This window comes from Ruegeria sp. CJ3 (assembly GCF_056536725.1).
In genome coordinates this window covers 1-55,814 of the sequence record NZ_JBQFQE010000012.1, presented here as the reverse complement: position 1 = coordinate 55,814, position 55,814 = coordinate 1, and the positions used below count along the sequence as shown (strand labels likewise).

Sequence of the window (55,814 nt, the reverse complement as noted above, 5' to 3'; positions counted from 1 at the left end):
AAGGTGGCGGGGGTTGGGCGGCTGGCCATCGTCGTGCCCACGCCCGACGGGCAGGCGAACCCGCTGGTCCTGCTGGCCGCGCAACTGGCGGGCGTGGATGAGGTCTATCGCATCGGCGGCGCGCAGGCGATTGCCGCGCTGGCCTATGGCACCGACACGATCGCGCCGGTCGACAAGATCACCGGGCCCGGCAATGCCTTTGTCGCCGCCGCCAAACGCCGCGTGTTCGGCAAGGTGGGCATCGACATGATCGCGGGCCCGTCCGAGATTCTGGTCATCGCCGACAAGGACAATGACCCCGACTGGATCGCGCTGGACTTGCTCAGCCAGGCCGAACATGACGAAAGCGCGCAATCCATTCTGATCACCGACGATGCCGGTTTTGGTCAGGCCGTCGCACAGGCCGTCGAAAAGCGTCTCGAAACCCTGCAGCGCCGTGCCATCGCGGGCGCAAGCTGGCGCGATTTTGGCGCAGTCATCACCGTGCGCGATCTGGATGAGGCCGCCGCCTTGTCGAACCGCATCGCCCCCGAACACCTTGAACTTTGCGTGGCCGACCCCGTGGCACTCAGCAAAAAAACCATCCATGCAGGCGCGATCTTTCTGGGCCAATACACACCCGAAGCCATCGGCGATTATGTCGGCGGCCCCAATCACGTCCTGCCCACGGCCCGCTCGGCGCGGTTTTCCTCGGGCCTCAGCGTGATGGATTTCCTCAAACGCACCACGCTCAGCCAGATGACGCCGCAAGCCCTGCGCGCCATCGGTCCGGCGGCAGAAAAGCTGGCCCAATCCGAAAGCCTTGAGGCGCATGGCTTGTCGGTCACGGCACGCCTGAGCCGCTTGAACGACTAAAGACCCAAAGCGCTGGCGCTTTGGTGCGTTGCTCAACCAAACGCGTTGTTATAGGTCTGTGCAGACGCAAGGATTGTGACCGTAAAGATGACCCGAATTTCGCATATCGAACTGGACGACCGAAACCTGCCCCCGCCGACCCCCGAGATCGAGCAGGAGCGCAAGGTCGCCATCTATGATCTGCTTGAAGAGAACACCTTCACCCTGCCCAAGCGCGACGAACGCCCCGCGCCCGAGGGTCCCTATCACGTGCAACTGTCGATCCGCGACAAACGGCTGGTCTTTGATATCGCAACCGAGGCCAGCGAAAAAGCGGCCGAGTTTCACCTGTCGCTGGGTCCCTTTCGTCAGGTGGTCAAAGACTATTTCCAGATCTGCGAAAGCTATTTCAACGCTGTGAAAAACCTTCCGCCCAGCCAGATCGAAACCATCGACATGGCCCGGCGCGGCATCCACAACGAAGGCAGCCGCGTCCTGCAGGAACGACTTGAGGGCAAAGCCGATATCGACACCGACACCGCCCGCCGCCTGTTCACGCTGATCTGCGTGCTGCATTTCGGGGGCTAACGGGTGACGCCGCTGCCGCAGTCGATCCTGTTCTGCTGTGACCATAACTCGGTCCGCTCGCCCATGGCCGAGGGCATCATGAAGAAGTTCTACGGCACCGGCACCTATGTGCAATCCGCCGGTGTCCATAACGATCTTGAGATTGACGGCTTCTGCATCGCTGCCTGTCAGGAAATTGACGTGGAACTGTCGCGCCACCGCTCTCGTTCTTTCGACGAGATGGAGGAATGGGGCGATGACCTCAGCTCATTCGACCTGATCGTGGCCCTGTCGCCCGCCAGCCAGCGAAAGGCGCTGGAACTGACGCGGTTTTTTCACCTCGATGTCGATTATTGGCCAATTATGGACCCTACCGGGTTAGGCGAGACCCGCGAGGAAAAGCTACGTCACTACCGTCAGACCCGCGATCAGATCATCAAACATCTGAAAGACCGCTGGGGCGAACCAACGGAGCGACCATGAACCAAACAGTCAAAGTCGGCTTGAATAAACAATAGCTCAGTGGTGATTTAACGTGATGCGTGCTGTAAGACGGAAGATACGTGGGGAACGCAATGTGGTTGCGGATCCGGGATACCCTAAAATGGGGCCGAGGCATTATTTTGAACGGCTCCCAGAGCTCCATTCAGAGATACAGCCTGCGGCTTATCTTGAGATTGGGACGGAAAGTGGTGCCAGCCTGAGCATGGCGCGCTGCCCTTCGGTTGCTGTAGATCCAGCGTTTGATCTTAGATCTGGTGCGCTTGATGGAAAATCCGTCATCCATCTTTTTCAACAGACCAGCGACGACTTTTTTGCGTCCAACATTCTCGACAAGTTGGAGTTGATCTTTGACCTGGCGTTTCTGGATGGAATGCACCTTTTTGAATATCTTCTGCGCGACTTTATCAATACAGAGTCAAAGATGTCGCGTGATGGTGTTGTATTGCTTCATGATTGCGTGCCGTGGAATGGGCTCATCTGTGAACGCACTTGGGACAAAAGCAGGACCCGCAGTTGGACCGGGGACGTATGGAAGCTGGTTCCAATCTTAAAGGAGTGGCGCCCTGATCTGGATGTACAAGTCACGCCCTATGCGCCCACCGGTCTCGTTGAGATCCGGAACCTTGATCCAGAAAATACGACCTTGGTCGAAGCTTATGACGAAATCGTAGCCCAGTACATGGAACTGACGCTCGAGACCTTCGGGTTGGCGAAATTCTGCGACTTGTGCGGGTTGACTGCAGCGGAAGATACGACTTCGGCGACCACGCCGCGCCTGCTTGCGATCAAATCCTCGACGCCAGATGCGAGTGAAAAGGCACATTGGGGCGACTTCCATTTCGCCAGGGGCCTCGCCCAAGCCGTTGAAGCCCATTCAGAGGGCCGTTGGCGGGCCCGGGTGGATACGCGTGACCTTTGGGATACCCCGCCCGAACCCAATCAGGTTGACTTGGTTTTGCGCGGGCACAAGGTTTACGATCCTCGCGGCAGCACGCCTTGTCTTATGTGGCATATCTATCCTGGGAAGCCGCCGCTATACCAGGATGAGATCGATTTGATGGATCATCTTTTCGTTGCATCGCAAGTTGTTGCAGACCGGTATCAGGCTTCATATCTACCGCAGGCATTTGATTCCGCCATTATGTATCCGGCCGAGATCGATGCGCCGAGAAACGGTATAGTTTTTGTCGGAAACAACCACTTTTCACGCGGCAAGCTGCGCCCCATTGTGCAGATGGCACATGACGCTCAGGTTCCGATCCGTATTTGGGGCAGGCATTGGGAAGAGACACCTGCGCTGAAAGACGTGATTGCGCCTGTGATCGAAAACGACAGTTTGGGAGAGCTCTATCGAGGGGCCAAGATTGTTTTATGTGATCACAATAAGGGCATGGCGCGCGCTGGTTTCTTGTCAAACCGCATCTTTGATGCACTTGCATGTGGGGCGCCGGTTATTTGTGATCAGATAGATGTGCCCAAACGTTTGGCCCCTTTCGTGAAAATAGCAAGCACCCCCGAAGAATTTGCAAAGGCCGTGGAAGAGATCGAAGGTGAGAGTGAGACGATGAAAGCGGATCGACAGGCATTCGCGCTCGAGATAGCTGAAGATGAAAGTTTTTCCGCTCGGGCAAAGCACATAATTTCACATGCAGATAGGGCCTTGGTGCAATCGGAAAATGCGGCGGGCCAGTAAGATATTCAACATTGCTGCGATCAATCCTCGAAACTGGAGAGTTTGCTTACTTCATCAGAGCGAAAACACAATGTTCTGACATAGTGCTGGTCTTCTGCCAGCGCCTATTCCAGATATTCGAAATCCGATAGCATCACGTAGCGATGCGGCACTACCGCAGACCCGCAATCAGATCATCAAGCATCTGAAAGACCGCTGGGGCAAACCAATGGAGCGACCATGAACCCGACCGTCAAAACCTATTTCGACGCCTTTAACGCCGGTGATGTCGAGGCCATGCTGGCTTGCCTGTCCGACGATGTGGCCCATCATGTCAACGAAGGACAGATCCGCGTCGGCAAAGAGAAATTCGCCGCCTTCTGCGCCCATATGAACCGTTGCTACCGCGAAAACCTGACCGATATCGTGATATTCGAAGCCCAAGGCGGCACCCGCGCTGCGGCCGAGTTCATCGTTAACGGCACCTATCTGGAAACCGATGAGGGCTTGCCCGAAGCGCATGGTCAGACCTATCGTCTGCCTGCCGGGTCGTTCTTTGATCTGAAGGATGGCAAGATCACCCGCGTGACCACTTTTTACAACCTCGCCGACTGGACCAAACAGGTCTCGAATGGCTGAGATCACCGACGTCCGGCCCCTGACCGGTGCGGCGCTTGAGGCCGCGCTGGACGATGTGGCGGGCCTGCGGATTGCGGTGTTCCGCGACTGGCCCTATCTCTACGATGGCGATCTGGCCTACGAGCGGGACTACCTGCAATCCTACCGCGACAGCGACAAGGCCATCGTCGTTGGCGCGTTTGACGGGGGCAGGCTGGTCGGTGCCTCGACCGGCGCACCGCTGACCGATCACGCCGATGATTTTGCCGCAGCCTTCGCGGGCAGCGGGCTGGACCTTGGCGATATCTTCTATTGCGCGGAATCCGTCCTGTTGCCGGGCTATCGCGGACAGGGCATCGGGCATAGGTTCTTTGATCACCGCGAGGCGCACGCCCGCGCGCTGGGGTTCGTAAAATCTGCCTTCTGCGCCGTGCAGCGCCCCGACGACCACCCGATGCGCCCCACCGATTACCGGCCACTGGACCCGTTCTGGCGCGCCCGCGGCTATGAACCGCTGCCCGGTGTGGTGGCGCAGTTTTTGTGGAAAGATGTGGACGAGACCCGCGAGACCCAAAAGCCGCTGCAATTCTGGATCAGGGATCTGTAGCACCGCGTCCGGCCTGCCACACTGAATGTAACAGTAGATCAAATGTGATTTGCGACCGTTTGGTGCGCATGTTAGCAGCCGCTTTGACGAGGCCGGTTTTGGCCGAAGGTTCGTTTCGAAACTCCGCAGCCCGTCGATTTCTAACCCGGCTGCAAACGCGAATATCTAAGGGGTCCCAAGTGCTTGGATTAAGGCATGTGTCGTCGCGGCACATCATTATTACTGTTGCAATCCTGAACTTTCTGATGGTTGTGATTGGCTATATTACCCGGAATAACCCCACCAAGTTTTACCGCGAAGGGGCGGTGGGAACACATATCTCCATCCTTCTGCTCGCCTTGATCGGATTTGTCAGCTTCCGCATTTTCCTGCATCGGCGCAGATACGCCATCTGGCTTTTGATTTCGCTGGGGTTTGTCTTTCTGGCTTTTGACGAAGGTCTATTGATTCACGAGAGGTTGGACGAAGCCTTTCATCAGTATTTCGGAATAACCGAGACTCGCCTGACTGATCGGTTGGACGACATCCTGATTGCTCTCTACGGCCTTGTCGGCGCGTGGGTTTTGTATCTCTACCGCAAGGAGCTTTTGCGCTTCAGGGCGTTGCTACGGTTCCTAATGGTTGGTTTTGCGTGTCTTGCAGCCTCGGTGGTGCTGGATCTGGCAACAAATGATAACGTAGTCTTCCTCTGGCTCGGAATTCCTGACGCCAATATCCCGGATTACAAACTGCCGCTCCGGGCGCTTGAAGAGGTGTTCAAGCTGATGGCCGAGGCGGTGTTTCTGGCCGGGTTTGTTCAAGTTCTACGCCAGGTCAGCGCGTCTGATTCCTAAGTCACGCGATCTGATCGGCGCGGGCCTTGTCGTAGAAACGGGGTGCGATTGCACCGTTTGATCTGTTCGGCCTGTACACCCCGCGAACTCCTCTAATAAAGTCTGCGCAACTCAATCTTGGAAGCGCCCATGAAAATCGCAACCGCCGCCTATGACCTCAACTGGCTCGACAGTTGGGCGCAGTACGAAGACAAGCTCGAACGCTGGGTCTCGGATGCCGCCGGTCAGGGGGGCGAGCTTCTGGTCTTTCCCGAATACGGCGCGATGGAATTGTCGACGCTGGACGGGCCCGGGGTGGCGGGTGATCTGGAACGCTCGATCCGGGCGGTTTCCGAGCGGATGGAAGATGTACAAAACATACATCAGCGCCTCGCAAAGACGTACAAAACATACATTTTGGGCGCTTCCGCCCCCGTCATCGACGGATTGGGCCGCCCGGTGAACCGCGCCGCGTTCTACGCGCCGGACGGACGCATGGACCATCAGGACAAGCAGATCATGACCCGGTTCGAACGCGAAACCTGGGACATCGCCCCCGGCGGTCCGCTGAAACTTTTCGACACAGCGTTAGGCAAAATCGGCGTTCTGATCTGCTATGACAGCGAGTTTCCGCTGCTGGGTCACGCCCTGCACGAGGCCGATCTGATCCTTGTCCCTTCCTGCACCGAGGCGCTGTCGGGCTATTGGCGCGTCCGTATCGGAGCGATGGCCAGAGCGTTGGAAAATCAATGCGTTACGGTCATGGCGTCGCTGGTCGGCAACAATGACTGGTCCGAGGCCGTGGACCAAAACACCGGCACCGGCGGCATCTTCGGCCCGCCCGACAAGGGCTTTCCACAGACCGGCGTGCTGGCGGAGGGCGCAACGAACCAGCCCGGCTGGACCTATGCCGAGGTCGATCCGGCCGCCATCGCCGCCGTCCGCGCCGATGGCCATGTGCTCAACCGCACCCATTGGGCCGAGCAGTCCCCGCGGGTTAATTCAGTCACAATATCCTCCCTTTAGGCGATTCCGCCCTTGAAATAAGGGCGAAATAGGCTCATTTAAGCGCACATCGCCCGCAGATTCTGCAGGTGCAACGTAACTATGGAGACAACATGGCCAAGGAAGATACGCTCGAATTTCCCGGTGTCGTGAAGGAACTCCTGCCTAATGCGACGTTTCGGGTCGAGCTGGAAAACGGCCATGAGATCATCGCACATACGGCAGGCAAGATGCGCAAAAACCGCATCCGTGTTCTGGCCGGCGACAAGGTGCAGGTCGAAATGACCCCCTATGATCTGACCAAGGGTCGGATCAACTACCGCTTCAAATAACGCCTGACACATGGCGTTTATCCTCGGATCGGGCAGCCCAAGGCGGCTGGACCTGCTGGCGCAGCTTGGCGTGCAGCCCGATGCCATCCGTGCCCCCGACATTGACGAAACGCCCCTGAAGGCCGAGCTGCCGGTGCCCTATTGCAACCGCATCACTCGGGCAAAAGTGCAGGCAGTTCAGGCGGATAGCGATGATGTTACCCTCTGCGCCGATACCACGGTGGCGCTGGGTCGTCGCATTCTGGGCAAGCCTGCCGATGCGGGCGAGGCGGCGGAATTCCTGCACGCCCTGTCCGGTCGCCGCCACCGGGTCATCACCTCGGTCGCGGTGCGGCGGGGCGACCGAATCCTGCAGCGCGACGTGGTCTCGCAGGTCAAGGTCAAGCGTCTGTCGGATCTCGAGATCAACGCCTATCTGGCGACCGGCGACTGGCAGGGCAAGGCCGGGGCCTATGCGATCCAGGGCCCCGCAGGCGCGTTTATTCCCTGGATTTCGGGCTCATTCACCGGCATCGTGGGTCTGCCACTGGCCGAAACGGCCACCCTGCTGCAGGGCATCGGCTATCCTTTGTATCGCGAGGTCACATGAAGGGCCGCACCATCGTTCTGGACCACATCCAAGACCGCGAGGCCGCCGCGTTGATGGTGGACGGCGTGCTTGACGATTTCCTGATCGCCACCGACCTGCCGCCCCCCGGCACCATCTACCGCGCCCGCGCCGAACGTCCGGTCAAAGGGCAGGGCGGCATGTTCCTGTCGACCCCCGACGGCCCGGCCTTTCTGAGGCAGGTCAAGGGGTTGCCCCCCGGCGCCACGTTGCTTGTGCAGGTGACGGGTTATGCCGAACCGGGCAAGGCCATTCCGGTGACGAACCGCATCCTGTTCAAAAGTCGCTATGCGATCGTCACGCCTGATGCGCCCGGTCTGAACATCTCGCGCAGCATCCGCGACGACGATCTGCGCGACCGCCTGCTCGAGATCGCCCATGAGGAGATGGAGGGCAGCGCCCATGGTCTGATCCTGCGCTCGTGCTGCCGCGATGCGGACGCCGCCGAGATCGCCGAGGACATCTCGGCCATGCGGGCGCAGGCCGATCAGGTGCTGAACGATGCGGGCACCGGGCCCGAGACCCTCAGCGAGGGCGACGGTCCGCATATCCTGGCCTGGCGCGACTGGACCGATCCGGCCGAGGTGGTAACGGCTCCCGGCGGGTTCGAGGCGCATGGCGTGCTGGACGCACTTGATATCTCCCGTGGGATCAGCGAGCCGCTGCCCGGCGGAGGACATCTTTATATTCAGCCGACCCGGGCGCTGGTGGCGGTGGATGTGAATACCGGCTCGGATACCTCTCTGGCGGCAGGAACCCGCGCCAATTTCGCCTGCGCGAAAGTTTTGCCGCGGGCGTTGCGGGTGCGCGGGCTTGCGGGCCAGATCACGCTGGATCTGGCACCCATGCCCAAGAAAGACCGCCGCGGCTTTGAATCAGCCCTGCGCGCGGCCTTCAAGGCTGACCCGGACGAGACCGTTCTGGCCGGCTGGACCCCGCTTGGCCATTACGAATTGCAACGTAAACGAGGCCGCATCCCCCTGACGGAGGCGTTGAAATGAGCTGCCCGATCTGCGGCGACAAGACCGTCCGCCCCTTTCGTCCCTTCTGCTCGAAACGCTGCGCGGACGTCGATCTGGCCAAATGGCTGAACGGGTCCTACGCGGTTCCGTCGCAGCGCGAAGAGGACGCCGAACCCGACGACACCAACCCGCCGCGTCCGCACTGAAAAAATCTGAAAAAGCCTCTGGACACCGCCTGTGGCAAGTCATAGAAGGCCTCCACCCAACGGCAAATGCCGTTCCCGTGCCCGGGTAGCTCAGGGGTAGAGCAGTGGATTGAAAATCCTCGTGTCGGTGGTTCGATTCCGCCCCCGGGCACCACTTCAAACACCGCAGATTTGATCTTTGGCCGCGGGCGCCTCTGCACCTCATCAGCGCTCAATACAACAAGTTCAGCATCAGCAGCGACACGATCAGGAACAGCACGGTCATGACGCCGCCTGAGCGGACGAAGTCCATCACCTTATAGCCCGCAGGCCCCATGATCAGCGCGTTGACCTGATGGGTGGGAATGACAAAGCTGTTCGAGGTCGATATCGCCACCGTCAGGGCAAACACTGCCGGATTGGCCCCCGCTGCCACGGCGATGGAAACCGCCAGCGGGACCAGCAGGACAGTTGCCCCCACATTCGACATCACCAGCGAAAAGGCGGTTGCCAGAATGGCGACGCCCGCCTGCAGTGACCAGATCGGCCAGCCGTCCAGCAGAACCATGATCTGCTGCGCGATCCAGGCCGCCGTACCGGTGTTCTGCACCGCCTGACCCAGCGGGATGAGGCAGGCCAGCAGGAACACCGTGTTCCAGCCGACGGCGCGATAGGCCTCGTCGACGCTGAGGACGCGGGTCAGCATCATGCCCGCTGCACCGGTCAGCAGGCACAGCGACAGCCGCACATCGGTGAACAGGATCAGCGACAGCGACAGGGCGAAGAACCCAAGCGCCCAGCCGACTTTCTGCGGGCGCAGTTCATCCTGCGGGAAATCCGAGGTGACGACCACGAAATCCGGGTCGCGCTTGATCCGCATCAGGTTGTCCCAGCGGGTATGGGCCACCAGCATGTCCCCGGCGTGGAATTTCTCGAGCCCGATCTGGGTCGACTGGTGGGTGTCCGTTTCGACATGGCTCAGGGTTTCCTCGCCGCGGTGGATGGCCAGCAGCGACATGCCATAGGTCTTTCGGAACAGCAGCTCGCGCGGGCATTTGCCGATCAGCTTGCTGTCGGGGGTCACGACCACCTCGGCAATGCCTGCATTGGTGGCGGCGAACTCTTCGACAAAGACATCCAGATCGGGCAGCACCGTCAGCCCGAATTTCTGCGCGAATTCCTCGATCACCCAGCGCCGGCCGATGATGGCCAGCCGGCAGGGGGCGGCGATCTCAGCGGTCAGGACCTGTACCATCGAGGTTTTGCCCCGGTAGAAGGTCGAGATGATATACAGGTGATTTTCGTGGTTTATATCGGCCAGAACCTGCCCCACCAGCGGGCTGTCGGCGGGGACGACGACCTCGAACACATCTGCCTTCAGCCCGTAGACCCGCTGCAGATATTCCTGCGTTCCCTGCCCGGTGCCGGTGTTCTCGGATCCGGCATCGCCCGGCAGGACCCATTTGCCCAGCAGCAGGAAATACGCGATCCCGGTCAGGATCAGCGCGGCCCCGATCGGCGTGACGGAAAACAGGCCGAACGGCTGCATCTGCTGGGCCTCGGGCAGGCCGCTATTGGCGGTCTGGATCAGGTCGTTCAGCAGGATCAGCGGGGATGAGCCGACCATGGTCATGGTGCCGCCGAGAATGGCGCAGAACCCCATCGGCATCAGCAGCCGCGATAGCGCGATGCCCGAGCGTGACGAGATTCGGCTGACAACCGGCAGAAACAGCGCGGCGGCCCCGACATTCTGCATGAAGGACGAGATCACGCCGACGGTGCTCGAGATGATCGGCAGTACCCGGTTCTCCGACGTGCCGCCATATTTCAGGATCACCGCCGCGACCTTGTTCATCAGCCCGGTCTTGTCCAGACCGGCCCCCACGATCATGACCGCGATGATCGAGATAACCGCGTTCGATGCGAAGCCGTCGAACAGATGCGGGACATCGGCCAGATTTTCCAGCCCCGGCGCATAGCTGAGCAGCCCGACGAGTACCAGAACCAGAATGGCCGACAGATCAATCCGCACGATCTCGGACACGAACAGGAAAACCGTAAACGCCAGCAGCGCGCAGACGACGCCCATCTCGAACGAAAAGGCCAGTTGTTCCAATGCGCCCCCCGGTTGGTCTGCTCAAATGCGTAATTGATATGTCTAGGCGATCACCCCTGATTTGTCATGGATTTTCCGCGCGCTGCCGCCACTGTGTTGTCGGGCGGGGGCGCGGATCAGCGATAATGCTTGTTGCGGGACATCTTGCCGATGCCGGGGTTCAGGCTGTTGGTCGGGTCCACCGATTTGTAGAACGCCGCCAGATCGGGCTTGGCGGGATAGAGGTGTCCGACATTGTGCTCGGCCGGGTATTCGGCCCCGCGGCGATCCAGAATCTCAAGCATCGCGGCCTTCAGCGCCTTTGGGTCGGCACCTTTCTTCACCACATAGTCCTGATGCAGGACGTGGCACATGAAATGGCCGTAATACAGCTTGCTGACCAGTTGATCGGTCAGTTCGGCAGGCAGTTCCTCGAACCAGTCCGCGTCGTTGCGGCGCAGGGCGATGTCCAGCGCGATGATGTCTTCGACCTCATGCGCGTGCACTTTCATATAGCGGATCGCGGCCCCGGCAGCGGCAAAGCGGTGCAGACCGGCGATCTTGGCCTCGCGCGGGTCGCATTCGAAGAAATCCAGCTGTTCGTCATCCACCATCTCGCGCAGCAGGGCGCGCGCCTCGTCAATGCCACCATCGCGCATTTTCAGGATCAGGTGGTGGGGATAGCGTTCGCGATAGGCCCGCATCCGTCGGGGCAGAATATCGGGCCAGAAGCGCATGGCGAACTGCATGAACCGGTCGGTGAAATTCGCCAGCCCCGGGATGCTTTCAAGCCGGGCATCCACTGCGCCTTTCAGCGCAAAGAAGGTCGGCAGCCGGTCCGTGCCCAGCTTGTCGATCATCACCATCGTGTCCTTGCCGTAGCGGTCCGAGATGTCGAAGACCTCTTCATGCATGTATTCGGCGCTGACGGGCAGGGTGTTGAAGCCCGACAGGATGCGGCGGCGCAGTTCGGTCAGGGCGCTGGTCTCTTTGGCGCCGATATAGAAGGTGCGCTCGGCATCGTTCTTGGGGTAGGTGTCCAGCCGGACGGCGAAGACGGCGAGCTTTCCGGCGCAACCCGCAGCCTCGTAAAGGCGTGACTTGTCGGCGTTGAAACGCGCGGGCGTATCGGCGTCCACATTGCGCACGCGCCGGGCATAGTCGGTATCTGAGGCTTTGCGGTTGTCGGTCTCGATATCCGCTGCGCTGAAATCGCCGTTCTGCAGGCGGGTCAGGATGTCTTCGGGGCTGTCGCCCAGATTGATCCCCAGATGGTTGACCAGCTCCAGCTGGCCGTCCTGCGTGATGCGGGCATGCAGCGACAATTCGGTATAAGACGGGCCGCGTTCGACCAGCGACCCGCCCGAATTGTTACACACCCCGCCCACAACCGAGGCCCCGATGCACGAAGACCCGATCACCGAATGCGGCTGCCGCCCTATCGGGTCCAGCAGCTTTTCCAGCGCAAACAGGGTGCTGCCCGGAAAGCTGATGACCTGCTTGCCGTCATTGATCAGATGCAGGTCATCCATCCGCCGCGTGTTGATCAGCACCACGTCGCGATCATAGCGGCCCTTGGGGGTCGATCCCTCGGTCAGGCCGGTATTGGCGGCCTGCATGATGACGATCTTGTCGGCGGCGACACAGGCCTGCAGCACCTGCCATTGCTCCAGCAGCGTTGCGGGTTGCACCACCGCCAGCGCATCGCCTTCGCCCGATCTGAACCCCCGGCGAAACCGCCGGGTGCTGCGGGCCGAGGTCAGCACATGCCGCCGCCCGCAAATGGCCTGAAAGCGCTGGATCAGATCGGTGTCGGTCATCGCTCAGCCCTCCGTCAATACGCGACCGAGGGGAGCCACGTGGCCAGTTGTGGCCAGAGGAAGACAAAGAGCAGACCGGTCAGCTGCAGGATCACAAAGGGGATGATGCCTTTGTAGATATCGGTCAGCTTGATCTCGGGCGGGCAGACGCCTTTCAGGTAGAACAGCGCGAACCCGACCGGAGGTGTCAGGAACGAGGTCTGCAGCGTCACCGCCACAAGGATCACGAACCACACCAGCGCAGGCTCATCCATGACGCCGAAGCCTTCGATGTCCAGACCCAGCCCATTCACGATGGGGCGCATCAGGGGCAGGACGATTAGCGTGATCTCGATCCAGTCCAGCACGAAGCCCAGCAGGAAGACGATGAACAGGATCATGAAGACGGTGCCGTTGGGGCCGAAACCCGTACCCTGGATCATCTCTTCGATCAGCGCATCGCCGCCCAGTTCACGCAGGACGTAGGAGAATACGGTCGCGCCAAGGAAGATCGCAAAGATATAGGCGGTGGTGTTGAACGTGGCTTTCAGCACGTTCAACAGTTTCGCCAGCGTCAGCTTGCGATACCCCAGCGCCAGCAGGGTGGCGCCCAATGCGCCCACGCCCGAGGCTTCGGTCGGTGTGGTCAGACCTGCGAAGATCGAACCCAGCACCGCGAGGATCAGCGCCAGCGTCGGCAGAACGGCGATCAGCACGTCCTTGACGGCGGCCCAGTCGGGGCGCTTTGCACCCTCGGGCACCGGGGCCACGTCGCGTTTGATCAGGGCGATCACGAAGATATAGGTCAGGTACAGCGCGCCGATGATCACGCCGGGGAAGACGGCGGCCATGAACAGGTCACCCACCGACAGGGCCATCTGGTCGGCCATGATCACAAGCATGATCGAGGGCGGGATCAGAATGCCCAGCGTCCCCGAGGCGCTGACCACACCAGCGGCCAGCGAGGGGCTGTATTTCTGCTCCATCATCGAGGGCAGCGACAGCACGCCCAGCAGCACCACCGAGGCTCCGATGATGCCGGTCGAGGCGGCCAGAATGATACCGATCATCGTCACGGTAATGGCAAGCCCGCCGCGCACCGTGCCGAACAGGCGCTGCATCGAGGTCATCAGACGCTCGGCCACGCCGGATTCGTCCAGCATCAGGCCCATGAAGATGAACATCGGTAGCGCGACCAGAACGGCGTTCGACATGGTGGCATAGACCCGGTTCACCACCGCGCCCAGCGTCAGATAATCCAGACCGGTTAGCGTTTCCTCAAGCCCGGTCCAGTTCATCATGCCGTTGTCGAACAGATAGGCCAGCCCGCAATAGGCGACACCAACACCCGCCAGCGTCCATGCGACGGGGAAGCCGGTGAACAGCAGCGCGATGAAGGTCAGGAACATGGCGATGACCAGCTTTTCCTCGGTCGTTTCCACCAGAAAGGTCAGCGCGGTTGCCACCACGGCAAAGCCCAGCAGCGCCCAGATGATCAGACGCAGGCCCTTGCCCTGACGTTCTTCGTCCAGATTGGCGAACAGGGCGTGGAAATCGTGGATCAGCCGCGCGCCCGCTGCCAGCGCCAGCAGGATGAAGCTGGCCGGGATCACGCCTTTCAGAGCCCAGCGGGCAGGCAGACCTGTGGGGCTGTCCGAGGATTCATTCACCCGCCAGCTTTCGTAGAAATAATCATACCCCTGATCGATCATCAGATAGATGAATGGCACCAGCAGGGTGAAGATTCCGATGATCTCGATGATCCGGCGCGCCCGCTGGCTGAGCTGCATATGCAGCAAATCGACCCGCACATGGCTGTCGGTGACCAGCGCATATGAGATGCCGATCATCGTCACCAGCCCGTAGAAATGCCACTGAATCTCGTCCAGCTTGGGATAGTTCTGGTTCAGCAGATAGCGCATCGCCACTTGCGACACGATGGCGGCCACCAGCAGCAGGTTGGCCCACATGACAACATGGCCGACTGTCTTGACGCCATTGTCGATGGCAACGGCCAGTTTCTGGCGATCGGGTTCGCCATGTTCAAGAAGGCTCTCATAGACTTCAATCGGGTCGTCCTGATGACGCGGGGTCTCGGCCATTGTCTCCTCCTCGAGAGTTAGGCGGTGGGGACGTGAATGCGCCCGGTAGTGTTCGGAAAAGGTCGAAAATCTGAAGGGCCTGAGGGCGGCGGAAGGATGCCGCCCCCAGATCAACGCAAGGGATCAGATCACTTGCGCGGGAGGAACGCGTTCTCTTTCCACACGGCGTAACCGTCACGGAATTCGTTCATGTCAGCCAGAACCTTGGCGAAGAATTCGTCGTTGGCAGCCTGCTCGGCGGCAACCTCTTCCCAGGTGGTGCGGAACGTGTCCAGCATCTCGGGCGACCACTGTTTGATCTGAACGCCGTTGTTTTCAACGTTGTCCAGCAGGGCGGCGTGCTGGATCGCTTCGCCTTCGGCAAAGCTGTCGGCCATCGATGCCTTACAGGCGTTTTCGATGATCGCCTTGTGCTGGTCGCTGGCTTCGTTCCAGACGTCCTTGTTGATCATCAGCTCGAACACGGTGGCCTGCTGGTGCCAGCCGGGGAAGTAGTTGTACTTGACCAGCTTATGGAAGCCGAGGCGCGCGTCGATGGCGGGCATCGAGAATTCGGTCGCGTCAATCGCGCCTTTTTCCAGCGCCGGGAAGATCTCACCACCGGGCAGCAGCGAGGTGGCAACGCCCAGCTTCTGCATCACTTCACCACCCAGACCGAAGAAGCGCATCTTCAGGCCGCTCAGGTCTTCGGGGCTGTTGATCTCGTTGGCGAACCAGCCCGAGGTTTCGGGGGCGATGATCGCGCAGGGCATGACATGGACGTTGAAACCCGCCTGATCATACATCTCCTGATACAGGTTCATGCCGTTGCCGTAATACAGCCACGCCATGTATTCACCCGCCTCGGGGCCAAAGGGCACGGCCGAGAACAGCGGCGCGGCCGGGATCTTGCCCGCCCAGTAACCGGCGGTGGTGTAGCCCGAGTTGATCTTGCCCGAAGATACAGCATCCAGAATTTCGAACGGCGGAACCAGCTTGCCGGGCTCATAGACCTTCATCTTCAGCGTACCGCCGGACATCAGGTCCAGCTGTTCAGCCACGCGCGGGATCGGCGAACCCAGGCCGGGCAGGGCGGTCGAAAACGCAATCGGGGTTTTCAGCAGCATCTTGTCGGCGGCGTGGGCAACCGGGGCGGCCAGCAACGAGGCTGCAACGGCGAGCGATGTCAGGGTGGTTTTCATAAAGTTCTCCTCCAGGATCTTTGCAGTCGCCGGATCGACAGCCGGAAGGTCCGGCGTGGCGGCGATCTGAGAGGTAAATATTTTTTACCAAGTGCTGTAGTCAACAACTTTATTTACCAATTATGGTGATTTGGCTGCCCTGTGAGTACTTGCAGTCTAAAGGCCGAAAATCGACATATTGAGCCGATTTGAAATATTATCCTTTTTATACAGAGTATTGATTGTTTTCGGCGTATCCGTAGTTCTGGGTATTTTCTCTTGCAATGTTGCGGGAAATTGGTAAATTTTATGAACAACTGGAAATCTGCAATTTCCGGCACGCAGTGGAGCCGACATGAGCAACAACAGCCCTTTTGAGCCCATCGGCCACGAATCAATCGCCGATGCCGTGGTCGAACAGATCGAGACGATGATCGTCGATGGTATCCTCAAGGAAGGCCGCAGATTACCCTCGGAACGGCACCTGGCCGAGGCGCTTTCCGTCTCGCGCCCCAAGCTGCGCGAGGCACTGCATATCCTTGAGCAACGGGGGCTGGTTTCGGTGCGCCATGGCGAGGGCACGTTTATCGCCTCGCTGACCGGGCGCGCAATGTCCCCGGCGCTGCTGTCGCTTTACGCTCGCCATGGCGATGCGTTCTATGACTATCTCGAATACCGGCGCGAGCAGGAGGGCTTTGCCAGCCGTCTCGCCGCGCAGCGGGCGACGCAATCCGACAAAGAGCGGCTGAAAGACATCATCGACCAGATGCAGGCCGCGTGGGAAAACGATGATGCCGAAGCCAGCGAAGAGGCTGATTTTCGCCTTCATGCGGCGGTCGTGGATGCCAGCCAGAACACCACACTGATCCACATGATGGCGTCGGTCTATGATCTGACCCGGCAGGGCGTCTTCTATAACCGCCGGTTCTTGCGCACCATGGATGGTTCGGGCGCGTTGCTGCTTGCGCAGCACAAGGATATCGCGCAGGCCATTTTGGTCGGGGAACCCGAGCAGGCCGAAATCGCCGCCCGCGCACATATGGATTTCGTCGAAAACTCGTTCCGCAAAGGGCAAGAGCAGCAGGCCCGCGAAGTGCGCGCCTCGAAACGGCGACTGCTTTCGATCTGACCCCCGGGGGCGGACTCAGTCCGGGTGATCCGCCCGAAACAGCGCCCAAGCGTCCTGCGTTGTGCCATCGGGTTTGGTGCACATGCCCACCTGACCCTGATCCGCATCCTCGATCCGATAGCTGCCACCGATCTCGATGCAATAGGTCGCGGCGGGGTTCGCGAGTCTGACAAAGCTGTCGCTTTTCTGATCGGCGTGGTTTTTGCGGTAATAGGTCCAGGCATCCATGCTGGTGCCATCGGGCAGCTGGCAGATACCGGTCTGCCCGTCCGCCCCGTCGCGGATGCCATAAAGCCCGCCCTGCGCGATGCAATAGGTCGCCGCCGGATTGGCAAGGCCGGTATTGGCCAGACCGCCAGCGGGGCTCAGCACGACAAAGGCAAGTGCCGCAGCCGGGCCAAAGACGTTCGGTAGCAGTTTCATCACATCCTCCTCACAAATGCGCCCCGGCGCCGGTCAGAGCTGTTCCACCTTGATCGACTCGCCGGGATAAAAGGCCAGATGGTCCTTGATCTCGGCCACGGCGTCGATCGGGCTTTCATAGCTCCACGCGGCGTTTTCGCTGACCGAGGATCTGTTCACGATGGAAAAATGCGCCGCATCCCCCTTGCCCGGACAATGGGTGGTCTTATCGGTCCTGTCCAGAAAGGCCATGGCGATATCGGCGCGCGGGAAGTAGATCACCGGGTCTTTGCCGCTTTCCAGCAGTTCCAGCGCATTGCTGGTCTCGCCCAGAATGGCCCCGCCCGACCGGACGCTCCATTTGCCGGATGCCTTGCGGATCGTGATCTGATTGGTCATGTCTGCTCCTTCCCCTCGTCCTGTGCGGGCGTCCTCTTTGCCCGGCCTGTGTAACAGCGCGGTGTCAGACCGGCGCGGTTGCGGCATCCAACCACAGTTGAGCGTCTTCGCCCAGCCTTGGCCGGATTTTTTCCGCAACGTCGCGGTGATAGGCGTTCAGCCAGGCGCGTTCTTCGCGGGTCAGCATTTCGACAACGATCAGGCGGCGGTCGATGGGCACATAGGTCAGCGTGCGCCAGTTCAGCATCGCGCGCTCGGCGTCGCCGCCGGGCAGGGCGGGGGCCTGTTCTACCACAACCAGATTTTCCAGACGGATGCCAAAGGCCCCTTCGCGGTAATATCCCGGCTCGTTCGACAGGATCATGCCCGGCTCAAGCGGTACATGGCTGACCCGCGACAGACGCTGCGGGCCTTCATGCACGCTCAGATAGGTGCCGACACCATGGCCGACGCCGTGGTTGAAATCCTGTCCCGCCAGCCATAGCGGCAGGCGCGCGACACATTCGATATCGCGTCCGGCCATGCCGACCGGCCAGCGTAGCATCGACATGGCGATCATGCCCTTCAGCACGCGGGTAAAACAGGCCTTCTCCTCATCGCCGACCTCGCCGATGGCAATGGTCCGGGTGATATCGGTGGTGCCATCCAGATACTGCCCGCCACTGTCCAGCACCAGCAGATGGCCGTTCTCCAGCCGGCTGTCGGTCTCGTCGGTGACGCGATAGTGCATGATCGCCCCGTTCGGCCCGGTGCCCGCGATGGTATCGAACGAGATATCCTGCAGCGCATTGTCTCGGCGGCGGCTTTCTTCAAGCCGCGTCACCACCTGCGTCTCGGTCAGGCTGCCCACGGCCTGCGCATCCAGCCAGCTCAGCAGTTCGACCACGGCAGCTGCGTCGCGCAGATGCGCCTCGGCGCTGCCCGCGATCTCGGCGGGGTTCTTGCGGGCCTTGGGCAGGGCACAGGGATCGCCCCCGTCTGCCAGCCGGTCCCCCAGCGCATCGGCCACGATCTGCGGCAGGGTGCCCGGATCGACCTGCACGCTGCCCGCCAGCGCTTCGACCGCGGCCAGAAACGCCTCGGGCGGGTGCACCGTGACCCGGTCGCCCAGATGATCTGCCACCTCGGCCAGCTTGGCGGCGGCCATGAACAGGTCCACCCGCCCGTCGCTGTGTAGAATGGCAAACCCATGCGCCACCGGGTTGTACCCGATATCCGAGCCGCGAATGTTCAACAGCCACATGATCGAATCCGGCAATGTGATCACCGCCGCCGCACATCCCGACGCCCGCAGCCCCTCGGCCAGCCGGTCCATCTTGCTGTCGGCGCTTTCGCCTGCAAACTCGATCGGATGCGCCTTGACGGGGTGCATCGGCGGCGCGGGTTGATCGGACCAGACCCGATCCACCAGATTGTCACACCGCACCAGCTCGATGCCGCTGCCCTGCAGATCCTTCTGCGCGCCCGAGATCTGCGCCGCCGCATGCAGCCACGGGTCAAACCCGACCTTGCCGCCATCAGGCAACTGCTCTTTCAGCCACGCGCTCAGGCTGACATCGGGCCATGGCACCGGGGTGAAATCCCCGGCCACCTGCGCCTTGACCTGTGTGCGATAGCGCCCGTCAATGAACACACCCGCCACATCGCGCAGCGCCGCGCAGAACCCCGCTGACCCGGTAAACCCGGTCAGCCACGCCAACCGCTCATCCCGAGGCGCCACATATTCCCCCTGATGCGCATCCGCTCGTGGGATCAGAAACCCGTCCAGCCCGGCGCGTGCCATCTCATCCCGCAGCGCCGCCAGCCGCGGCGGGCCCTGTTCAGGACGTGCGGTCACTTCAAAGCTCTGGAACATATCACACCTCATTCAGCCAGAGGCCCGCGCCCCTTCATCTTTTCAAAAATACTCCCGCCGGAGGCAAGGCCAGCCCTAGCTGGCCTTTTTGATCCCCATCACCCGTGCCCGTGCGCGGGGGTCGCTGTCAAACAACGCGGCAAGTTGTTCGGTCATGGCACCGGCCAGTTGTTCCACATCGGTGATCGTCACGGCCCGGTCGTAATAGCGGGTCACGTCATGCCCGATCCCGATGGCCAGCAGCTCGACGATCTTGCGCTTTTCCACCATGGCGATCACATCGCGCAGATGCTTTTCCAGGTAATTCGCCGGGTTCACGCTCAGCGTTGAATCATCGACCGGAGCACCATCCGAAATCACCATCAGGATCTTGCGCGCCTCGCGCCGGGCCAGCATCCGCCTATGCGCCCATTCCAGCGCCTCGCCATCAATGTTTTCCTTCAGCAGACCCTCTTTCATCATCAGGCCTAGATTGTCGCGCGACCGCCGCCAGGGCGCATCGGCGCCCTTATAGATGATGTGACGCAGATCGTTCAGCCGCCCGGGTTGCTGAGGACGGCCATCGTTCAGCCACGCCTCGCGCGCCTGCCCGCCCTTCCAAGCGCGGGTGGTAAAGCCCAGAATCTCGACCTTCACATTGCACCGCTCCAACGTCCGCGCCAGCACATCGGCACAAATAGCCGCGATGGAAATCGGACGCCCCCGCATCGACCCCGAATTGTCCAGCAGCAGCGTCACCACCGTATCGCGGAACTCGGTATCTTTCTCGACCTTGAAGCTCAGCGGCGTCGTGGGGTTGGCGACAACCCGCGCCAGACGACCGGCATCCAGAATGCCTTCCTCGCGGTCGAACTCCCAGCTGCGGTTCTGCTGCGCCTGCAACCGGCGCTGCAGCTTGTTGGCCAGACGGCTGACGGCCCCCTTCAGCGGTTCAAGCTGCTGATCCAGATAGGCCCGCAACCGCTCCAACTCGGCCGGTTCCGCCAGATCCTCGGCGGCAATCTCCTCGTCATAGGTACCCAGATATACCTTGTAATCCGGATCAGCCTCGGACGCAGGCTGCGGCGCGGGCGGCTCTAACGGAGCCTCCCCTTCCGGCATCTCCGTCTCCTCACCCATCTCATCCTCGGCCATCTCGTCCATCGAGACCTGGGCCTGCGCCTGATCCTGCTGTTCTTCCTGCGTCTGTTCGGGGTTGGCGTCTGCGGCCTGTTCGTCCTGATCATCCTGCCCGGTGCTGTCGGGATCGGGTTGCTCCTCGGCGTCTTCCTCGGCCTGATCTTCCTGCTCGTCATCCAGCTCATCGGGGTCATCGCCCAGCTGATCGCCATAGCCCAGATCCTTGATCATCTGCCGCGCAAACCGGGCAAACGCAGCCTGATCCGACAGGATCTCGTCCAGATTTTCCAGCGTCCCGCCAGCCTGCTCCTCGATGAAGCCGCGCCACAGGTTCATGACATTGTCCGCCGCCGCAGGCAGCGCGCGCCCGGTGGCCAGATGCCGGATCAGATAACCCGCCGCTGCCGACAAGGGCGCATCCGCAGGCTGCTTGCACTGATCATAACCGCGCCGGATCGCCTCATGCCCGATCTTGACGTCGATGTTCGAGGCGGTGCCGGGCATGTCCCGTGCACCCATCGCCTCGCACCGGGCCACTTCCATCGCCTCATACAGATCCCGCGCCATATCTCCGGGCGGGGCATAACGCGCATGGGTGGCATCGTCATGATACCGACGCTGCAAGGCCAGGGCGTCCGCCGTCCCGCGCGCCAGCAACACTTCGTCCCGTGTCATCCGACGGCTGACCTGCGGCAGCCGCATGGCTTCCCCCGACAGCCCCGAAGGATCAACGGTATAAGACACACTCAGCTCTGGATCATCGGCCATGACCCGCGTGGCGTCGGCCAGCGCCTTCTTAAAAGGATCAGCAGGGTTGTCGTTTTTCTGAGCCATGTCCCAACGCCCTTCCTCAACAAGCGATCCGGCATCTCAGCGCGAGCCCGGATCCCCCTTCATCTGGCCATAAATATCCCCGCCGGAGGCATTGCGCCCGGCACGGGCGCAATTCAGGGCTTAACCCAAACTTGCATTCGCAGCACTTTCCGGCAGTTCCTCGTCAAAACACCGCTGATAGAACTCGGCCACGGTCTGACGCTCAAGCTCATCACATTTGTTCAGGAACGACAGGCGGAACGCATAGCCCACATCGCGGAAAATCTCGGCATTCTGGGCCCAGTTGATCACGGTCCGCGGGCTCATCACCGTCGACAGATCGCCATTCATGAAGGCCGTTCGGGTCAGATCGGCCACAGTGACCATCTGGCTAACGGTCTTGCGGCCTTTCTCGGTGTTGTAATGGGGGGCTTTCGACAGCACGATCATCGTCTCGGCATCGTGGCTGAGATAGTTCAGCGTCGAAACCAGCGACCACCGGTCCATCTGCGCCTGGTTGATCTGTTGCGTCCCGTGATACAGGCCGGTCGTATCGCCCAGACCCACGGTGTTCGCGGTGGCGAACAGCCGGAAATGGGGGTGTGGCGTGATGATCTCGTTCTGGTCCAGCAGGGTCAGCTTGCCGTCATGCTCCAGCACACGCTGGATCACGAACATCACATCCGCCCGGCCGGCATCATATTCGTCGAACACGATGGCCACGGGGTTGCGCAGCGCCCAGGGCAGAATGCCCTCGTGGAATTCGGTCACCTGCTTGCCGTCGCGCAGCTTGATCGCGTCCTTGCCGATCAGATCGATCCGGCTGATATGACTGTCCAGATTGACCCGCACCGCAGGCCAGTTCAGGCGCGCGGCAACCTGTTCGATATGGGTGGATTTCCCGGTGCCGTGATAGCCTTGGATCATTACCCGGCGATTGTGAGTAAACCCTGCCAGAATCGCCAGCGTGGTCTCGGGGTCGAACTTATAGGTGTGGTCGATCACCGGCACCCGGTCGCTGCGCTCGGCAAAGCCCTTGACCGCCATGTCGCTGTCAATGCCGAACACCTCCCGGACCGAGATATCCTCGGTGGGTTTTGCGTTGATGTCGATCGATCCGTCCGCCATGCGCCTAGTCCTTATCCTTTGGCCCGCTCACCGGGTCTGAACCCGTGTGTGGTGCAACATATTACGGGCAAGGGCAAGGGAAAGAGGGCTGCGCGACCGATTGGCAGTCTGTTTGCGTCAAGACCCTTGCCCGCCTCGGATCCGGACGGTCGCAATGCAAAGCCAATCGGCGTCGCATCTGTTGCTTTAATCCATGTTTAGGACCCGTTGAGATAACAGGTTGCGCCCGAGAGTTTTAAATGGCTTTAGTCGCGTACAACGAAAGGTGCAGGCAATGTTACAAACCCAACGGCGGAATGAGGCATTCTGGCAAAAGTTCTATGATGGTCAGCTTCAGGATAGGGTACTTTCGCCACCATCGCAATTCGCAGCGTTCATCGCGCAAGAGTTGTCGCCACGCAGCAGCATCATCGATGTGGGCTGCGGAAACGGGCGCGACACGATTTTCTTTAGCCTGCTCAAATTCGACGTGGTGGGCATTGATGCCAGCGAGCAAGGCATCGCCGTCGCGCGGGGCAACGCGGACCATCTGGGATTCGAACAGACACCGTTTTTTCAAAGCCTTGCTTGCTCGGATCGCCTTGTATCTGAAATCGAGGCGCGCACCGACGCCGAACTTTGTGTCTATGGGCGGTTCTTCCTGCACGCCATACCGCAGGATGAACAGGATGCGTTTCTGACCTTGCTCTCCAAAACCCTGTCGGCTGGTCAGAAGCTGGCTTTCGAATATCGGACCCTTGAGGATGAAAACCTGCTCAAGGTCGCCTCGCCACACTATCGTCGCTATCAGTCTATGCAGCAATTGGATGCCCAGTTGTACGACCTTGGGTTTGACAAACTATACGGTACACAGGGGCAGGGGCTGGCAAAGTATCAGGACGAAGATGCGCATGTCGCACGCGGAATCTACCAACGGACTGACCGATGAGCGTTGATCGCGCTGCTTTTGAGGCTTATCGCGACGAGTTGATGGGCATCATCCGGTCAGGCGGACGCTTGCGTCGTCCTCACGTGGTTTACCCCCGGCTGGATGCGGTTTTCAGTCCTGAATGGGAGGAGGAGTGGCTGAAGCTTTTTGTGTATTACAACTGCGCAGGCCGCACCCGCCCCTCGCGCACTTACACTCAGCTGATACGTTTGCGTGACGTATGCGCCCAAACGGGCCGCGGCGTGCAGTTCGAAGAATTTTTCTCCGAAATCAATCAGTTGATGCATCCGGAATCGCTGACATTCCACGGCTACTGCAATACGTTTGCAGTTCGAGATACGGATTCTATTGCGCGTGGGTTTGGTGAAATCCTGAAGCCGCTTGAGGATAAAGGTTATTCTTTTTTCCTGTATGCAGGCGCCCTGCTGGGCCTCGTCCGGGATGGCAGGTATATCGCGCATGACGATGATATTGATCTGGCAGTATTTCTGGGTGAATGCACCGATGCAGAGGCCGCCGAAAAGTGGCGGCAGTACAAAGAGGTATTATGTGCTTCGGGGCAGGTGGCCTATGGCCAGATCTCTAACAATCCTCCGGTTTTCCAAGTCATTAATGACAAAGGTCTTGGTGTAGATCTGTTCCCAGCCTGGACCACCAAAGGCAAGTTCTCGGTCTACCCTTATTCATACCATGCGATGGATGCAGATGATGTCTTGCCGTTAAAAACGGATCGGGAAAGAACGCAGGATATGTTTGGCGATTATGAGATCAAGCTACCCGCCGATCCCGAAAGCCTGCTGAGCAGCAGCTATGGTCCGAACTGGCGCGTGCCCGATCCGCTTTTTAGGTTCAACTGGCGGAGAGCGCAGAAAAAATTCAACATTCTGTTCAATCAGGACTATTGCTGAAGAAACTTGGTCATTGAACGATGTAAGGGTCGGCTTACTTAAAACTCCGACTGTCCTTGATCTGGTCCCAGGCCCAGACGACCTCTTGCAGCTGTTCTTCCTGTGACCGGTCACCGCCGTTCATATCCGGATGCAGCACCTTGATCAGTTTCTTGTAGGCCTTGCGGATCTCGGCCTTGGACCAGCTGTCCTGCGCCTCGAGGATTTCGATGGCGCGGCGTTCGGTGGGGGGCAGGCGGCGGCCGCCGGAATTGGCGCGGCCGGGGTTTTTGGTGGCGTTCTCGCCCAGAACCTGATGCGGGTCCTCAATGCCCAGACGGGCCCAGGCGCGGGCCTCGGGGTCGCCCATGGGCTTGGTCTCGCGCTCCCAGACCTTGTCCTTGGATCGCTGCGCGTTCAGCTCGGCCTCGGTGGTGCCGTCGAAGAAATTCCATTTCTGGTTATATTCGCGTACATGCTGCTGGCAGAACCAGAAAAAGTCATCCAGCACATCCGGCGCCTTGGGTGCGCGGAACTTGCCGGCCTCTTCACAGCCCTCATGATCGCAGATTCGCACCGAGGTCTCGGACGCGCCCGACATGCCTCGGCGCCCGCGCGGCTTCTTTTTCTTGGCGCTGGACACGGACATATCGAACCCGAAGGGATCTGATTTTACCATCTGCTCAACCTCACGAAGGCATCTTTTCGACTCGGAGGCAGCAGTTTAATCTAAGCAGCCGAAAGTAGAAGAGGGGAGCGGCAATTAATTTGCCGTTGAGCGTAAAAATGACCGTGACCGACGAAATCCGCACCCGCCTGCAGGCGGCCTTTGACCCGCGCGAACTGGAGGTGGTGGATGACAGCGAAAGCCATCGCGGTCACGCCGGTTATCAGGAAGGCGGCCAGAGCCACTTCAACGTCCGTATCCGCGCTGCTGCCTTTCAGGGCCAGTCGCGCGTCGCACGCCACCGCGCGGTGCACAAGGCGCTGGGCGATATCGTCCCCCGCATTCACGCGCTGGCGCTGGATATCGACGCCTAGCCGCGCGCAAGGGCCGCAGCCCGCGGGCATTGCGAAAGCGCGTGGTCCGGGGCAGAACCGGGCCACGCTCTGACCCAAGGCTGGCACCAGGATGACCGACGAAACCGCATCGCCCCGGAACCATCCCAGACGCCTTCTGGCGGTGGCGTTCGGCATCGGCATCGCATTGGTCGTGATCCTGTCGGTGTTTCTGTATATGTCGCGTGAAACCGGCAGCCGGATCGGCGACATGCGGCAGGCATGGCAAAGCTATTCGCTTGAGACGACGCCGCGCGGCTACTGGATTTCTGATATCCGCGCCTATTTCGGCTATGGCGGGCTGATCCACAACTTCAAGAATTACGTGCTGCGGCATGACCCCGATTACGGGCCGACCCTGCGGCTGCAATCGCGCAACCTGCTGGCCACGATCGAGGCCTACCGCGCCGCCAATCCGGCCCCCGCAGAGCTGCAGGCGCTGCAGCGGATCGAGGACGTGGCCCACGAATACATCGGCAACGTCCCCCGGATCGAGGCCGGCATCGCCGCCGGTCTCAGCGCCGAGGAAATCGACACGCTGGTCCGCGTAGATGACAGCGATGCGCTGGCAGCGCTGGCGACGCTGGAACAGCTGTGGATCGCCGAACGCGACCGCAGCCTGTCGGCCATGGTGCAGGCGTTTTCCGATGGCGAGCGGCTGGTGCGCAATTTCTCGGTGCTGCTGGTGGGGCTGATCGTGGTGGTCGGCATCATCGCGCTGCTGACCACGCTGCTGATTGCCAATATCCTGCGCACCAACCACCGGCTGCAGGCCGAACTGACCCTGCGCGAACAGGTGGAACTGGCCGAACGCAAGCTGGCGCGTGCGGTGGAACAAAGCCCCGCCTCGATCCTGATCACAGATACCGACCTGAAGATCGAATATGCCAACGCCAAGTTCTTTGACCTCAGCGGCTATGCCCCCGACGAGGTCTATGGCCATACGCCGCGCATGTTGCAGTCGGGCTATTCCGGCCATGGCGTCTATGACGATCTGCGGGACAGCCTGCAACAGGGGCGCAACTGGTACGGCGTGTTCCGCAACCTGCGCAAGGACGGTACCCATTACTGGGTGTCGACCGCGATCTTCCCGCTGGTGGGGCAGGATGGGGCCATCACGCATTACATCGGCATCGGCGAGGACCTGACCGAGGCGCGGCGCACCAGCGCGCAATTCGCCCAGGTGCAGAAGATGGAAGGCGTCGGCATCCTTGCAGGCTCGGTCGCGCATGATTTCAACAACGTGCTGATGAGCATCACCGGCAATGCCGACCTGATCGAGATGGATGCCGATGGCGACGCGGACATCCAGACCTCGGTCAACCATATCCGCATCGCGGCGCGCCGCGCGCAGGCGCTGGTGCGGAAGATGCTGACCTTTGCCCGGCAGCGGCCCCGCAACCCGACCCGTGGCGATATGGTCAAGGCCACGCAAGAGGCGCTGGACCTGATCCGCGTCTCGGCCCCGCCCAACGTCGAAACCCGGTTCGAGATCGAGCTGGAGCCAGCCTTTTCCGATTTCGACGGCACGCTGTTTTTCCAGACCCTGCTGAACCTCTGCCACAACGCGTTCGAGGCGATGGGCGATCAGCCGGGCGAGGTGGTCCTGACCATCAGCGAAGCGCCGCGCGAGCAGTTGGACGATCTGCCCGACGACGCGGTGGGTGTGATCCGGCTGGACGTGCAGGACACCGGTCCAGGCATGTCTGACGAGGTACAGCAACAAGTGTTCCAGCCGTTCTTTTCCACCAAACCCGTGGGCAAGGGCACCGGGCTGGGCCTGACCATCGTGCGCAACTCGGTCGAGGAATGCCATGGCCGGGTCGAACTGCACTCGGCCCCGGGGCAGGGCACGCGGTTCAGCCTGTATTATCCGCTGATGCCCGCCCTGACCCGGCAAGAGCAGGCCGAGGTCGCCGCCATCACCGGGTCCGAGCATGTGCTGCTGGTCGATGACGACGAAAATGTGCTCTATATCACCCGCACATTGCTGACCCGCTATGGCTACCGGGTCGAGGCCTATTCGGACCCTCTCAAGGCGCAGGCCGCGTTTCTTGAGGCCCCGGAAACCTATGACGTCATCGTGACCGATCTGAAGATGCCGGGGCTGATGGGCACCGCCCTGATCGACGCGGCGCGGGCGGTGCGGGATGATGTTCCGGCGATTCTGATCAGCAGCTATTTCGATGACATGGAAAACCCGGCCGCTGCCAAAAATTTAATCATGGCGCAGAAACCCGTTGAAATACAGGATCTTGCGCGGTTCATCCGGTCTCTGGTCACCTAGGTTTCGTTACATTTCTTAACATCTCTTCACAGACCTTAATCTGGATCAAATCCTCACGAAACAACTGACCCCTATGGTTCGCCATGCCGGTCCCCGGCCACGCCGCGAAGACCGGACTAGCGATAAAGGGGCTTTTAAATGACAACCAAAGCCAGAACATGGTTCTCGGCGCTGTCGACAGTTTCATTGCTGTCGATGGCCGTTGCGTTCCCGGTTCACCAGGCCCAGGCAGAGCAGCCGGGCCCGGTAGAAGCCATTGAGTTCGACCCTGCCAAGGCGGCACTTGGCAAACGACTTTTCTTTGATCCGCGCCTGTCGGGCGACGGCGCGCTGGCTTGTGCCAGTTGCCACCAGCCGGAAAACGGGTTCACCGACGGGCAGGCCCTGTCGGACGCCTATACCGGCAACCTGCATTTCCGCAACGTGCCGACGCTGATCAACAGCGCCAAGCGCGCCGCGTGGTTCCACGACGGGCGCATAGGCACCAACCTCAACGACGTGACCCGCGAAAGCATCACCGAGACCTATTCCATGAACATGGACATGCGTCTGATGCAGGAACGCATCAAGCAGGACCCGGTCTATGTCGAGATGTTCGAAGCCGCCGGATTTGGCGAGCCGTCGAACGGCGGTGTCCGCAACGCGATCCCGGAATATCTGAAAACGCTGATCTCGCGGGGCGCTCCGTTTGATAGCGGCGAGATGTCGGACGAGGCCAAGGCAGGCTATGAGCTGTTCAACGCCAGCGGCTGTAATTCGTGCCACTCGGGCGAGCGGTTCACCGATGACCTGCCGCATAATATCGGCGTTGGTGACAATCCCGATATCTGGGCAGAACCGACACGTCACATCACCTTCGTGACGATGATGAAGTTCCTCGGTGTTGAGAACTACATGAACCTGCGCGCCGATCCCGGAGCGTATATCCGCACCCACACCGCCGATACCTTCGGCACCTTCATGACCCCCACGCTGCGCGAGCTGACCTATACCGCGCCGTATATGCACAACGGCACGATGGAAACGCTCGAAGATGTGGTGGCCTTCTACAACGCCGGTGGCGGTGATGATGAGAACAAGGATCCGCGCATCAAGCCGCTTGGCCTCAACGAGACCGAACAAGCACAGCTGGTGGCCTTCCTGAAGGCACTGTCCGGCGAACCGCTGACAGGTCCTGACTTCGTCGCCGAGGAAATCGATACGGACTATGCGCCGATCGAAAACTGGCGCGAAACGACAAACTGAGGAGTGGACCCATGAAAGACCTTAAGTCTTACCTTTCAGGCACAATCGCCACCGCTGCCTTGTTTGCCGCCATCGGTTCGCAAGCGTTCGCTGCGGACAGCATGGAGATTGAGGCCGGTATCGGCGGGGCAGACCCTGACCCCGATGCGCCGCTGGTGGCGCTGGGCGAACCGCCCATCCCGCTGGACAACCCGCAGACCGAAGCCAAGATCGAACTGGGCAAAATGCTGTTCTTCGATCCGCGTCTGGGCGGGAACGAGACGACGCCCTGTTCGGCCTGTCACCTGCCCGATGTGGGCTGGGACGTCGAAGCGCCGATCTCGTTCGGTTACCCCGGCACGACCCACTGGCGCAACAGCCAGACCATCATGAACTCGGCCTATTACGGCAAGCTGTTCTGGGCGGGCTCTTCGAAAAGCCTTGAAAGCCAGGCAAAGTCTGCCGCAGGCGGTGCGGTCGCCGGCAACGGTGAATCCGACATGATGGAGGCCCGTCTGGCCTTTGTCCCCGAATATGTCGAACGCTTTAACGACGTCTTCGGCGACCAGTGGCCGCGCATCGGCAACGCATGGCGGGCCATCGCCGCGTTTGAACGCACCATCGTTCAGACCGACACGCCCTTCGACAACTACCTGCGCGGGGATGATGCGGCGTTGACCGAGGAACAGAAACGCGGGCTGGAGCTGTTTACCGGCAAGGCGCAATGTTCCGAATGCCACAACGGCGCGCTGCTGTCGGATGAGAAATACTATAACACCGGCGTACCGCCCTATAGCGGCTGGGAAGATGACGGTCTGGCGCAAGTGACCTTCCGGTATGAGCTCTATTCCAAAGGCTCGACCGAGGATTTCTATCGCCACACCAAGGACGACCCCGGCTTCTATTTCCGCACCAAGGAAAAGGCCGATCTGGGCAAGTTCCGCACGCCGAGCCTGCGCTACACCCTCTATACCGAACCCTACATGCATAACGGCATGTTGGAGACGCTTGAGGATGTGGTCGAATTCTACAACCAAGGCGGCGGCGAGAATGAATTCGCAGCAACCAAATCCGATCTGATCCAGCCGCTTGGTCTGAATGATCAGGAAAAAGCGGATCTGGTGGCCTTCCTGAAATCCCTGTCCGGTGACGAGATCTTGGTCGAAGAACCTGATCTGCCGGATTACCAGCCGCTTCCCGCGGCAGCAGAGGAGTAAGCGTCATGAAAGATCATAACGCAACCGGATGCAGTTGTACGGGTGAGGCCAAGAAGGCCTGCACCGTGAACCGCCGCCAGTTCCTGTTCGCCTCGGGCGCAACAACCTTTGCCGTGATGGTGGCCATGCCCACCCGCCACGGTCAGGCCGAACAAGTGCCCGCATTGGTATCGACCTATCCGCGCAAGCTGATCGGCAAACTGTCCGAACTGGAACAGGATGTCCCGGTCGAGTTCTACTACCCCGATGAGGGAGATTATTCGGACTCGATCCTTGTGAAAACCGGCGTGGAAAGCGGCGGCGGCATCGGTCCGCAAAAGGATGTTGTGGCCTTCAACCTCACCTGCACCCACCAGGGCGGGTCGATGTATGACAGCTACAAGCCTGAACATAAGGTGCTGGGCCCGTGCCCGCTGCACCTGTCCACCTATGACGTGACACGGCACGGCATCCTCGTTTCGGGGCAAGCCTATCAGTCACTGCCGCAGGTCCTTTTGGAACTGGACGGTGATGACATTTACGCCGTTGGCATGTTCGGCCTGATCTACGGCCGCTACGACAACCTCATTGCATAAGGGAAACGGAATCATGGCAACCCCGTATTACGTACCCGAAACCAACGTCCCGCTGCCGCCCAAAGGCGCCGAGGTCATCTCGACCGCCTGCGACTACTGCATCGTGGCCTGTGGTTACAAAGTCTACCGCTGGCCCGTGACGGCCAAACCCGGTGGCCCAACTGCGGACGAAAACGCCTTTGGCGAGGACTTCCCTGTTGCACCCTTGGGTGCATGGGTCGCGCCGAACCAGCACAATATCGTTCTGCACAAAGGTCAGCCGCACCATGTGGTGATCATCCCCGACAAGGACACGCAATACGTCAACACTGACGGCGACAGCTCCTTGCGGGGCGGGTGTATCGCGCAGAAATGCTATAACCCGCAGACACCGACACGCGACCGTCTGAAGACACCGCTGATGCGGATCTATGGCACGCTGATGCCGGTTCCGTGGGACCTGGCGCTGGATGTGGCGGCTGAGGTGGGCAACCACGTCATCGCCAAGCACGGCACCAATGCCTATGGCGTGAAAACCTTCAGCTATCAGTATATCGAGAACACCTATGCGATCTCGAAATACGCGCTGCGCCATATCAACACCGCCAACTTCACCTTCCACGACACGCCGTCCGACGTGACCTCGACCCCCGGTTTCCGGGATGCGGGTTTCGACAACTTTGGCCCGTCGTATGAAGACTGGCGCGATGCGGAGACCCTTCTGGTTTGCGGCACCGACCCGTATGAGACCAAGACCATCCTCTATACCCAGTGGATGATGAAGGGGATGCAGAACGGTCAGAAAGAGATCTATCTGATCCCGCGCCGGTCTGCCGGTGTGGCCCATGCTGAAAAGATGGGTGGCCTGCATATCGACGTTCTGCCCGGCACCGACCTGCTGGTCGTCAACGCCATTGCCCGCGTCATCGTGGAAAATGGCTGGGAAGACAGCGACTGGATCAAGAAATGGGTCAACAACAAGTGGGAAAGCTCCTCGGGCTTCGGTCAGGGCACCCGGAACACGCCATGGCAGTGGCGGACCACCTGGGGCAAGTTCCAGACCAAAGGCTTTGAAGACTGGAAAGAGTGGTTGCTGTCGCAGGACGAGTTCTCGCCCGAGAACGCAGCCGCCATGGCCGAAATCGACGTGCAGAAAATCTATACTGCCGCCGAATGGCTGGCCAAACCCAAGGCGGATGGCACCCGGCCCAAAACCTCGGTGATGATCGAGAAAGGGTTCTACTGGTCCAACAACACCGGCAACACGCAGGCGATCTCGGCTCTGGGTATCATCTGTGGCTGTGGCGGTCGTCCGGGTCAGGTCATTGGCCGGGCCGGTGGTCACCAGCGGGGCGGCGTGAAGGGCGGGAAATACCCGCGCAACAAATCGCCCGAGAAACTGCCCGGTCGCCGTCGCCGCGCCATGGATACCGACCGGTATCTGATCGCAGGTCATACCCGTATGGCCCATGTGATCGGCACCACATGGATCCAATCCATGTGCGGTTCGCAGCAATTGGCCGACAAGTTCGAGGAACTGACCGTCCGCAACCCGCACCAGATCGCCTCTTTCGACAAGCAAGAGATGATCGACACGCTGAAGGCCCGCGCCGACAGCGGCGGTATGGTGGTGATCAACCAGGACATCTATCTGCAGGACCCGATCGGCAACCGCTACGCCGACATCGTGTTTCCCGCAGCGACATGGGGTGAAGAGGACTTCCTGCGCGCCAATGGCGAACGCCGTCTGCGTCTGTACCAGAAGTTCTATGACGCTCCCGGTGCGGCCAAGCCCGACTGGTGGATCATCGCGCAACTGGCACAGCGGATGGGCTTTGACGGGTTCGACTGGCAGAACTCGAACGAGGTCGCGGAAGAGGCCGTGCGCTTTACCCGCGGGTCGCGCAAGGACTTCCACGCGGTGCACCGTCTGGCCAAGAAAGAGGGCAAGACCCTGCACCAGAAGGTCCGTGAGTTTGGCACCGATGGGGTTCAATGCCCGGTCATGCTGGATGCTGATGGCGTCACGCTGATTGAAACCAAACGTCTGCACGACACAACCCGCGAACTGCCCGATACCGGAGCAGCTGGTGCGGATGTGTTCAACAAGAAGCTGACGCATTTCAACAGCCAGACTGGCAAGTGCAACATCCAGAAATCGCCGTGGGGCCTGTTCTCGGACTATTGGGAATGGCTGAAGCCCAACAAGGACGAAGGCGAGCTTTGGGCGACCTCTGGTCGGATCAACGAACGCTGGCAGTCCGGCTTTGACGACCGCCGCCGCCCGTATATCGTGCAGCGCTGGCCGGAAAACTGGGTTGAAATCCACCCCGATGATGCGGCTGAACGCGGCATCGAAAGCGGCGACTATGTGATGGTCTATTCGGAACGTGTTCCGGGCAACAAGACCACGCTGCTGGGTGTGGAAGGCGACGACTTCCAGTTCTCGAAACTCATGGAGAACGGGCATATCGAGCTGACCAAAGCGGCGATCACCGCCGTTGCCATGGTCACGCCCGCCATCAAGAAAAGCGTTGTTTACATGGACTTCCTGCACATGCAGCAGCCTGCGAACGCGCTTGAGGGCCGGATCGTCGACTGGATCAGCGGCAACTACAACTACAAGATGGGCGTTGCCAAGCTGCGGAAACTGGGGCCGAGCCCCTACAAGACCTCGTTCCGCACGATGTCCTTTGCGCCGCGCGACATCGCCTGATGTCTTTCCGGGGGGCGGTCGCCATGCCGCCCCTCGGGTCTGGTCCCACTGCAGAAGGGACCACATGGAAGGCAGGCTTCGGTTGGGAAACCTGTCTTCCACTTTCACCCAACCTGTCCCAACGCAAAACATGGCAGACCCGATATGACACTGAAATCCGATACCGCCCTGCGCGATGAGGCCGCTGGCCTGTTTTCCGAATATGCGAAATCCGACTATGACGTGATCCGTTTGCGCGCCATTCAGGCCCTGACCGCCATTGGTGCCGCCAACAGCCCCGCACTGGTCGAGGCGCTGCTGGACGATGACGAAGACGTCCGTCAGGACGCGGCCCAAGCGCTGGGCGCGCTGGGCGTTCAGGACGCAGCACCACAACTGCTGGAGAACCTGATCCACGACCCTTGCGGCGAGGTGAAACTGGCCTGCGTGACCGCTTTGGCCGAGTTGAAATCCGAAGACGCCGCCCCCTATCTGCGCACGCTTGTCACCGGGCGCGGCGAGGACATCACATGGGATGAAGACGAGCTGCACCAGGACGAATGGGACGACTGGCTGGACGCCCAGATCGCCGCCATCAAGGCGCTGGGTCGCATGGGCGACGCGGCCGCGATTGAACCCATCGTTGTGGCCCTGATGGACGAAGACGGGCAGGAACTGGGTGATGTAGCCTGCGAAGCGCTTGGCCGGATCGGTCAGCCCGCCGTGCCGACGCTGGGCGTGTTCACCCAATCCTCGAACCGCCGCCTGCGCCACCGCGCCCTTCGGACGCTGGCCACCATCGGAGGACCCGAGGCCGAAGCCATCCTGCGCAAAGCCACCACCGATAAGGACGGGGCCGTGCGCCTGATCGCTTATGAGGCCCTGATGCCCGGCGATCCGGCGCTGGTCGAACAGGCCCTGACGGATGCGGTCGAAGATATCCGCATTGCGGCGCTGACCCTCTCGGGCTTTTCCGAACCCGAACTACTGGACCGCATGATGCGTGACCCCGGTGCCAAGGTGCAGCTGGCGCTGCTCGACCGGCTGGACCGCGACACGCCGATAACGGATCAAGAGGACCTGCGCTGGCAGGTGCTGGATTTCCTCGCCACCGGCCAACAACCCGAAGTGTCCGCGCAGGCGTTGGGACTGCTGGCGGCACTGGCCCCGGAACTGGTGGCGGATCGGCTGAACGCGCTGTTTTCGGTCGATGCCGATGACCTCAAGGCCGAGCGTATCCAATGGGCCATCGTCGATGCGCTGGCGACCTCGCCTCTGCGCGAGGCGGCAGAATGGCTGCAACGCGCCTGCCGCGCGCCCTTCCGGTCGGTGCGGCTGAAGGCTGTCGCGTCGCTGGCGATGATCGTCACCGACGCCGACCGTCCGCATGTGAACCAGCAACAGGGCCGCGAATTGCTGCTGTCCTTCGCGCTGGCCCCCATGCCCATGGCCGCCGAGGAAACCCCCGAAGAAGAGGCCCCGCAAACCGATATCGCCGCGCTGGAAGAGGCCGGTCTGGACGTCTCCGAAGGCGGCGAGAACGGCCCCACCTCCAGCCTCGGCGCGATCCTCGGTCACGACGCCATCGCGGCAGAAATGACGCAGGAAGCGCAAGAGGATGAGGTGCAACCGCTGACCCCCCGCGAACAGGCGCTGTTGGCCAAGGCCACCCGCCACCCCAAACGCCGCCGCGTTGCGCTGGACGACAATGCCGAGGCGCTGGAGCGGGAAACCCGCCTCTCGGCCATCCGCCTGCTGGGTGAGGTGCCGGGGATGCAGATCATGCTGGCCCAGATCGCGCAGGACCCCGAGACCGAGATCGCGCAACAGGGCTTCTCGGGACTGGCCGCCGCGGTCACCCGCAACGGTGTGGAGCTGGAACACGACCAACTCGTGGACCTGATCACCAAGGGCCTGTCGCACACCGACTCGTCCCTCTCGCTGCAGGCGTTGAAACTGCTGCAACAGGCCGATCTGCCGCCGCAGGACAGCTTGCGCGGCAAGCTGCGGGCGATGGTGAAAACCGGTGATACCGCCTTCCGCATCGACGCCATGCAGATCCTGACCCGCTGGGACGGCACCCCGGACGTGGCGCGCAGCCTGCTGGACGATGTTTCGGCCCCGGTGCGTCAGGCAGCGATGCGTCTGTTGTCGGAAACCGCGCCCGATCAGGCCGGTGCCGCTATCGTGCCCTTCCTGATGGCCAACCCCGAGCAGCGGATCGTGACCTATGTCAATGACAGCGCGCCTGCGGTGGTGTCCATTGGCCGCCAATTGCTGACCGAACTGCGCGACGATGATCGCCGCGCGCAATGGCCGGTGATGATCAGTGCATTGGCCGACCTGCTGGGGACCGAGTCCCGGGCGGCGTGAACCCCGGAGGGGCAGATGAACATATCGCTGAACCTGTCTGCGGCGATCCTGGCGGGGGCGATGGCCTTTGGCCCCGCCGCACAGGCCGACGACCTGCCCGAGGTCGCGGTGGTTCATCAGATCATCGACCTTAACGCCGATACCCCGGCCCATGCGTTCCGGTTCGAACCCAAGTTCCTGCAGGTCCCCGCCGGGGCGACCGTGCGCTTTAAGGGCTCGACCGGGCGGCATACCGTGACCGCCATCACCCGCATGATCCCCGTCGGGGCCCGCAGCTTTGAAATTCGCGGCAAGCCCGAGCTGGATGTGACCTTCGAGAAAGAGGGCGTCTACGGCATCCGCTGCCGTGTGCATGGCCGCCACGGCATGGTGATGCTGCTGGTGGTCGGCGACCCCAGCTCGAACCTTGAAGAGGCCAAGGCCTACCTGCCCAAACTGGGTGAGGCCGAGCAGGCCGGTTTCGAAGAACTCTTCGCCTATATGGAGGCCCAAAATGGCTGATGGATGCGCCTGCGACCGCCACGCCCATATGTATCTGACCGTTGACGACGCGCTGCGGCGCGGGCTGTCCGTTGCTGACCCCCTCACGGACACCGAAATGCTGCCGCTGGCGCAGGCCATCGGTCGGGTCCTGGCCGAGGATTGCACCAGCAAGGTCGATATGCCCGCCTTCGACAATTCGGCGATGGACGGCTACGTGCTCCGAACCGCCGATCTGGGCGAGGGGCCTTTGTTCGAACTGCCCGTCGCCGGGCGCATCGCCGCCGGAGACAGCGGTGCCCATGACGCGCCCCAAGGCAGCGCCCTGCGCATCTTCACCGGCGCGCCGGTGCCGCCCGAATTCGATGCAGTGCTGATGCAGGAAGACTGTGACGCGACCCCGGATCGCATCCGCTTTAGCCGCCGCCCCAAACCCGGCCAGCATATCCGCCGCGCGGGCGAAGACCTGCAGGCCGGTGCGCCCATCCTGCGGCGTGGTTGCGAGATCACCGCGCGCGAGGCCGCCGCGCTGGCCTCGTCGGGATACGGAGAAGTCAAAGTTTACCGCAAGCTCAAGGTCACCATCTTCTCGACGGGCAGCGAACTGCGTCAGCCGGGTGAAGATCTCGGCCCGGGCCAGATCTACAACTCGAACCGCTATATGCTGCTGGCGCTGCTGGACAAGCCGTGGATCGACCTGACCGACCGTGGCCCGGTCGAGGACAAGCCCGCGCTGCTGGAGCAGGTTCTGCGCGAGGCTTGCGAGACGTCCGACCTAATCATCACCACCGGCGGCGTCTCGGTCGGCGACGAAGATCACATGCCGCGCCTCTTTGCCGAGATCGGCGGCGAGGTCGATGTGATGAAGGTCGCCATGAAGCCCGGCAAACCGATTATGTTTGGCCGTCGCGGCGATGCGCTTTACGTGGGCCTGCCCGGCAATCCGGTTTCGGCCTATGTCACATGGCAGATCATCGGATCGCAAATGATGGCCCGCCGCGCCGGTCTGCACCGCGTCCAACGCACGCCCGAACATGCCGTGCTGGCCGAGCCGCTGGAGCGCCGCGCCGGACGGCAGGAGTTCCGCCCCGTGCGTATCGACGGGACCGCGCCGGATGGCACGCCCCGGATGCGCCTGATGGCGGCCTCGTATAGCGGGCGCGTTGCATTGCTGGCGCAAGCTGACGGTCTGGCCGTGATTCCAGCGGAAACGGAAGAACTGCCAGCGGGTCAAGCGCTGGATTTTCTCCGGTTCTGAACGGATCACGATCCGATGTCCCCTTCGGTCTCGTTCTTGCAAGATCAAAGAGCCTGCGGCTACAAATACCCCGCGCCAGCCCAACATGCCCGCCCGGAAGTGCCTATGATCAAAGAACATATCCTTGTTGTCGATGACGACCCACAGATCACCTCGTTCCTGCAACGCTATCTGGAAAAGCAGGGCTGTCAGGTCTCCTGCGCGGCGGATGGCACCGCCATGGATGCGGTGCTTGCGCGGGAAGAGGTTGATCTGATCCTGCTGGATATCGGCCTGCCGGGGCGCAACGGGTTCGACATCACGCGCGAACTTCGGGTCAGTTCGAACATTCCCATCATCGTGCTGTCAGGTCGCGATGAGATTTTCGACCGCGTCGTCGGGCTGGAATTCGGGGCCGACGACTACATCACCAAACCTTTCGAGGCGCGCGAGGTTCTGGCCCGCATCCGCACTGTCCTGCGCCGCGCCCGCCCGGAGGACAAACCCGTCAACGGGGCCGAGATGCCTCTGATCACCTTCGGCGACTGGGTGCTGAATGTGAACGAACGCACCCTGACTGCGACCGGGGCCGAAGAAGCGACGCCCCTGACCACAACCGAGTTCGATGTGTTGCAGGCCTTTGTCACCAACCCGCACATGGTATTTTCGCGCGATCAGCTGCTGGACAAGGCGCGTGGGCGTGAGACCATCGTCGGTGACCGCACCATTGACGTCCACGTCGCCCGCCTGCGCAAGAAGATCGAGCCCGATCCCGCCGCGCCCACTTTCATCAAGACGGTCCACGGCATTGGCTATTGCTTTGCCGCCAATGTACGCAAAACTGGCGACTAGGTCAGGTCCTTGTACATATAGGTCGTGTGCTCCAGCCGGTTGTCAAACGGGTTGCGGCAATAGTTCGGAATCTCTCCGGCAACCTCAAAACCCAGCGATTGGTACAGCAGGCGCGAGGGGTCGCTGCTGCGCGTGTCCAACACCAGCATGGTGCGCCCCAGCGCCTTGGCGTGCGCCTCCAACGCGCTCATCAGCGCCCGACCCAACCCGCGGCGGCGGGCGTTGGGATGCACCAGCAACTTGGCCACATCCGCGCGATGCGGCTGGTTCGGCATCGCGGCCGGTATCAGTTGCACGGTGCCCTGAATACGGCCCTCGGCATAAGCCACGAACAAATCCAGCGCCCCGGTCTGCAGATCCGGCCCCACGCGACCCTGCCAATAGGTGCGGGCATCGTCTGGCGAGAAGGGCAGGATGAACCCGATGCTGGCCCCGGTGTGGACGCAGCGATGCAGGATCTCCGTCAGATCGTCCAGCGCGTCGTCGAAAAAGGCCGGGCTCAGGCGCGTGATCATATCAGCACCAGCAAATATCGCGCCCCGCGCGCAGGCCCGGTTTCGAACCGCGTGGGGCCGGACAGGTGATAGCGCAGGCAATCGCCGCCGCTCAGCACGTGTTCGGTGCCATCCACAGTCAGCGTCAGCCCCCCATCCAGCAAGATCAGATGATGCTCCTGCCCCGGCTTGGGCGGCGTGTCATAGCTGATCACTGTGCCGGGGGGCAAGTGACCCTCCAACACCTCGCCGCTCAGCCCAGAAGCCGGGGGCGAAACCGACCGGCGGGTAAAACCGGTCTCGGGGTCGCGCCATTCGGGTTGGCGTTCAAAGGGCACGCGCGGATCGAAACTGTCCTCGACCATCATCAGCAGGCGCGACATGGGCAGGCCATAGGCGGCACATAACCGGCCCAGCGTTTCCGCCGTCGGGCTGACCTCGCCCTTCTCCATCCGCGACAGGGTCGCCCGGCTGATGCCGCTGTGTTCGGCCAGCTGCTCCAATGACCAGCCGCGGCCCTGCCGCAGCTCATTCAGCCGCGTCGCAAGACGATGTGACAGATCATCTAACATGGATCATATATGGGAATCATGCTCATATATGGGATTATGACGTGAGAAAACGATGACTGCAAACGAAAAAAGAGCGCAGCCTGTGCCGCGCTCTTTCGACTGCCCGAAGGGGATGGAGTTTACTTCCAGCCAACTTCGTTAAAGATTTTCTGCGCCTCGGGGATGTTCTTGGCGACCTCGGACAGGTTCACTTCGTCGGCTTTGAAGGCACCCAGAGAGGCGACGTTTTCGGCAAGTGCCACACCCTCGACGGCGGGGAATTCGTCATTGCCGTTCGAGAAATAGACCTGCGCCTGATCGCTGGCCAGATACTCCAGGAACTTGATCGCGTTGTCCTTGTTCGGCGCATTGGCGGCGACGCCGGCCCCCGACAGGTTCATATGCGCACCCTCAGCATCCTGCGCCGGGAACTGTACACCGATCATGTCGATCTCGGCACTCAGGCCTTTGACGTCTTTGCGCAGCGCGCGGGCGAAGTAGTATGAGTTCGAGACGGCGATCTCACATTCCCCCGACACGATGCCGCGCAGCTGATCGGTATCGCCACCCTGCGGATCACGCGCCATGTTGGCAACCACGCCCTCGGCCCAAGTCTTGGCAGCCTCAGCCCCATGGTTGGTGATGATCGAGGCCAGCAGCGTCTGGTTATAGGTGTTGCTGGACGAGCGGATGCAGACCAGGCCTTTGTATTCGGGTTTGGCCAGATCCAGATAGGTCGCGGGCGCGTTCGCCACGTCGGCCTTGTCAAAGAAGATGATCCGTGCGCGCTGCGAGAAACCATACCACTGGTTGTCTTCATCTTGCAGGTTGGCGGGGATACGCTCTTCCAGAACAGCGCTGTCGATCGGCTGCAGGATGCCCGCGTTCTTGGCCCGCGCCAGACGCGAGGTATCGACGGTCAGCAGGATGTCGGCGGGCGAGTTCGCACCCTCGGCCTCCATCCGCGCGATCAGCTCGTCGGCCTTGCCTTCAATGCGGTTGATGGTGATGCCGGTGGCCTCTTCGAAATCGGAATACAGACGCTCGTCGGTGTCGTAGTGGCGCGAGGAATAGAGGTTCAGTTCGCCTTCGGCGGCGGCCGAGGTGGCGATCAGGGCCGTCAGGGCGGCGGCGATACAGGTAGAGGATTTCAGCATGATGTGTCCCAACATTAGAATACGCTGCGGGTCATAACCCGACTGATTTGGTCAATTAAACGATTCCCCGCAGGATGCAAGTAATTCCGACAAATTTAGTCGGTCAAAACGTCGCTACCGCAGAGCAGACCGGTTTCTTGAAAAGAAACCGCCCCTGAAACTTTCAAAGTTTCAGGCCCCTGGCGGCCCCGTCGCGAAGATTTTGACCCATCGCAACGACCTGATGTGCCGGTGCGGATTATGCTCGCGCCCGGGAAAGGAGGCACAGATATGCCAGCGCACACGAAACCGGACCTGATCGCGATCACCCGCAAGGAATACGACAAGCTGGCGGGTCTCATCGAAAGTCTGGATCAGTTCACCGCCCTGAAAAAGCGGGACGAGGACACCTCGATCAAGGATGTCATCGCGCACCGGGCCCATTGGATTGACCTGTTTCTGGGTTGGTACCACGACGGGCAGCAGGGCAAGACGGTGCATTTCCCGGCCGAGGGCTACAAATGGAACGACCTCAAACGCTATAACGCCGATCTGCGGCAGCGGCAGTCCGACATGGGCTGGCCCGAGGCGGTGGGATTTCTGGACCAAGCCTATCACAAGCTGATGGATTTCATGGAAGCCCGGTCCGAGCATGAGCTTTATGGCGGTCCCATGAAGGGCGCCAACAACGCCTGGACCCCGGGGCGCTGGGCCGAGGCGGCAGGGCCCAGCCATTTCCGCTCGGCCTCGAAATACCTGCGGTCGGTCATCCGCAGCGAAACCGGATAGGGCCGCCTGCCACGTGCATAAAAAAAACCGCACCCGAAGGCGCGGTTTTCTAATCGGTATGGGCTGATCTCAGCCCTGGCGCGCTTTGAACTTGCGCTGCGTCTTGTTGATCACGTAGACGCGGCCTTTGCGACGCACAATACGGCAATCACGGTGCCGGTTCTTGAGCGAGCGGAGCGAGTTCTTGACCTTCATGGGTCTGTCTCCAATCTGCGGCGCCTTCATCAAAGACGTGGCCAGCGCCTGGGTTTCTCGGGTGTCCCGGAGAACCGGAACAGTGAATTCATGGTGGGCGGTACAAGGATCGAACTTGTGACCCCTTCGATGTCAACGAAGTGCTCTACCGCTGAGCTAACCGCCCATGAAACCGACGCAAGACGAACCCCATAACGAAATGGGGCGCGGAACCCCGCGCCGGTAGCGGGGTCTATAAAAGGAGTCGTTGGGGGGATCAAGGGGTTTGGAAGAACTATTTTCCGGTCTATGTTCAATGCGAACGAATGGAGAGCCCATGCCCAAGCCCGCGTCCAACACCGCCTATATACTGGACATGCCCGCCCGGCGCACGTCCTGCGTGGTGTTTGCCTCGCCCCATAGCGGCCGGACCTATCCTGCGTCGCTGTTGCAGCGGTCGGTTCTCAGCCGCAACGCGATTCGGTCCTCCGAGGATGCCTATGTCGATCAGCTGTTTGATTCTGTGTCGACCTTCGGCGCCCCGCTGCTGGCGGCCGCCATGCCACGCGCCTATCTGGACCTCAACCGCAGCGCAGACGAGCTGGACCCGGCGCTGATCGCCGGGGCGCGCCGCTATGGGCACAACCCGCGCGTTGCCTCGGGTCTGGGTGTCATTCCCCGCGTCGTGGCCAACGGGCGCGCGATCTATAACGGCAAGCTGACCATGGACGAGGCGCGGCTGCGCATCGACACCTATTGGCGGCCCTATCATCAGCGGCTCAAATCCCTGCTCGCCGAATCGCATGAGGCGTTCGGGCAGGCGATCCTGATCGATTGCCACTCGATGCCGCACGAGGCGGTCTCGATGGCCCGCAGCGCCCGGCCCGAGATCGTGCTGGGTGACCGGTTCGGGGCCTCAGCCTCGGGGGTGATCGTGGATCAGGTCGAAGCGGCCTTTGCCGCGGCGGGCCTGAACGTGGTGCGCAACACGCCTTTTGCCGGGGCTTATGTGACCCAGACCTATGGCCGCCCCGCCCGCCATCAGCACGCCATCCAGATCGAGATCGACCGTTCGCTTTACATGGACGAGGATACGATCCAGCCCAACGGCAATTTTCAGGCCTTCCGCGATCTGCTGGCGCAGGTGACGGCGGATATCGCCGCCATCGGGTCCGAGCCGCAGCAGCTGGCTGCCGAATAGATCACAATAGATCAGCGCAGCGCGCGCCCCTTCACGATCGCATCCGTCCCAAACCGCCGCCGGATTTCATCGGTGGCGCGTTCCGCCTGCGACCGCTGCGATGCGCCGGGGTCCAGCAGATCACCCGAGATATCGGCCTGATCCTCGGGGCACAGATCGGACAAGCCGCAGCCCAGCAGGCGATAGGGTCCCTGATCGCCCACCTGATCGAACAGGTTGCGCGCGGTGCGGTAAATCCGGTCGGCGATCTGGGTCGCATCGCGCAACGACACCCGCCGCGTGATGATCTTGTGATTGGCCCGCTTCAGCTTCAGCGTCACCACCCGCCCAGCCAGCCCGCGGGCCTTGGCCCGGTCGGCCACCTTCTCGGACAACCGCCAGATATGGCCGTCCAGAACATCGGTGCTGGCGGTGTCTTCGAAAAACGTGGTCTCGTTGCTGATCGACTTCATCGGTGTATGGGCCGAGACACGCCGCTTGTCCTGCCCCCGCGCCAGATGCCACAGCCGGTAACCCATCGACCCGAACCGCGCCGTCAGCGCCTCCTGATCCCAGCGCAGCAGGTCGCTGAAGGTGCGAATCCCCGCCCGTTCCAGCGTTTCCTGCGCCGCCGGGCCGATGCCCCAGATCAGGCGCACCGGCTTGCCCTGCAGAAACTCGGCCGTCTCGGCCTGACCGATCACCGAAAACCCGCGCGGCTTGTCCAGATCCGAGGCGACCTTGGCCAGAAACTTGTTATGGCTCAGCCCGATCGAGCCGGTCAGCCCCAGCTCATCCTTCATCCGTTTCACCAGCCGCGCCAGCATCACCGCAGGCGGCGCGCCGTGCAGGCGCTGGGTGCCCGACAAGTCCATGAACGCCTCATCCAGCGACAGCGGCTCCACATCCGGTGTCAGCTCGTCCATCATCGCCCGGATCTCGCGCGAGACGCTGGCATAAACCGACATGCGTGGCCGGATCACCACGGCGTCAGGACACAAGGCCAGCGCCTTGAACATCGGCATGGCCGAGCGCACGCCCCGGATGCGCGCCACATAACAAGCCGTCGACACCACGCCGCGCTTGCCGCCGCCGATGATCACCGGCTTGTCCGCCAGATCGGGATTGTCACGCTTTTCGACCGACGCATAGAACGCATCGCAATCCATATGCGCGATGGTCAGATCAAACAGTTCGGGATGCGATTTCACCCGCGGGCTGCCGCAGGACGGGCAGCGCCGTTCATCATTCAGGATGGTCAGGCAGTCCCGGCAAAGACCCGGCATTCCGTTTCCCGCTTTCGGTTCGGTTCAATGCTCGTCTTATATCAACCTCAAGACCTGCGCCACAAACGGGGCAGGGCAGGGCGCGGTTTTTCGACAAGAAAACCCCCCGCATCGGCGGGGGGAAAGGTAACGGGCCTCAGGAAGAGACGGCCCGTTGGGGAGTGTCTTGCCCCAAGACTCGCGCAAAATCATCGCTCTGGATAGGCGCAAGCGCGGTGCCGCGGAACTCGCATATTTCATGTGTATTTTCGGGCACAGGGGCAATTTGGCGCGGAAATCGCGAAAATTGACCCAAGGTCAACTGCTTGCAACCCACTTCTGCTGTGAATTCGGCCGATTCCCGGTGGCCGATCAGGCCCGTGTCAAAGAATTTAACACCGCAAGAAGCCCTCCACTAGCCACGGTTTGGCCTCGCTGCCTGTGGCGATGACAGTTCGTTCAAGATAGCCATTGCCGCAGCTTTTGGGTCTTCGGCGCGGTAAATAGGGCGTCCGACGACCACATGATCGACCCCGTTTGCAACCGCATTGGCAGGTGTCGCCACCCGCTTTTGATCCCCTAGGTCGGCTCCCGCCGGGCGCACGCCGGGGGTGACGATCAGACGGCCCTGGGCCTGAGGCAGGGCGCGGATCAGTGCGGCCTCTTGCGGGCTGGCGATGACGCCATCGGCCCCGGCCTCGAACGCCTTTGCCGCGCGTTCGACCACCAGTTCCTGTACGTCGCCCGTCTTTAGCAGGCTGGCATCCAGATCGTCGCGGTTCAGCGAGGTCAGGATGGTCACCGCCAGTATCTTCAGGTCCTTGCCCGCAGCCCCTTCCTTGGCCGCGCGCACCACATGCGGGTCGCCATGCACGGTCAGGAAATCCAGATCGAACTGCGCCAACCCGCGCACGGCGTTTTCCACCGTGTTGCCGATGTCGAACAGCTTCATGTCCAGAAAGATGCGCTTGCCGTGATCCTGTTTCAGCTCATTGGCCAAAGCCAGCCCGCCGCCCGTCAGCATCCCCAGCCCGATCTTGTAGAAGGATACGGCATCCCCCAGCCGCTCGGCCATGGCCAGCCCCTGCAGGGCGTTGGGAACATCGAGGGCTACGATCAGGCGATCATCGGACATGGGGAAAGCTCCTGTTTTTTGGCAAACGTCTGCGTCCTAACGGGTTCCGCGCGCGCTGTCCATCTGGGTGACGCAGGTCACGCATAATTTCCGCCGCTATGTTATGCTGGCGGCATTCAAAACAAGGGACACAGTGATGAAGAAGATATTTGTGATCGGCGCAGCCCTGATGCTGGCCGCCTGCGACGATGCCCCCCAAAGCGATCCGCCCGAAACAAGCGCCGCCCCGGCGCCGACCAACGACAATCTGCCGCTGTCGGGCGGTTACCGGTCCGAAGATGACTGGTGCCAGCTGACCGGCGAAAGCGCCTTTACCATCGACTTCCTCGATCACACCGCCGATCTGGTCTCGTGCCCCACCGGCAGCAGCGCCGAGCAATCGCTGGTTCAGATGTATGACGCCCGCAAAATGGCCGAGACCGGAGGTTATTCCGTCTATTCCATCCCGCGCGGCTAAACCCGCCGGGCAACCCACGCGGCATTCAGCGCGATCAGGGCGATGCCCGACAGCTCCAACAACCAGTTGATGCGGACCGACAGGATTTCGGCCCGCAGCAGCGCGTCGAACTGGTGGAAGCCGGCGGCGCGGATCAGCACAAAGCAGATCAGCAGAATGAACCCGATCAGCGCCACGCCGACCTGACCCAGATGACGGCGCAACGCCCACAGGCTGATCATGGCGACTAGAAGCCCCGAGGCCATCACCGCCAGAATAAAGCCCAACTGCACCACCCGGCGATCCTCGTACCAGCCCTGCATCCGCGACAGGCAGCGCCCGGCGGCGGTCAGCGCCGATTGCAGGTCAAGCTGCTTGTTGACCATCAGCGCCACCAGCAACAGCGACAGGATGAGCCAAAACCAGCGCACCGTGCGGCCCGTGGGCGCACGCGCCGCCCGGAAACACAAAACCGCCGCGACCCCATAGGCCACCACCGTCAGCCACCCCATCACGCTAGGGTCGCCAATGACGGGCGACCACTGGTCCGCCACGCAGCGGCGCAGGTCATCAACTGAGATCATCGCAAAGCAGCCCTAGAAAACCGGTTCGATCTCATTGGTTTGTGGCAAATCGCGGCGATATTGCAAGGGCGGAATGGCGGTTGTGCTATTGTGACCGCACAGTCTTGAATACACGCCGATATTACCCAAATTGAATGTGAGGCCCAGACCGAAGCGCGCCGCCAAGCGGGCGCATCACAACAGGGCGCTTAAGAAAAGGAGAATGCTATGGACTTGAACAAGTTCACCGAGCGGGCACGGGGATTCGTGCAGGCCGCGCAGACCATTGCGCTGCGCGAAGGGCACCAAAGATTGGAGCCCACACATATACTCAAGGCATTGATGGATGACGATCAGGGGCTGGCGAGCAACCTGATCACCCGCGCAGGCGGCGCGCCGAACCGGGTGGTTGAAGCGCTGGATGCCGCGATGGGCAAGATTCCCAAGGTTAGCGGCGACGCCAGCCAAATTTACATGGACGGCCAGACCGCCAAAGTTCTGGACGAGGCCGCCAAGATCGCCACCAAAGCGGGCGACAGCTTTGTGCCGGTCGAGCGGGTGCTGATGGCGCTGTGCATGGTGAAATCCAAAGCCAAAGACGCTTTGGAGGCCGGGGCTGTCTCCGCCCAGAAACTGAACGAAGCGATCAACGATATCCGTAAGGGCCGCACCGCTGACAGCGCGTCGGCGGAAGAAGGCTATGATGCGCTTAAGAAATACGCGCGCGACCTGACCGAGGCTGCGGCTGAGGGCAAAATCGATCCGATCATCGGGCGGGACGAGGAAATCCGCCGCTCGATGCAGGTTCTGTCGCGCCGGACCAAGAACAACCCGGTTCTGATCGGGGAACCCGGCGTTGGTAAAACCGCGATCGCGGAAGGCATGGCCCTGCGCATCGTCAACGGCGACGTGCCTGAATCGCTGAAGGACAAGAAGCTGCTTGCGTTGGATATGGGCGCGCTGATCGCTGGTGCGAAATACCGCGGTGAGTTCGAAGAACGCCTCAAGGCGGTTCTGACCGAGGTCACCGAAGCCGCCGGTGAGATCATCCTGTTCATCGACGAGATGCACACGCTGGTTGGCGCTGGTAAATCCGACGGCGCGATGGATGCCGCCAACCTGATCAAGCCAGCGCTTGCCCGGGGTGAGTTGCATTGTATCGGCGCGACAACGCTGGATGAGTACCGCAAATACGTCGAAAAAGACGCAGCTCTTGCACGCCGGTTCCAGCCCGTTGTCATCGCTGAGCCGACCGTCGAGGACACGATCAGCATCCTGCGCGGCATCAAGGAAAAGTACGAGCTGCACCACGGTGTGCGGATTTCCGACTCGGCGCTGGTGTCGGCGGCGACGCTCTCGCATCGCTATATCACCGACCGGTTCCTGCCCGACAAAGCCATCGATTTGGTCGATGAGGCCGCGTCGCGTCTGCGGATGGAGGTGGACTCCAAGCCGGAAGAACTCGATCAGTTGGATCGCCAGATCCTGCAAATGCAGATCGAGGAAGAAGCGCTCAAGCTGGAAGATGACGCGGCTTCCAAGGACCGTCTGGAAACCCTGCAAAAGGATCTGGCCGACCTGCAGGAACAATCCGCCGAGATGACCGCCCAATGGCAGGCCGAACGTGACAAGCTGGCCGGTGCGCGTGATCTGAAAGAACAGCTCGACAAAGCGCGGGCCGATCTGGAGATCGCCAAGCGCGAAGGCAATCTGGCGAAAGCGGGGGAACTCTCCTATGGCGTCATCCCCGAGCTTGAGAAAAAGCTGACCGAGGCTGAAAACAACGAAAGTAACGCCATGATGGCCGAGGAAACGGTGCGTCCGGAGCAGATCGCCTCCGTGGTCGAACGCTGGACGGGCATCCCGACCTCGAAAATGCTGGAAGGTGAGCGTGAGAAGCTGCTGCGGATGGAAGATGATCTGCATTCCCGCGTGATCGGACAGGATGCAGCGGTGACCGCCGTTGCCAACGCCGTGCGCCGTGCGCGGGCTGGTCTGAATGACGAGAACCGCCCGCTGGGTTCGTTCCTGTTCCTCGGCCCGACCGGCGTGGGGAAAACTGAGCTGACCAAGGCCGTGGCGAACTTCCTGTTCGACGACGATAACGCGATGGTGCGCATCGATATGTCCGAGTTCATGGAGAAACACGCGGTGGCCCGTCTTATCGGGGCCCCTCCGGGCTATGTCGGCTATGACGAAGGCGGTGTGTTGACCGAGGCCGTGCGGCGCAGGCCCTATCAGGTCGTGCTGTTTGACGAGGTCGAAAAGGCGCATCCGGATGTGTTCAACGTGCTGCTGCAGGTTCTGGACGACGGCGTACTGACCGATGGTCAGGGCCGCACCGTGGATTTCAAGCAGACGCTGATCATCCTGACGTCAAACCTCGGGTCTCAGGCGCTTAGCCAACTGCCCGAAGGCGCGGACAGCGCGCAGGCGCGGCGGGATGTGATGGATGCGGTCCGGGCGCATTTCCGGCCCGAATTCCTGAACCGTCTGGACGAGACCATCATCTTCGACCGCCTCAAGCGGGCCGATATGGATGGCATCGTAGATATCCAGATGGCACGCCTGCAAAAACGTCTGGCCGCCCGCAAGATCGAGCTTGCGCTGGACGATGGTGCCAAGGAATGGCTGGCCGACGAAGGCTATGACCCGGTCTTCGGTGCCCGCCCGCTCAAGCGCGTGATCCAGCGCGCTCTGCAGAACCCTCTGGCCGAGGCGCTGCTGGGGGGTGAGATCAAGGACGGCGAGACCGTTCCGGTCACCGCCGGGGCCGAGGGGTTGATCATCGGCGACCGGCTGGGCACGTCTGAAAGACCACGCCCGGATGATGCGGTCGTCCACTAACGCGCAAGCCCCGAAAAAGACCCGCCAACCCGGCGGGTCTTTATTTTGCAGCAGCGCGTGATCAGACGGGGGCACGCGGCCCGCCTCACTTAAACTTTACCCGCAATCGGCGCGATTTCCGAATTGGGCCACCAATTTGCCATGATGTTCGGCAGAATTGGGTCCTGTAACAAGTGAACAACGCCGCGTTTTGGGCGTTCTGGACGGGTAACGAGTATGAAACATCTTCTTTTTCCGGCGCTGATCCTCGCGCCGGGCCTGTGCTGGTCAATGACCGAGGAACAGGCCATCACCACCTGGAAAACCAGCTGCACTGCTGCGGGCGGCGCATATTTCGTGGACCTCATCCGCACCGGTGACGCGGCCCGCGCCTCGCACATGATTTATGTTTGCGAACATCAGGATGGCGCGCAATCGGTCCGAATTATCCCGGCACAGTCGCGGTTTTCAGCGCCCAAGGGTTAGGGCGGTCATTCCCCGGCGGGCTGCACGGCCCGCTGATACAGGTGCCATGTGGTGTGGCCAAGGATCGGCAGGGTGAAAATCAGGCCCAGAAACGCCGGAACCAGCGACAGCAGCATGGTGACCGAGATGATCGCCGCCCAACCCAGCATGACCACCGGACTTTCCGCCACGACCCGCAGCGAGGTCAGCATGGCCGACACGAAATTCGTCTCGCGGTCCAGCAGCATCGGCATGGCGATCACAGTGACCGAAAACAGCACCGCCGACAGGAACGCGCCGACGCAGGTGCCAACTGCCAGAAAGGCCCAGCCCTGCGGCGTGAAAAACACGGTGTTCAGAAACCCGTCAAAATCCGAGAACGAGGCGTTCTGCAGGATGATCGCCAGCCACAGCCGGATCTGGTAGACCCACACCCAGAAAATGAACAGGGTGACAAAGGCCATCCAGCCCATCTCGCGTTTGCGCTGATCGGCCATGACGGTCAGGATGTCGGCCCAGCCAAAAGGCGTCCCGGCCTGCAGCCGCCGGGACATCTCATAAAGCCCCGCAGCCGCAAACGGTGCAACCAGCGGAAAGCCCACCACTGCGGGAATGATCATCCAGATCTTGCCAAGCCAGACCAGACACCAGACAAACAGGATGCCGAAGATCGCGTAGAAGAGGCCGAAAAACCCGCTCAGCACCGGGCGGGCCAGAAAATCGGCAAACCCGGCCTTTAGCGCCGCCGAGATATCCTCGGCGCTGATCCGGTTGACCTCGGGCATGGCCGGTTGCTGCGGCGTCAGGTTGTCCGGCTGTGGCGGACCTGAGGTCGTGGATGTCATGGCGCAGCCCTCCCGAATGCATGGCCCCCCGGCGCTGAGATGGCCATATAGGTAAATCTGCAGCAGCCACAGCATAAGAGCAAGGCCCCCGCCAAGCGCCTATCGCGCCTGCCTGCGGGGCAGGGCGGCGGCCAGCAGGATGGCCCAGCCCAGTATCCCCTGCCCATGGGCGCTCAGCGTGGGGCGGTATGAGAAGACCAGCATCTGCAACGGCCTGAACGGCTCGCGCGGGGGCCAGATCACCCATTGAAGCGGCAGGTCGGGGATGATCATGCGGTAATAGCTGTAATAGACCTGCGGCGACAGCCACACGAACAGCCAGAACAGGGCAAGGCCCCCCAAGACCCGCGCCCAAAGCGGCCAGCGGCGCCGCAGCCGTCGTGCAAGACCCACCATCAGGACAAAAAGACCAAGGCTCAGCGCGGCAAGCCCCACCTGTCCCCAGCCGGTCAAATCGAAAAAGGAATCCTGACGGTACATCTCTGCCCCCGCTTTGCCGGGCCCTGAATGCAAAAAACCGCCCACATCGGCGGGCGGCTTTCCAGATTCTGCGACCGATAACCTAGCTCAGCGGTGCGACCGCCAAAATCACCGTAAACTGCTCACAGTAAATATAAAGCTCGTTGTATTTCGAGGTGTCGATCCCGGCGGGGATCTTGAACGACGCCTCGCCCTTCTTGACGGTCAGCTTGTCGTGAATCTTGGACCCTTGGGCATAGCTTTCACCATTGCCGAACCCGATCTTGATATCGGGCGGGTTCTTGGCCGGGTCAAAGACATAATCGCCCTGCAGCGTAACGGTATCGCCGGTCACGGTCACCGTGCCCTTGACGTTATAGCCACGACGGCCCGACAGGCTGCCGGTGCGTTTCTTGTCCCCGGCAAAGGCGGCAGGCGCTCCCAGCGAAAGCGCGGCGGCCGACGCAAGCCCCAGCTTCACAAAGTGACGGCGTTTAAGTGTCATGACGAATGTCCTGTCTGATGATGGCATGAAAGATGCTGCGCAGACTAAAGGGCCGCTGCCAACTCACATCGCGTCAAAGGAATTTGAGATTCTGAAACAAATGGGGTGGTGGGTTTGGGAAGGATGGAGCCCAACTCTCACCGATGCGTTTGCAGCCACACTCGGTTTTCAGGCTACAAACGCTCAGGTCGGTGCTGTAGAGATGCTGTAACAAGAGATTTCAGACGCGGGTGCTGAGAAAGAAGCGCCCAGCTTATCAAACAAATTCTCGTATGGGAGTGGTTAACGGCATGGGTTATACCCCGGCTTTCATGCGCGCGCTTGGCATCATTGGTATCATTGCCATCGTTCAGGCGACGCTTTCATTTACTCTGCCCCTGCTGGCGCTTGAGATGGCCGGAACCGGAACCAGCCTTGCATTGATCAAGGGCGCGGGTTTTGTGCCGAACATCCTGTTCGCCGTCTTCATCGGCGTCGTTAACGACCGGCTGCGCAAAGGACCGGCCTTCCGGGGCTACACCGCAGCTCTGTTCGTAAGTGTCGCCTTGCTGTCTGTCGCGGCACTCTCTGACCTGTTGTCGATCCCGGCGCTGGTTGCCTTCATGATCGCCCTCAATGGTCTGGCCTACGCAACGGGCAATGCTCAGATGGCGCTCATTCGGCTGACCGTCGATGAACCCCAACTGTCGGATGCCACCGCCCTTACATCGACTGTGTTTGCAACGATATCGACCGCCGGACCGGCTGTTGCCGGCTTTGCGCTACTGCACCTTGGTCACACGGGCGTCATGCTGGCCGCGACAAGCCTGATGGCGGTCGGAGCGCTTTTGTCGTTCACCCTGTCCCCCGATGAAACACTGCCGCCGCCCTTGCCCTTTTGGCGGTCGTTGAACGAGGGGGTTCATGTGCTGTGGGCCAATCGCGAACTGGTCTGCATGACCGTGGTTATCGTGCTGACAAATGCAGCCGAGGGCGCCTTTTCCACCGCGTTGATACTCAAGCTCAAAACCATCGCCGTGTACGACGAATTCCAGATCGGCCTTGTACTGGCCTCGGCCGGGATAGGGGCCATCGCCGCATCGCGCGTCGCTGCGCCTGCGCGCAGGTATTGGGGATATCGCGCGGCATTCTTTTGGCCAATTTTCGGGCTCGCAGCGCTGTATCTGGCGTTGATCGGGAACTGGCCGTTCTGGATCGTCTGCACGCTCAGCTTTTTCGAGGGCGCGCTGTCCCTTTTCTTCGCCATCGGAGTTTGGTCATATCGTCAGGAAAGCACGGCAGCGCAGCATATGGGGCGTGTTGCGGGGCTGACAGGTGCGATTTTCAAGATTGGTATGCCACCCGTCATCATATTTTCCGGGTGGCTCAGCGATACAGGCAATCTGACCGCGGTCTTCATACTCGCGGCGGTTGTTAACGTGTCGGCCGCATTGTTTTTGGCCTATCCTGCGCGTTGGGGCTGGCCGCGAAGGGTGGCGGGATAGGTCTTTGCCCCCCCTGCGCAGGCGTCAGATGATCCGGATCGCCCCGGCCATATGCGGGTGGAACACGCAGAAATAGGTGGGCTCCATCCCGGCCTCGACGGTGATCTCGGCGCTTTCGCCCTGTTTCAGCTCTTGCGTATCCCAGCTCAGATCATTGGCCGAGGCGGTATGCGGGGCAATGTCCTGATTGGTCCAGCGGATGGTGTCTCCGACCCGCGCCTCGATCAGCGCGGGCTCATAGGTAAAGCGTTTGATCGCCACCTCATGCACCTTCGGGCCGTCAGCCGCGCGCGCGCCAAGGGGCAGGGCGGTGACCCAAGCCACCGCGCCGCCCAAAGCCGTCCGGCGTGAGATCGCGCGCCGCATCAGTTCAGCGACTCGACCATCACCTCGGCATGACCCTCATGCGCCTTGAAGATCTCAAGCCCCTGTTCGAACAGCGCCTTCACCTCGGCATTGTCGATATTGGGGATCATGGTGTTCTCGACCAGCTCGTTCACCGCCTGGTGATAGGCCAGTTCGTTGGCGGCATAAGCGGCGTCAAACTCGGCCCCGCGCAGTTGCGACAGGTTGTCGATGATCTTTTCGGCGTTTTCGTTCAGGGTCTGGCTGAACGCATTGTCCTGCGCGGTGGCCCCCAGCTTTTCCAGCAGCCCAAGTGCTGCGGCGTTCACCGCCGTATGGTCGCGGATCATGGTGTTGGCGAATTCGTGGATGTCGGGGTTTTCGGACAGGGCCAGCGCCAGATGCGCATAACGGATGTCGATATTGTCGGCGGTATAGGCGATATGGGCGTATTCCAGATCGCTCATATCGGCAAGTTCCTGGGCAGAGGCCTGCGCGCCCGTCATGGCAACGGCAACGGCAAGGGCAGAGATCAATCTGTGCATTTTGGGAAACTCCTCGGAAGGCATTCATGAAGTCTTCAGTATTGTCGTTCCCGGGATTGAGCCCAGACCGGGGCGTTCAGAATCTGACTCAGATCGTCCGGAACGCAGAACGGAAAAGCAGCCCCTGAACCCGCTGGATCGGTGGTTTCAGAATTGTACAATTCGGAAGATCCGCCGCCGGGCGGTGGTACAAATCGAACAATTCGCGGTTTACGTTACAATCCCGTCGCTCAATCGTGACGCCCGTTTCCTTGGCCCTGTGTTATGAGCGGACTACCTCTAGACCGAGGTAGACTGTTTACGGAGACTTACATGGCGCACCGCTGGACCAACACTTTGACACATGCCGACGTCACCCCAAGGGCGGCGTTTCTGAACCGGCGGCAGGTGATGGCCGGGCTGGCAGGTGTGGGGCTGGCGGGTCTGGCGCGACCCGGTGCGGCGGCGGAAACGCCCGAGCCGAACACGTGGGAAGAGATCACCTCGTACAACAACTATTACGAGTTCGGCACCCGCAAGGATGACCCTGCGAAATACGCGCATACGCTGGTGACCGAACCCTGGAGCGTCACCATCGACGGGCTGGTCGATCGCCCCGGAGACTATGATTTCAAGGACATTCTGTCCGAAATGACCATCGAAGAACGCATCTATCGCTTTCGCTGTGTCGAAGCGTGGTCGATGGTCGTGCCTTGGAACGGGTTTGAACTGGCTGACCTTTTGAACATGGCGGGTGTGCAGGAAGGTGCGAAATATGTCGCCTTCGAGACCGCCTATCGTCCCGATGAAATGCCCGGCGTTGCCTATCCTGTGCTGGAATGGCCCTATCGCGAGGGGCTGCGCCTGGACGAGGCGATGCATCCGCTGACCCTTATCGCGACCGGTATCTATGGCAAGACGATCCCGAACCAGAACGGTGCCCCTTTGCGTCTGGTTGTGCCTTGGAAATATGGGTTCAAGTCCATCAAATCCATCGTGCGTATTACCCTGACGGACACGCAGCCCCCGACCAGTTGGAACATGGCGGGCCCGCGGGAGTACGGTTTCTACAGCAATGTGAACCCCAACGTGGATCACCCACGCTGGTCGCAGGCCTCCGAGCGCATGATCGGCGGCGGCCTGTTCGCCAAACGCGTGCCGACGCTGATGTTCAACGGCTATGAAGACGAGGTCGCCAGTCTTTACGAGGGCTTGGATTTGGCGAAAAACTACTGAGACCATGCAACGCCTCAATGACATCCTGCGCCGGGTCCCTGTCTGGATCGTTTACGTGCTGGGCGCGTTGCCCGCACCGTGGCTGTTCTATCTGGGCCTGACCGGCGGCCTCGGTGTCGAGCCTATCGAAGCGCTGGAACATCAGTTCGGTGAACTGGCCTTGCAGCTTCTGATTCTAGGTCTGGCGATTTCGCCGTTGCGGCGCTTTACCGGGCTGAACCTGATGAAGTTCCGCCGCGCCATAGGTGTGCTGACCTTCGCATATGTATCGCTGCATTTGCTGGTCTGGCTGGTATTGGACGTACAAGTCCCCAGCCAAATCTGGGCCGACATCGTCAAACGGCCTTATATCACAGTAGGGATGGCCGGGTTCGCCCTGCTGCTGCCGCTGGCGGTCACCTCGAACAACTGGTCGGTTCGCCGTCTGGGATCCCGATGGCGCAAGGTCCATCGCCTCACATATGTGGCCGCGTTTCTGGGGGGCTTGCATTACGTGATGCTGGCAAAGGGCTTTCAGATCGAGCCGCTGATCTATCTGGCGATCATTCTGGGCTTGCTATCCCTGCGCCTGCCTATGCCAGTCACTCTGTTTCGGTCCCGACAAGCCGATTCCGCCTGACCCCGTAGCCGAGTCTGTCGGTAACCGTGTGAATAAGCCATCCGCTGCGCAATTTGGTCGCCAAAAATGCTGCTAATTGAGAGATGGATCATAGTGGTGACCTTTTAAGATTTTGATTTATAATATGAAAACCGAAAAACAGAGTTTTTTCGCCAATTTTCGTTTTTTCCGCTTGCGGCTTCCCGACGATATACTTAGAACGCCCTTCACCGGCGCAGCTGAGGTTGTTGTTGGGACGCTGGAGACGGCGGGGACGGACCGGAGAGACGGTTGAGACGCATCGG

The 55,814-nt window shown here is 61.0% G+C and carries 57 protein-coding genes and 2 tRNA genes (1 of these 59 running past the window's edge); 35 read left to right on the top strand and 24 right to left on the bottom strand.

The features are described 5' to 3' along the window. From hisD to ACR0J1_RS17550, 13 genes are all read left to right on the top strand, one after another. Window positions 1-855, top strand: partial view of a histidinol dehydrogenase gene (gene hisD / locus ACR0J1_RS17610; RefSeq protein WP_480734002.1) — the 3' portion only. The gene continues 447 nt to the left of window position 1, outside the view; 855 of the gene's 1,302 nt are visible here — the last part of the coding sequence; the start codon falls outside the window, past its left edge; the stop codon is at window positions 853-855. A gap of 87 nt (window positions 856-942) precedes the next feature. Beyond that, a complete protein-coding gene (locus ACR0J1_RS17605; protein ID WP_480734001.1) occupies window positions 943-1,422 on the top strand; it encodes a UPF0262 family protein in 480 nt (159 codons plus the stop codon). Window positions 1,423-1,425: 3 nt separating this feature from the next. Continuing rightward, window positions 1,426-1,884: an arsenate-mycothiol transferase ArsC gene (locus ACR0J1_RS17600; protein WP_480734000.1), complete on the top strand. Its 459-nt coding sequence runs from the start codon at window positions 1,426-1,428 to the stop codon at window positions 1,882-1,884. 94 nt (window positions 1,885-1,978) lie between these two features. Continuing rightward, on the top strand, window positions 1,979-3,598 hold the full coding sequence (locus ACR0J1_RS17595; protein ID WP_480733999.1) for a glycosyltransferase family protein: 1,620 nt from the start codon (window positions 1,979-1,981) through the stop codon (window positions 3,596-3,598). Window positions 3,599-3,817: 219 nt separating this feature from the next. Then, on the top strand, window positions 3,818-4,216 hold the full coding sequence (locus tag ACR0J1_RS17590; RefSeq protein WP_480733998.1) for a ketosteroid isomerase-related protein: 399 nt from the start codon (window positions 3,818-3,820) through the stop codon (window positions 4,214-4,216). Then, the gene (locus ACR0J1_RS17585) at window positions 4,209-4,802 is read left to right on the top strand and encodes a GNAT family N-acetyltransferase (RefSeq protein ID WP_480733997.1); all 594 of its coding nucleotides are present in this window, start codon (window positions 4,209-4,211) and stop codon (window positions 4,800-4,802) included. The genes ACR0J1_RS17590 and ACR0J1_RS17585 overlap by 8 nt, the downstream gene beginning before the upstream one ends. Window positions 4,803-4,981: 179 nt before the next feature. After that, window positions 4,982-5,635, top strand: a complete 654-nt coding sequence (locus tag ACR0J1_RS17580; protein ID WP_480733996.1) for a hypothetical protein — start codon at window positions 4,982-4,984, stop codon at window positions 5,633-5,635. Between the two features lie 129 nt (window positions 5,636-5,764). Further along, window positions 5,765-6,640 (top strand): carbon-nitrogen hydrolase family protein, encoded by an 876-nt coding sequence (locus tag ACR0J1_RS17575; protein ID WP_480733995.1) that lies wholly within the window; start codon window positions 5,765-5,767, stop codon window positions 6,638-6,640. A gap of 92 nt (window positions 6,641-6,732) precedes the next feature. After that, the gene (gene infA, locus ACR0J1_RS17570) at window positions 6,733-6,951 is read left to right on the top strand and encodes a translation initiation factor IF-1 (RefSeq protein ID WP_005978431.1); all 219 of its coding nucleotides are present in this window, start codon (window positions 6,733-6,735) and stop codon (window positions 6,949-6,951) included. Window positions 6,952-6,961: 10 nt separating this feature from the next. Beyond that, complete coding sequence (locus tag ACR0J1_RS17565) at window positions 6,962-7,540, top strand: Maf family protein (protein WP_480733993.1); 579 nt, start codon at window positions 6,962-6,964, stop codon at window positions 7,538-7,540. Continuing rightward, complete coding sequence (locus ACR0J1_RS17560; protein WP_480733992.1) at window positions 7,537-8,559, top strand: ribonuclease E/G; 1,023 nt, start codon at window positions 7,537-7,539, stop codon at window positions 8,557-8,559. Before ACR0J1_RS17565 ends, ACR0J1_RS17560 begins: the two co-directional genes overlap by 4 nt. After that, window positions 8,556-8,726 (top strand): DNA gyrase inhibitor YacG, encoded by a 171-nt coding sequence (locus ACR0J1_RS17555; protein ID WP_480733991.1) that lies wholly within the window; start codon window positions 8,556-8,558, stop codon window positions 8,724-8,726. The genes ACR0J1_RS17560 and ACR0J1_RS17555 overlap by 4 nt, the downstream gene beginning before the upstream one ends. 79 nt (window positions 8,727-8,805) lie before the next feature. Beyond that, window positions 8,806-8,880, top strand: a tRNA-Phe gene (locus ACR0J1_RS17550). Window positions 8,881-8,937: 57 nt separating this feature from the next. Here the strand turns inward: ACR0J1_RS17550 and ACR0J1_RS17545 are convergent. The 4 genes from ACR0J1_RS17545 to ACR0J1_RS17530 form a co-directional block, all read right to left on the bottom strand. After that, window positions 8,938-10,794 (bottom strand): SLC13 family permease, encoded by a 1,857-nt coding sequence (locus tag ACR0J1_RS17545; protein WP_480734058.1) that lies wholly within the window; start codon window positions 10,792-10,794, stop codon window positions 8,938-8,940. A 143-nt stretch (window positions 10,795-10,937) separates the two neighbouring features. Then, a complete protein-coding gene (gene dld, locus ACR0J1_RS17540) occupies window positions 10,938-12,620 on the bottom strand; it encodes a D-lactate dehydrogenase (RefSeq protein ID WP_480733990.1) in 1,683 nt (560 codons plus the stop codon). 14 nt (window positions 12,621-12,634) lie between these two features. Then, window positions 12,635-14,701, bottom strand: coding sequence for a TRAP transporter large permease subunit (locus ACR0J1_RS17535; protein WP_480733989.1), 2,067 nt, complete (start codon window positions 14,699-14,701; stop codon window positions 12,635-12,637). Window positions 14,702-14,829: 128 nt separating this feature from the next. Next, window positions 14,830-15,882 carry a TRAP transporter substrate-binding protein gene (locus ACR0J1_RS17530; protein WP_480733988.1) on the bottom strand — a complete coding sequence of 351 codons (1,053 nt, stop codon included), beginning with the start codon at window positions 15,880-15,882 and terminating at the stop codon, window positions 14,830-14,832. A 334-nt stretch (window positions 15,883-16,216) separates the two neighbouring features. Here ACR0J1_RS17530 and ACR0J1_RS17525 point away from each other — a divergent pair, with 334 nt between their 5' ends. After that, window positions 16,217-16,990: a FadR/GntR family transcriptional regulator gene (locus ACR0J1_RS17525; RefSeq protein ID WP_480733987.1), complete on the top strand. Its 774-nt coding sequence runs from the start codon at window positions 16,217-16,219 to the stop codon at window positions 16,988-16,990. 15 nt (window positions 16,991-17,005) lie between these two features. Here the strand turns inward: ACR0J1_RS17525 and ACR0J1_RS17520 are convergent, their stop codons facing one another. From ACR0J1_RS17520 to cobS, 5 genes are all read right to left on the bottom strand, one after another. Beyond that, the gene (locus ACR0J1_RS17520) at window positions 17,006-17,413 is read right to left on the bottom strand and encodes a putative hemolysin (RefSeq protein ID WP_480733986.1); all 408 of its coding nucleotides are present in this window, start codon (window positions 17,411-17,413) and stop codon (window positions 17,006-17,008) included. 33 nt (window positions 17,414-17,446) lie between these two features. After that, complete coding sequence (locus ACR0J1_RS17515; protein ID WP_480733985.1) at window positions 17,447-17,791, bottom strand: DUF427 domain-containing protein; 345 nt, start codon at window positions 17,789-17,791, stop codon at window positions 17,447-17,449. A gap of 64 nt (window positions 17,792-17,855) precedes the next feature. Further along, window positions 17,856-19,646: an aminopeptidase P family protein gene (locus ACR0J1_RS17510; RefSeq protein WP_480733984.1), complete on the bottom strand. Its 1,791-nt coding sequence runs from the start codon at window positions 19,644-19,646 to the stop codon at window positions 17,856-17,858. Window positions 19,647-19,721: 75 nt separating this feature from the next. Further along, window positions 19,722-21,599 carry a cobaltochelatase subunit CobT gene (gene cobT, locus ACR0J1_RS17505; protein ID WP_480733983.1) on the bottom strand — a complete coding sequence of 626 codons (1,878 nt, stop codon included), beginning with the start codon at window positions 21,597-21,599 and terminating at the stop codon, window positions 19,722-19,724. Between the two features lie 120 nt (window positions 21,600-21,719). Then, window positions 21,720-22,706, bottom strand: a complete 987-nt coding sequence (gene cobS, locus ACR0J1_RS17500; RefSeq protein WP_480532666.1) for a cobaltochelatase subunit CobS — start codon at window positions 22,704-22,706, stop codon at window positions 21,720-21,722. Between the two features lie 274 nt (window positions 22,707-22,980). On the opposite strand from cobS, the gene ACR0J1_RS17495 reads away from it, so the two are divergent. Both ACR0J1_RS17495 and ACR0J1_RS17490 read left to right on the top strand, forming a co-directional pair. Continuing rightward, window positions 22,981-23,634: a methyltransferase domain-containing protein gene (locus ACR0J1_RS17495; RefSeq protein WP_480733982.1), complete on the top strand. Its 654-nt coding sequence runs from the start codon at window positions 22,981-22,983 to the stop codon at window positions 23,632-23,634. Continuing rightward, on the top strand, window positions 23,631-24,542 hold the full coding sequence (locus ACR0J1_RS17490) for a hypothetical protein (protein ID WP_480733981.1): 912 nt from the start codon (window positions 23,631-23,633) through the stop codon (window positions 24,540-24,542). The genes ACR0J1_RS17495 and ACR0J1_RS17490 overlap by 4 nt, the downstream gene beginning before the upstream one ends. A gap of 34 nt (window positions 24,543-24,576) precedes the next feature. Here the strand turns inward: ACR0J1_RS17490 and ACR0J1_RS17485 are convergent, their stop codons facing one another. Continuing rightward, window positions 24,577-25,200, bottom strand: coding sequence for a DnaJ domain-containing protein (locus ACR0J1_RS17485; protein ID WP_010441101.1), 624 nt, complete (start codon window positions 25,198-25,200; stop codon window positions 24,577-24,579). 107 nt (window positions 25,201-25,307) lie between these two features. Here ACR0J1_RS17485 and ACR0J1_RS17480 point away from each other — a divergent pair, with 107 nt between their 5' ends. From ACR0J1_RS17480 to ACR0J1_RS17435, 10 genes are all read left to right on the top strand, one after another. After that, window positions 25,308-25,562 carry a BolA family protein gene (locus ACR0J1_RS17480; protein ID WP_480532662.1) on the top strand — a complete coding sequence of 85 codons (255 nt, stop codon included), beginning with the start codon at window positions 25,308-25,310 and terminating at the stop codon, window positions 25,560-25,562. 91 nt (window positions 25,563-25,653) lie between these two features. Next, window positions 25,654-27,867 carry a hybrid sensor histidine kinase/response regulator gene (locus ACR0J1_RS17475; protein WP_480733980.1) on the top strand — a complete coding sequence of 738 codons (2,214 nt, stop codon included), beginning with the start codon at window positions 25,654-25,656 and terminating at the stop codon, window positions 27,865-27,867. 138 nt (window positions 27,868-28,005) lie between these two features. Then, window positions 28,006-29,112 (top strand): cytochrome-c peroxidase, encoded by a 1,107-nt coding sequence (locus tag ACR0J1_RS17470; RefSeq protein ID WP_480733979.1) that lies wholly within the window; start codon window positions 28,006-28,008, stop codon window positions 29,110-29,112. An 11-nt stretch (window positions 29,113-29,123) separates the two neighbouring features. Next, complete coding sequence (locus ACR0J1_RS17465; RefSeq protein WP_480733978.1) at window positions 29,124-30,308, top strand: cytochrome-c peroxidase; 1,185 nt, start codon at window positions 29,124-29,126, stop codon at window positions 30,306-30,308. 5 nt (window positions 30,309-30,313) lie between these two features. After that, window positions 30,314-30,883, top strand: a complete 570-nt coding sequence (locus tag ACR0J1_RS17460; RefSeq protein ID WP_480532654.1) for an arsenate reductase (azurin) small subunit — start codon at window positions 30,314-30,316, stop codon at window positions 30,881-30,883. Between the two features lie 13 nt (window positions 30,884-30,896). Then, complete coding sequence (locus ACR0J1_RS17455) at window positions 30,897-33,578, top strand: arsenate reductase (azurin) large subunit (RefSeq protein WP_480733977.1); 2,682 nt, start codon at window positions 30,897-30,899, stop codon at window positions 33,576-33,578. A gap of 144 nt (window positions 33,579-33,722) precedes the next feature. Next, on the top strand, window positions 33,723-35,930 hold the full coding sequence (locus tag ACR0J1_RS17450) for a HEAT repeat domain-containing protein (protein WP_480733976.1): 2,208 nt from the start codon (window positions 33,723-33,725) through the stop codon (window positions 35,928-35,930). A gap of 15 nt (window positions 35,931-35,945) precedes the next feature. After that, window positions 35,946-36,431 (top strand): plastocyanin/azurin family copper-binding protein, encoded by a 486-nt coding sequence (locus tag ACR0J1_RS17445; protein WP_480733975.1) that lies wholly within the window; start codon window positions 35,946-35,948, stop codon window positions 36,429-36,431. Beyond that, complete coding sequence (locus ACR0J1_RS17440) at window positions 36,424-37,668, top strand: molybdopterin molybdotransferase MoeA (RefSeq protein WP_480733974.1); 1,245 nt, start codon at window positions 36,424-36,426, stop codon at window positions 37,666-37,668. Before ACR0J1_RS17445 ends, ACR0J1_RS17440 begins: the two co-directional genes overlap by 8 nt. A 105-nt stretch (window positions 37,669-37,773) precedes the next feature. Further along, window positions 37,774-38,499: a response regulator gene (locus tag ACR0J1_RS17435; RefSeq protein ID WP_480733973.1), complete on the top strand. Its 726-nt coding sequence runs from the start codon at window positions 37,774-37,776 to the stop codon at window positions 38,497-38,499. On the opposite strand, the gene ACR0J1_RS17430 is transcribed toward ACR0J1_RS17435, so the two are convergent. The 3 genes from ACR0J1_RS17430 to ACR0J1_RS17420 all read right to left on the bottom strand — a co-directional run bounded on the left by ACR0J1_RS17430 (window position 38,496) and on the right by ACR0J1_RS17420 (window position 40,701). Next, complete coding sequence (locus tag ACR0J1_RS17430; protein WP_480733972.1) at window positions 38,496-39,014, bottom strand: N-acetyltransferase family protein; 519 nt, start codon at window positions 39,012-39,014, stop codon at window positions 38,496-38,498. The genes ACR0J1_RS17435 and ACR0J1_RS17430 overlap by 4 nt on opposite strands. Continuing rightward, the gene (locus tag ACR0J1_RS17425; RefSeq protein WP_480733971.1) at window positions 39,011-39,565 is read right to left on the bottom strand and encodes a helix-turn-helix domain-containing protein; all 555 of its coding nucleotides are present in this window, start codon (window positions 39,563-39,565) and stop codon (window positions 39,011-39,013) included. Before ACR0J1_RS17425 ends, ACR0J1_RS17430 begins: the two co-directional genes overlap by 4 nt. A 119-nt stretch (window positions 39,566-39,684) precedes the next feature. Continuing rightward, window positions 39,685-40,701 carry a Fe(3+) ABC transporter substrate-binding protein gene (locus ACR0J1_RS17420; protein WP_480733970.1) on the bottom strand — a complete coding sequence of 339 codons (1,017 nt, stop codon included), beginning with the start codon at window positions 40,699-40,701 and terminating at the stop codon, window positions 39,685-39,687. Window positions 40,702-40,971: 270 nt separating this feature from the next. On the opposite strand from ACR0J1_RS17420, the gene ACR0J1_RS17415 reads away from it, so the two are divergent. After that, window positions 40,972-41,469 carry a ClbS/DfsB family four-helix bundle protein gene (locus tag ACR0J1_RS17415; RefSeq protein WP_480733969.1) on the top strand — a complete coding sequence of 166 codons (498 nt, stop codon included), beginning with the start codon at window positions 40,972-40,974 and terminating at the stop codon, window positions 41,467-41,469. A 69-nt stretch (window positions 41,470-41,538) separates the two neighbouring features. On the opposite strand, the gene ykgO is transcribed toward ACR0J1_RS17415, so the two are convergent. Together ykgO and ACR0J1_RS17405 are read right to left on the bottom strand one after the other, a co-directional pair. Then, window positions 41,539-41,664 carry a type B 50S ribosomal protein L36 gene (gene ykgO, locus ACR0J1_RS17410; RefSeq protein ID WP_008755722.1) on the bottom strand — a complete coding sequence of 42 codons (126 nt, stop codon included), beginning with the start codon at window positions 41,662-41,664 and terminating at the stop codon, window positions 41,539-41,541. 91 nt (window positions 41,665-41,755) lie between these two features. After that, window positions 41,756-41,830 (bottom strand) — tRNA-Val (locus tag ACR0J1_RS17405). Between the two features lie 150 nt (window positions 41,831-41,980). Here ACR0J1_RS17405 and ACR0J1_RS17400 point away from each other — a divergent pair. After that, window positions 41,981-42,844, top strand: coding sequence for an N-formylglutamate amidohydrolase (locus ACR0J1_RS17400; RefSeq protein WP_480733968.1), 864 nt, complete (start codon window positions 41,981-41,983; stop codon window positions 42,842-42,844). Between the two features lie 11 nt (window positions 42,845-42,855). Here the strand turns inward: ACR0J1_RS17400 and ACR0J1_RS17395 are convergent, their stop codons facing one another. Together ACR0J1_RS17395 and pyrF are read right to left on the bottom strand one after the other, a co-directional pair. Continuing rightward, on the bottom strand, window positions 42,856-44,109 hold the full coding sequence (locus ACR0J1_RS17395) for a DNA polymerase IV (RefSeq protein WP_480733967.1): 1,254 nt from the start codon (window positions 44,107-44,109) through the stop codon (window positions 42,856-42,858). Between the two features lie 394 nt (window positions 44,110-44,503). Continuing rightward, a complete protein-coding gene (gene pyrF / locus ACR0J1_RS17390) occupies window positions 44,504-45,223 on the bottom strand; it encodes an orotidine-5'-phosphate decarboxylase (protein WP_480733966.1) in 720 nt (239 codons plus the stop codon). 136 nt (window positions 45,224-45,359) lie between these two features. Here pyrF and ACR0J1_RS17385 point away from each other — a divergent pair, with 136 nt between their 5' ends. Beyond that, window positions 45,360-45,680 carry a hypothetical protein gene (locus tag ACR0J1_RS17385; RefSeq protein ID WP_480733965.1) on the top strand — a complete coding sequence of 107 codons (321 nt, stop codon included), beginning with the start codon at window positions 45,360-45,362 and terminating at the stop codon, window positions 45,678-45,680. On the opposite strand, the gene ACR0J1_RS17380 is transcribed toward ACR0J1_RS17385, so the two are convergent. After that, window positions 45,677-46,243: an isopropylmalate isomerase gene (locus ACR0J1_RS17380; protein ID WP_480733964.1), complete on the bottom strand. Its 567-nt coding sequence runs from the start codon at window positions 46,241-46,243 to the stop codon at window positions 45,677-45,679. The genes ACR0J1_RS17385 and ACR0J1_RS17380 overlap by 4 nt on opposite strands. 207 nt (window positions 46,244-46,450) lie before the next feature. On the opposite strand from ACR0J1_RS17380, the gene clpB reads away from it, so the two are divergent. Together clpB and ACR0J1_RS17370 are read left to right on the top strand one after the other, a co-directional pair. Then, window positions 46,451-49,069: an ATP-dependent chaperone ClpB gene (gene clpB, locus ACR0J1_RS17375; protein ID WP_480733963.1), complete on the top strand. Its 2,619-nt coding sequence runs from the start codon at window positions 46,451-46,453 to the stop codon at window positions 49,067-49,069. A gap of 216 nt (window positions 49,070-49,285) precedes the next feature. Continuing rightward, window positions 49,286-49,534 carry a hypothetical protein gene (locus ACR0J1_RS17370; RefSeq protein ID WP_480733962.1) on the top strand — a complete coding sequence of 83 codons (249 nt, stop codon included), beginning with the start codon at window positions 49,286-49,288 and terminating at the stop codon, window positions 49,532-49,534. 5 nt (window positions 49,535-49,539) lie between these two features. Here ACR0J1_RS17370 and ACR0J1_RS17365 read toward each other — a convergent pair whose 3' ends face one another. The 3 genes from ACR0J1_RS17365 to ACR0J1_RS17355 all read right to left on the bottom strand — a co-directional run bounded on the left by ACR0J1_RS17365 (window position 49,540) and on the right by ACR0J1_RS17355 (window position 51,322). After that, entirely contained in the window at window positions 49,540-50,358 is an 819-nt protein-coding gene (locus ACR0J1_RS17365; RefSeq protein ID WP_480733961.1) for a DUF2189 domain-containing protein, read from the bottom strand. Between the two features lie 99 nt (window positions 50,359-50,457). Then, window positions 50,458-50,838 carry a hypothetical protein gene (locus ACR0J1_RS17360; protein WP_480733960.1) on the bottom strand — a complete coding sequence of 127 codons (381 nt, stop codon included), beginning with the start codon at window positions 50,836-50,838 and terminating at the stop codon, window positions 50,458-50,460. Between the two features lie 82 nt (window positions 50,839-50,920). Then, window positions 50,921-51,322, bottom strand: coding sequence for a DM13 domain-containing protein (locus ACR0J1_RS17355; RefSeq protein ID WP_480733959.1), 402 nt, complete (start codon window positions 51,320-51,322; stop codon window positions 50,921-50,923). Between ACR0J1_RS17355 and ACR0J1_RS17350 the strand changes: the two genes are divergently transcribed. Then, window positions 51,321-51,533, top strand: coding sequence for a hypothetical protein (locus ACR0J1_RS17350; RefSeq protein ID WP_480733958.1), 213 nt, complete (start codon window positions 51,321-51,323; stop codon window positions 51,531-51,533). The genes ACR0J1_RS17355 and ACR0J1_RS17350 overlap by 2 nt on opposite strands. A 79-nt stretch (window positions 51,534-51,612) precedes the next feature. Continuing rightward, entirely contained in the window at window positions 51,613-52,806 is a 1,194-nt protein-coding gene (locus ACR0J1_RS17345; RefSeq protein WP_480733957.1) for an MFS transporter, read from the top strand. Window positions 52,807-52,830: 24 nt separating this feature from the next. Here ACR0J1_RS17345 and ACR0J1_RS17340 read toward each other — a convergent pair whose 3' ends face one another. Continuing rightward, a complete protein-coding gene (locus ACR0J1_RS17340; RefSeq protein ID WP_480733956.1) occupies window positions 52,831-53,172 on the bottom strand; it encodes a cupredoxin domain-containing protein in 342 nt (113 codons plus the stop codon). Further along, the gene (locus ACR0J1_RS17335) at window positions 53,172-53,696 is read right to left on the bottom strand and encodes a DUF4142 domain-containing protein (protein WP_480733955.1); all 525 of its coding nucleotides are present in this window, start codon (window positions 53,694-53,696) and stop codon (window positions 53,172-53,174) included. Before ACR0J1_RS17335 ends, ACR0J1_RS17340 begins: the two co-directional genes overlap by 1 nt. Before the next feature lie 312 nt (window positions 53,697-54,008). Between ACR0J1_RS17335 and msrP the strand changes: the two genes are divergently transcribed. Together msrP and msrQ are read left to right on the top strand one after the other, a co-directional pair. Further along, window positions 54,009-54,911 (top strand): protein-methionine-sulfoxide reductase catalytic subunit MsrP, encoded by a 903-nt coding sequence (gene msrP, locus ACR0J1_RS17330; protein ID WP_480733954.1) that lies wholly within the window; start codon window positions 54,009-54,011, stop codon window positions 54,909-54,911. 4 nt (window positions 54,912-54,915) lie between these two features. Continuing rightward, the gene (msrQ, locus tag ACR0J1_RS17325) at window positions 54,916-55,530 is read left to right on the top strand and encodes a protein-methionine-sulfoxide reductase heme-binding subunit MsrQ (protein WP_480733953.1); all 615 of its coding nucleotides are present in this window, start codon (window positions 54,916-54,918) and stop codon (window positions 55,528-55,530) included. A gap of 88 nt (window positions 55,531-55,618) precedes the next feature. Here msrQ and ACR0J1_RS17320 read toward each other — a convergent pair. Continuing rightward, a partial coding sequence (locus tag ACR0J1_RS17320) for a hypothetical protein (RefSeq protein WP_480733952.1) occupies window positions 55,619-55,814 on the bottom strand: 196 nt, incomplete at its 5' end.

Coding starts and splice junctions, on each gene's coding strand:
- ACR0J1_RS17605 (WP_480734001.1), top strand. CDS start 943: ATGACCCGAATTTCGCATATCGAACTGGACGACCGAAACCTGCCCCCG.
- ACR0J1_RS17590 (WP_480733998.1), top strand. CDS start 3,818: ATGAACCCGACCGTCAAAACCTATTTCGACGCCTTTAACGCCGGTGAT.
- ACR0J1_RS17585 (WP_480733997.1), top strand. CDS start 4,209: ATGGCTGAGATCACCGACGTCCGGCCCCTGACCGGTGCGGCGCTTGAG.
- ACR0J1_RS17575 (WP_480733995.1), top strand. CDS start 5,765: ATGAAAATCGCAACCGCCGCCTATGACCTCAACTGGCTCGACAGTTGG.
- infA (WP_005978431.1), top strand. CDS start 6,733: ATGGCCAAGGAAGATACGCTCGAATTTCCCGGTGTCGTGAAGGAACTC.
- ACR0J1_RS17565 (WP_480733993.1), top strand. CDS start 6,962: ATGGCGTTTATCCTCGGATCGGGCAGCCCAAGGCGGCTGGACCTGCTG.
- ACR0J1_RS17560 (WP_480733992.1), top strand. CDS start 7,537: ATGAAGGGCCGCACCATCGTTCTGGACCACATCCAAGACCGCGAGGCC.
- ACR0J1_RS17555 (WP_480733991.1), top strand. CDS start 8,556: ATGAGCTGCCCGATCTGCGGCGACAAGACCGTCCGCCCCTTTCGTCCC.
- ACR0J1_RS17545 (WP_480734058.1), bottom strand. CDS start 10,794: ATGGGCGTCGTCTGCGCGCTGCTGGCGTTTACGGTTTTCCTGTTCGTG.
- dld (WP_480733990.1), bottom strand. CDS start 12,620: ATGACCGACACCGATCTGATCCAGCGCTTTCAGGCCATTTGCGGGCGG.
- ACR0J1_RS17535 (WP_480733989.1), bottom strand. CDS start 14,701: ATGGCCGAGACCCCGCGTCATCAGGACGACCCGATTGAAGTCTATGAG.
- ACR0J1_RS17530 (WP_480733988.1), bottom strand. CDS start 15,882: ATGAAAACCACCCTGACATCGCTCGCCGTTGCAGCCTCGTTGCTGGCC.
- ACR0J1_RS17525 (WP_480733987.1), top strand. CDS start 16,217: ATGAGCAACAACAGCCCTTTTGAGCCCATCGGCCACGAATCAATCGCC.
- ACR0J1_RS17520 (WP_480733986.1), bottom strand. CDS start 17,413: ATGAAACTGCTACCGAACGTCTTTGGCCCGGCTGCGGCACTTGCCTTT.
- ACR0J1_RS17515 (WP_480733985.1), bottom strand. CDS start 17,791: ATGACCAATCAGATCACGATCCGCAAGGCATCCGGCAAATGGAGCGTC.
- ACR0J1_RS17510 (WP_480733984.1), bottom strand. CDS start 19,646: ATGTTCCAGAGCTTTGAAGTGACCGCACGTCCTGAACAGGGCCCGCCG.
- cobT (WP_480733983.1), bottom strand. CDS start 21,599: ATGGCTCAGAAAAACGACAACCCTGCTGATCCTTTTAAGAAGGCGCTG.
- cobS (WP_480532666.1), bottom strand. CDS start 22,706: ATGGCGGACGGATCGATCGACATCAACGCAAAACCCACCGAGGATATC.
- ACR0J1_RS17495 (WP_480733982.1), top strand. CDS start 22,981: ATGTTACAAACCCAACGGCGGAATGAGGCATTCTGGCAAAAGTTCTAT.
- ACR0J1_RS17490 (WP_480733981.1), top strand. CDS start 23,631: ATGAGCGTTGATCGCGCTGCTTTTGAGGCTTATCGCGACGAGTTGATG.
- ACR0J1_RS17485 (WP_010441101.1), bottom strand. CDS start 25,200: ATGGTAAAATCAGATCCCTTCGGGTTCGATATGTCCGTGTCCAGCGCC.
- ACR0J1_RS17480 (WP_480532662.1), top strand. CDS start 25,308: ATGACCGTGACCGACGAAATCCGCACCCGCCTGCAGGCGGCCTTTGAC.
- ACR0J1_RS17475 (WP_480733980.1), top strand. CDS start 25,654: ATGACCGACGAAACCGCATCGCCCCGGAACCATCCCAGACGCCTTCTG.
- ACR0J1_RS17470 (WP_480733979.1), top strand. CDS start 28,006: ATGACAACCAAAGCCAGAACATGGTTCTCGGCGCTGTCGACAGTTTCA.
- ACR0J1_RS17465 (WP_480733978.1), top strand. CDS start 29,124: ATGAAAGACCTTAAGTCTTACCTTTCAGGCACAATCGCCACCGCTGCC.
- ACR0J1_RS17460 (WP_480532654.1), top strand. CDS start 30,314: ATGAAAGATCATAACGCAACCGGATGCAGTTGTACGGGTGAGGCCAAG.
- ACR0J1_RS17455 (WP_480733977.1), top strand. CDS start 30,897: ATGGCAACCCCGTATTACGTACCCGAAACCAACGTCCCGCTGCCGCCC.
- ACR0J1_RS17450 (WP_480733976.1), top strand. CDS start 33,723: ATGACACTGAAATCCGATACCGCCCTGCGCGATGAGGCCGCTGGCCTG.
- ACR0J1_RS17445 (WP_480733975.1), top strand. CDS start 35,946: ATGAACATATCGCTGAACCTGTCTGCGGCGATCCTGGCGGGGGCGATG.
- ACR0J1_RS17440 (WP_480733974.1), top strand. CDS start 36,424: ATGGCTGATGGATGCGCCTGCGACCGCCACGCCCATATGTATCTGACC.
- ACR0J1_RS17435 (WP_480733973.1), top strand. CDS start 37,774: ATGATCAAAGAACATATCCTTGTTGTCGATGACGACCCACAGATCACC.
- ACR0J1_RS17430 (WP_480733972.1), bottom strand. CDS start 39,014: ATGATCACGCGCCTGAGCCCGGCCTTTTTCGACGACGCGCTGGACGAT.
- ACR0J1_RS17425 (WP_480733971.1), bottom strand. CDS start 39,565: ATGTTAGATGATCTGTCACATCGTCTTGCGACGCGGCTGAATGAGCTG.
- ACR0J1_RS17420 (WP_480733970.1), bottom strand. CDS start 40,701: ATGCTGAAATCCTCTACCTGTATCGCCGCCGCCCTGACGGCCCTGATC.
- ACR0J1_RS17415 (WP_480733969.1), top strand. CDS start 40,972: ATGCCAGCGCACACGAAACCGGACCTGATCGCGATCACCCGCAAGGAA.
- ykgO (WP_008755722.1), bottom strand. CDS start 41,664: ATGAAGGTCAAGAACTCGCTCCGCTCGCTCAAGAACCGGCACCGTGAT.
- ACR0J1_RS17400 (WP_480733968.1), top strand. CDS start 41,981: ATGCCCAAGCCCGCGTCCAACACCGCCTATATACTGGACATGCCCGCC.
- ACR0J1_RS17395 (WP_480733967.1), bottom strand. CDS start 44,109: ATGCCGGGTCTTTGCCGGGACTGCCTGACCATCCTGAATGATGAACGG.
- pyrF (WP_480733966.1), bottom strand. CDS start 45,223: ATGTCCGATGATCGCCTGATCGTAGCCCTCGATGTTCCCAACGCCCTG.
- ACR0J1_RS17385 (WP_480733965.1), top strand. CDS start 45,360: ATGAAGAAGATATTTGTGATCGGCGCAGCCCTGATGCTGGCCGCCTGC.
- ACR0J1_RS17380 (WP_480733964.1), bottom strand. CDS start 46,243: ATGATCTCAGTTGATGACCTGCGCCGCTGCGTGGCGGACCAGTGGTCG.
- clpB (WP_480733963.1), top strand. CDS start 46,451: ATGGACTTGAACAAGTTCACCGAGCGGGCACGGGGATTCGTGCAGGCC.
- ACR0J1_RS17370 (WP_480733962.1), top strand. CDS start 49,286: ATGAAACATCTTCTTTTTCCGGCGCTGATCCTCGCGCCGGGCCTGTGC.
- ACR0J1_RS17365 (WP_480733961.1), bottom strand. CDS start 50,358: ATGACATCCACGACCTCAGGTCCGCCACAGCCGGACAACCTGACGCCG.
- ACR0J1_RS17360 (WP_480733960.1), bottom strand. CDS start 50,838: ATGTACCGTCAGGATTCCTTTTTCGATTTGACCGGCTGGGGACAGGTG.
- ACR0J1_RS17350 (WP_480733958.1), top strand. CDS start 51,321: ATGACGAATGTCCTGTCTGATGATGGCATGAAAGATGCTGCGCAGACT.
- ACR0J1_RS17355 (WP_480733959.1), bottom strand. CDS start 51,322: ATGACACTTAAACGCCGTCACTTTGTGAAGCTGGGGCTTGCGTCGGCC.
- ACR0J1_RS17345 (WP_480733957.1), top strand. CDS start 51,613: ATGGGTTATACCCCGGCTTTCATGCGCGCGCTTGGCATCATTGGTATC.
- ACR0J1_RS17340 (WP_480733956.1), bottom strand. CDS start 53,172: ATGCGGCGCGCGATCTCACGCCGGACGGCTTTGGGCGGCGCGGTGGCT.
- ACR0J1_RS17335 (WP_480733955.1), bottom strand. CDS start 53,696: ATGCACAGATTGATCTCTGCCCTTGCCGTTGCCGTTGCCATGACGGGC.
- msrP (WP_480733954.1), top strand. CDS start 54,009: ATGGCGCACCGCTGGACCAACACTTTGACACATGCCGACGTCACCCCA.
- msrQ (WP_480733953.1), top strand. CDS start 54,916: ATGCAACGCCTCAATGACATCCTGCGCCGGGTCCCTGTCTGGATCGTT.